This is a genomic window from Shewanella sp. SM101 (assembly GCF_025654465.1).
In the GTDB taxonomy this organism is placed as follows: Bacteria; Pseudomonadota; Gammaproteobacteria; order Enterobacterales; family Shewanellaceae; genus Shewanella; species Shewanella oncorhynchi.
Window position 1 is genome coordinate 1 of sequence record NZ_JAKKRH010000013.1, and the last position, 57671, is coordinate 57671.

The 57671-nt window shown below is 47.4% G+C and carries 51 protein-coding genes (1 of these 51 running past the window's edge); 18 read left to right on the forward strand and 33 right to left on the reverse strand.

Features of this window, described 5'->3' with window-relative positions:
• Window positions 1-737 (forward strand): IS4 family transposase (locus tag L5M38_RS08880; protein ID WP_263178859.1); only part of this gene is annotated, 737 nt, incomplete at its 5' end.
• A 227-nt stretch (window positions 738-964) separates the two neighbouring features.
• Here L5M38_RS08880 and L5M38_RS08885 read toward each other — a convergent pair.
• The 11 genes from L5M38_RS08885 to ilvC all read right to left on the reverse strand — a co-directional run bounded on the left by L5M38_RS08885 (window position 965) and on the right by ilvC (window position 13459).
• Window positions 965-1828, reverse strand: coding sequence for a Tim44 domain-containing protein (locus L5M38_RS08885; protein WP_263168428.1), 864 nt, complete (start codon window positions 1826-1828; stop codon window positions 965-967).
• A 478-nt stretch (window positions 1829-2306) separates the two neighbouring features.
• Entirely contained in the window at window positions 2307-2825 is a 519-nt protein-coding gene (locus L5M38_RS08890) for a DUF4303 domain-containing protein (RefSeq protein ID WP_219251764.1), read from the reverse strand.
• Window positions 2826-2872: 47 nt separating this feature from the next.
• Window positions 2873-3235: an imm11 family protein gene (locus L5M38_RS24585; protein ID WP_411569303.1), complete on the reverse strand. Its 363-nt coding sequence runs from the start codon at window positions 3233-3235 to the stop codon at window positions 2873-2875.
• 18 nt (window positions 3236-3253) lie between these two features.
• Window positions 3254-3493: a hypothetical protein gene (locus L5M38_RS08895; RefSeq protein ID WP_263178860.1), complete on the reverse strand. Its 240-nt coding sequence runs from the start codon at window positions 3491-3493 to the stop codon at window positions 3254-3256.
• 501 nt (window positions 3494-3994) lie between these two features.
• A complete protein-coding gene (locus tag L5M38_RS08900) occupies window positions 3995-4255 on the reverse strand; it encodes a hypothetical protein (protein ID WP_263178861.1) in 261 nt (86 codons plus the stop codon).
• A 1-nt stretch (window position 4256) separates the two neighbouring features.
• Window positions 4257-5390: a pyridoxal-phosphate-dependent aminotransferase family protein gene (locus L5M38_RS08905; RefSeq protein WP_168825972.1), complete on the reverse strand. Its 1134-nt coding sequence runs from the start codon at window positions 5388-5390 to the stop codon at window positions 4257-4259.
• Between the two features lie 271 nt (window positions 5391-5661).
• A complete protein-coding gene (ilvA, locus tag L5M38_RS08910) occupies window positions 5662-7257 on the reverse strand; it encodes a threonine ammonia-lyase, biosynthetic (protein ID WP_263178930.1) in 1596 nt (531 codons plus the stop codon).
• A 17-nt stretch (window positions 7258-7274) separates the two neighbouring features.
• Window positions 7275-9134, reverse strand: a complete 1860-nt coding sequence (ilvD, locus tag L5M38_RS08915) for a dihydroxy-acid dehydratase (protein ID WP_263178862.1) — start codon at window positions 9132-9134, stop codon at window positions 7275-7277.
• A 212-nt stretch (window positions 9135-9346) separates the two neighbouring features.
• A complete protein-coding gene (gene ilvM / locus L5M38_RS08920) occupies window positions 9347-9604 on the reverse strand; it encodes an acetolactate synthase 2 small subunit (RefSeq protein WP_006083459.1) in 258 nt (85 codons plus the stop codon).
• The gene (ilvG, locus tag L5M38_RS08925; protein WP_263178863.1) at window positions 9601-11274 is read right to left on the reverse strand and encodes an acetolactate synthase 2 catalytic subunit; all 1674 of its coding nucleotides are present in this window, start codon (window positions 11272-11274) and stop codon (window positions 9601-9603) included. Before ilvG ends, ilvM begins: the two co-directional genes overlap by 4 nt.
• A gap of 706 nt (window positions 11275-11980) precedes the next feature.
• The gene (ilvC, locus tag L5M38_RS08930) at window positions 11981-13459 is read right to left on the reverse strand and encodes a ketol-acid reductoisomerase (RefSeq protein WP_263178864.1); all 1479 of its coding nucleotides are present in this window, start codon (window positions 13457-13459) and stop codon (window positions 11981-11983) included.
• Between the two features lie 237 nt (window positions 13460-13696).
• Between ilvC and ilvY the strand changes: the two genes are divergently transcribed.
• Window positions 13697-14569 (forward strand): HTH-type transcriptional activator IlvY, encoded by an 873-nt coding sequence (gene ilvY, locus L5M38_RS08935; RefSeq protein WP_105250471.1) that lies wholly within the window; start codon window positions 13697-13699, stop codon window positions 14567-14569.
• Window positions 14570-14762: 193 nt separating this feature from the next.
• On the opposite strand, the gene L5M38_RS08940 is transcribed toward ilvY, so the two are convergent.
• From L5M38_RS08940 to L5M38_RS08955, 4 genes are all read right to left on the reverse strand, one after another.
• Entirely contained in the window at window positions 14763-16079 is a 1317-nt protein-coding gene (locus L5M38_RS08940; RefSeq protein WP_219251771.1) for a hemolysin family protein, read from the reverse strand.
• 755 nt (window positions 16080-16834) lie between these two features.
• On the reverse strand, window positions 16835-18619 hold the full coding sequence (locus L5M38_RS08945) for a GGDEF domain-containing protein (RefSeq protein ID WP_263178931.1): 1785 nt from the start codon (window positions 18617-18619) through the stop codon (window positions 16835-16837).
• A gap of 45 nt (window positions 18620-18664) precedes the next feature.
• Window positions 18665-19693 carry an ABC transporter substrate-binding protein gene (locus tag L5M38_RS08950; RefSeq protein WP_263178866.1) on the reverse strand — a complete coding sequence of 343 codons (1029 nt, stop codon included), beginning with the start codon at window positions 19691-19693 and terminating at the stop codon, window positions 18665-18667.
• A 692-nt stretch (window positions 19694-20385) separates the two neighbouring features.
• A complete protein-coding gene (locus tag L5M38_RS08955) occupies window positions 20386-21534 on the reverse strand; it encodes a YwqG family protein (protein ID WP_263178867.1) in 1149 nt (382 codons plus the stop codon).
• A gap of 217 nt (window positions 21535-21751) precedes the next feature.
• On the opposite strand from L5M38_RS08955, the gene L5M38_RS08960 reads away from it, so the two are divergent.
• The 3 genes from L5M38_RS08960 (at window position 21752) to L5M38_RS08970 (ending at window position 25245) form a co-directional block, all read left to right on the forward strand.
• Window positions 21752-23278 (forward strand): YifB family Mg chelatase-like AAA ATPase, encoded by a 1527-nt coding sequence (locus tag L5M38_RS08960; RefSeq protein WP_263178868.1) that lies wholly within the window; start codon window positions 21752-21754, stop codon window positions 23276-23278.
• Between the two features lie 112 nt (window positions 23279-23390).
• Window positions 23391-24287 (forward strand): acyltransferase, encoded by an 897-nt coding sequence (locus L5M38_RS08965; protein WP_263178870.1) that lies wholly within the window; start codon window positions 23391-23393, stop codon window positions 24285-24287.
• A gap of 13 nt (window positions 24288-24300) precedes the next feature.
• The gene (locus tag L5M38_RS08970) at window positions 24301-25245 is read left to right on the forward strand and encodes an acyltransferase (protein WP_263178871.1); all 945 of its coding nucleotides are present in this window, start codon (window positions 24301-24303) and stop codon (window positions 25243-25245) included.
• Window positions 25246-25252: 7 nt separating this feature from the next.
• Here the strand turns inward: L5M38_RS08970 and L5M38_RS08975 are convergent, their stop codons facing one another.
• Entirely contained in the window at window positions 25253-25717 is a 465-nt protein-coding gene (locus tag L5M38_RS08975) for a DUF523 domain-containing protein (protein WP_263178932.1), read from the reverse strand.
• Between the two features lie 329 nt (window positions 25718-26046).
• Here L5M38_RS08975 and L5M38_RS08980 point away from each other — a divergent pair, with 329 nt between their 5' ends.
• From L5M38_RS08980 to L5M38_RS09005, 6 genes are all read left to right on the forward strand, one after another.
• A complete protein-coding gene (locus L5M38_RS08980) occupies window positions 26047-26814 on the forward strand; it encodes a GntR family transcriptional regulator (protein WP_006084449.1) in 768 nt (255 codons plus the stop codon).
• A 52-nt stretch (window positions 26815-26866) separates the two neighbouring features.
• Window positions 26867-27745: a methylisocitrate lyase gene (prpB, locus tag L5M38_RS08985; protein ID WP_006084450.1), complete on the forward strand. Its 879-nt coding sequence runs from the start codon at window positions 26867-26869 to the stop codon at window positions 27743-27745.
• A 167-nt stretch (window positions 27746-27912) separates the two neighbouring features.
• The gene (gene prpC, locus L5M38_RS08990) at window positions 27913-29040 is read left to right on the forward strand and encodes a 2-methylcitrate synthase (protein WP_011791018.1); all 1128 of its coding nucleotides are present in this window, start codon (window positions 27913-27915) and stop codon (window positions 29038-29040) included.
• A gap of 80 nt (window positions 29041-29120) precedes the next feature.
• The gene (acnD, locus tag L5M38_RS08995) at window positions 29121-31724 is read left to right on the forward strand and encodes a Fe/S-dependent 2-methylisocitrate dehydratase AcnD (RefSeq protein ID WP_263178873.1); all 2604 of its coding nucleotides are present in this window, start codon (window positions 29121-29123) and stop codon (window positions 31722-31724) included.
• 167 nt (window positions 31725-31891) lie between these two features.
• Window positions 31892-33097 (forward strand): 2-methylaconitate cis-trans isomerase PrpF, encoded by a 1206-nt coding sequence (prpF, locus tag L5M38_RS09000; RefSeq protein WP_263178874.1) that lies wholly within the window; start codon window positions 31892-31894, stop codon window positions 33095-33097.
• Window positions 33098-33467: 370 nt separating this feature from the next.
• Entirely contained in the window at window positions 33468-37994 is a 4527-nt protein-coding gene (locus L5M38_RS09005) for an EAL domain-containing protein (RefSeq protein ID WP_263178891.1), read from the forward strand.
• 72 nt (window positions 37995-38066) lie between these two features.
• Here the strand turns inward: L5M38_RS09005 and L5M38_RS09010 are convergent, their stop codons facing one another.
• Window positions 38067-39158 (reverse strand): branched-chain amino acid aminotransferase, encoded by a 1092-nt coding sequence (locus L5M38_RS09010; RefSeq protein ID WP_263163952.1) that lies wholly within the window; start codon window positions 39156-39158, stop codon window positions 38067-38069.
• A gap of 229 nt (window positions 39159-39387) precedes the next feature.
• Between L5M38_RS09010 and L5M38_RS09015 the strand changes: the two genes are divergently transcribed.
• Both L5M38_RS09015 and L5M38_RS09020 read left to right on the forward strand, forming a co-directional pair.
• Window positions 39388-39660 carry a Rho-binding antiterminator gene (locus tag L5M38_RS09015; protein ID WP_131524943.1) on the forward strand — a complete coding sequence of 91 codons (273 nt, stop codon included), beginning with the start codon at window positions 39388-39390 and terminating at the stop codon, window positions 39658-39660.
• A gap of 13 nt (window positions 39661-39673) precedes the next feature.
• The gene (locus L5M38_RS09020; protein WP_219251781.1) at window positions 39674-40015 is read left to right on the forward strand and encodes a hypothetical protein; all 342 of its coding nucleotides are present in this window, start codon (window positions 39674-39676) and stop codon (window positions 40013-40015) included.
• 163 nt (window positions 40016-40178) lie between these two features.
• Here the strand turns inward: L5M38_RS09020 and L5M38_RS09025 are convergent, their stop codons facing one another.
• Both L5M38_RS09025 and L5M38_RS09030 read right to left on the reverse strand, forming a co-directional pair.
• Window positions 40179-40532, reverse strand: a complete 354-nt coding sequence (locus tag L5M38_RS09025) for a RidA family protein (RefSeq protein WP_173248029.1) — start codon at window positions 40530-40532, stop codon at window positions 40179-40181.
• 81 nt (window positions 40533-40613) lie between these two features.
• Window positions 40614-42107 carry a Na+/H+ antiporter NhaC family protein gene (locus L5M38_RS09030; protein ID WP_263178892.1) on the reverse strand — a complete coding sequence of 498 codons (1494 nt, stop codon included), beginning with the start codon at window positions 42105-42107 and terminating at the stop codon, window positions 40614-40616.
• Window positions 42108-42286: 179 nt separating this feature from the next.
• Here L5M38_RS09030 and L5M38_RS09035 point away from each other — a divergent pair, with 179 nt between their 5' ends.
• Entirely contained in the window at window positions 42287-42508 is a 222-nt protein-coding gene (locus tag L5M38_RS09035) for a cell division protein ZapB (RefSeq protein ID WP_006083484.1), read from the forward strand.
• Here L5M38_RS09035 and L5M38_RS09040 read toward each other — a convergent pair.
• From L5M38_RS09040 to L5M38_RS09070, 7 genes are all read right to left on the reverse strand, one after another.
• On the reverse strand, window positions 42505-42717 hold the full coding sequence (locus L5M38_RS09040) for a DUF1107 domain-containing protein (RefSeq protein ID WP_006083486.1): 213 nt from the start codon (window positions 42715-42717) through the stop codon (window positions 42505-42507). The genes L5M38_RS09035 and L5M38_RS09040 overlap by 4 nt on opposite strands.
• Window positions 42718-43222: 505 nt before the next feature.
• Window positions 43223-43831, reverse strand: a complete 609-nt coding sequence (locus L5M38_RS09045) for a thiol:disulfide interchange protein DsbA/DsbL (protein ID WP_113941610.1) — start codon at window positions 43829-43831, stop codon at window positions 43223-43225.
• Window positions 43832-43960: 129 nt separating this feature from the next.
• Window positions 43961-44983 carry a serine/threonine protein kinase gene (locus L5M38_RS09050; protein WP_263147576.1) on the reverse strand — a complete coding sequence of 341 codons (1023 nt, stop codon included), beginning with the start codon at window positions 44981-44983 and terminating at the stop codon, window positions 43961-43963.
• 2 nt (window positions 44984-44985) lie between these two features.
• Entirely contained in the window at window positions 44986-45318 is a 333-nt protein-coding gene (locus L5M38_RS09055; RefSeq protein WP_263168403.1) for a DUF3630 family protein, read from the reverse strand.
• Window positions 45319-45331: 13 nt separating this feature from the next.
• Window positions 45332-46786, reverse strand: a complete 1455-nt coding sequence (locus L5M38_RS09060) for a protein adenylyltransferase SelO (protein WP_263178894.1) — start codon at window positions 46784-46786, stop codon at window positions 45332-45334.
• 9 nt (window positions 46787-46795) lie between these two features.
• Window positions 46796-47107, reverse strand: a complete 312-nt coding sequence (locus L5M38_RS09065) for a hypothetical protein (protein WP_263178896.1) — start codon at window positions 47105-47107, stop codon at window positions 46796-46798.
• 143 nt (window positions 47108-47250) lie between these two features.
• Window positions 47251-48087, reverse strand: coding sequence for a hypothetical protein (locus L5M38_RS09070; RefSeq protein WP_263178897.1), 837 nt, complete (start codon window positions 48085-48087; stop codon window positions 47251-47253).
• A gap of 273 nt (window positions 48088-48360) precedes the next feature.
• Between L5M38_RS09070 and L5M38_RS09075 the strand changes: the two genes are divergently transcribed.
• From L5M38_RS09075 to L5M38_RS09090, 4 genes are all read left to right on the forward strand, one after another.
• Window positions 48361-48720 carry a DsrE/DsrF/TusD sulfur relay family protein gene (locus L5M38_RS09075; RefSeq protein ID WP_263141108.1) on the forward strand — a complete coding sequence of 120 codons (360 nt, stop codon included), beginning with the start codon at window positions 48361-48363 and terminating at the stop codon, window positions 48718-48720.
• A 147-nt stretch (window positions 48721-48867) separates the two neighbouring features.
• Window positions 48868-49266: a nitrous oxide-stimulated promoter family protein gene (locus tag L5M38_RS09080; RefSeq protein WP_212600618.1), complete on the forward strand. Its 399-nt coding sequence runs from the start codon at window positions 48868-48870 to the stop codon at window positions 49264-49266.
• A gap of 57 nt (window positions 49267-49323) precedes the next feature.
• Window positions 49324-50238 carry a hypothetical protein gene (locus L5M38_RS09085; protein ID WP_173248045.1) on the forward strand — a complete coding sequence of 305 codons (915 nt, stop codon included), beginning with the start codon at window positions 49324-49326 and terminating at the stop codon, window positions 50236-50238.
• A 152-nt stretch (window positions 50239-50390) separates the two neighbouring features.
• Window positions 50391-50975, forward strand: a complete 585-nt coding sequence (locus L5M38_RS09090) for a YSC84-related protein (RefSeq protein ID WP_105250489.1) — start codon at window positions 50391-50393, stop codon at window positions 50973-50975.
• 147 nt (window positions 50976-51122) lie between these two features.
• On the opposite strand, the gene L5M38_RS09095 is transcribed toward L5M38_RS09090, so the two are convergent.
• The 7 genes from L5M38_RS09095 to L5M38_RS09125 form a co-directional block, all read right to left on the reverse strand.
• The gene (locus L5M38_RS09095) at window positions 51123-51971 is read right to left on the reverse strand and encodes a universal stress protein (protein WP_263178900.1); all 849 of its coding nucleotides are present in this window, start codon (window positions 51969-51971) and stop codon (window positions 51123-51125) included.
• 32 nt (window positions 51972-52003) lie between these two features.
• Entirely contained in the window at window positions 52004-53494 is a 1491-nt protein-coding gene (locus L5M38_RS09100) for a SulP family inorganic anion transporter (protein WP_263178901.1), read from the reverse strand.
• Window positions 53495-53949: 455 nt separating this feature from the next.
• Complete coding sequence (gene arsJ, locus L5M38_RS09105; RefSeq protein ID WP_263178933.1) at window positions 53950-55200, reverse strand: organoarsenical effux MFS transporter ArsJ; 1251 nt, start codon at window positions 55198-55200, stop codon at window positions 53950-53952.
• 11 nt (window positions 55201-55211) lie between these two features.
• A complete protein-coding gene (locus tag L5M38_RS09110; protein WP_263178903.1) occupies window positions 55212-56222 on the reverse strand; it encodes an ArsJ-associated glyceraldehyde-3-phosphate dehydrogenase in 1011 nt (336 codons plus the stop codon).
• Window positions 56223-56286: 64 nt separating this feature from the next.
• Window positions 56287-56400, reverse strand: a complete 114-nt coding sequence (locus L5M38_RS09115; protein ID WP_411569210.1) for a thioredoxin family protein — start codon at window positions 56398-56400, stop codon at window positions 56287-56289.
• Window positions 56401-56411: 11 nt separating this feature from the next.
• Window positions 56412-57410 carry a permease gene (locus tag L5M38_RS09120; RefSeq protein ID WP_263178905.1) on the reverse strand — a complete coding sequence of 333 codons (999 nt, stop codon included), beginning with the start codon at window positions 57408-57410 and terminating at the stop codon, window positions 56412-56414.
• 90 nt (window positions 57411-57500) lie between these two features.
• Window positions 57501-57671 carry the 3' portion of a metalloregulator ArsR/SmtB family transcription factor gene (locus L5M38_RS09125; RefSeq protein WP_263178906.1) on the reverse strand. Its footprint extends 177 nt past the window's final position, so 171 of the gene's 348 nt are visible here — the last part of the coding sequence; its start codon lies off the right edge, out of view — the gene reads right to left on this strand; the stop codon is at window positions 57501-57503.

Below are 57671 nucleotides of genomic sequence, written 5' to 3' on the forward strand. Positions count from 1 at the left end.
AAGCCGCAAGCCGCTGTATTGAAGAAGACCAGCACAAACTCTATGCGTTTAGTGAGACGCTGCAAAGTGCCGGTGAGCGGATGGTACAGGTGCAACAAAAAGGCGGTCGCAAAGCCAGAGTTGCGCACTGTGATATCCGCTTTGCGCCCATTACCGTGAAGGTTCCGGCGAATAAAACGGGCCAGTCTGTGCCGCTGTTTTATGTGGGTTGTCAGGAGAAAGACAGCGCAGATGGCCTCTGTTGGCACCTGCTGACCACTGAGGTAATCACAACAGCAGAGCAGGCGCAGCAAATTCTTGACTACTACGAGCGCCGCTGGCTGATTGAAGACTTCCATAAATCCTGGAAAACGGGCGGAACGCAGGTGGAAGACTTACGGATGCAAAGCAAAGATAATTTGGAGCGGATGATTGTGATTCTGGCATTTATCGCCACACGTATCCAGCAACTACGTTGTTACGCAGGCCAAGCTGAACAAGCGAAAAAACGGCCTTGCGATACCCTGTTAAGCCCATTGGCCTGGAAGTTGTTATGGCTAAAGACGGAAAAAAGCCAACCGCCCGAACAAGTCCCCAGTGTGCATTGGGCTTATCTAAGATTAGGAAAACTCGCGGGCTGGAATGACAGCAAACGAAGCGGAATTGTAGGCTGGGAAAGGTTATGGCAAGGATGGTTTAAACTGCAAACCATCCTTGAAGGTTACCAGCTAGCCTTGTCTCTTGAGCAAAAGATGTGATCAAGAGACAGGCTAAGTGCGGGGATTTTTTATTTAGCAATTGATGCACTAATTAACTACTTTAAAATAATCAGCAAAGTCTTGCTGCCGCCAATAGTGAATGCGATGACAGCCGGATTTTTTCAATCTATCGATGACGTTGAACTGTTAGGGAAGGCTGGATTGAAACGAAAGGGGATGTAAACAGCAGCCTTAAGAGATTAAGGCTGCTTTAAACACTGAGCTGATTACTGTTCGATACCCACGATTAACCAAGGTGAGTTGGCTTGCGCTACGTTACGCTCCAAATGCCATACTTCCTTAATGTCCTCTTCTACACCTTCAACGGTATCGCGATAGCGGCCGCTAAATTTAACACTCACTTCCGCAAGATTTGCATTGTGTGTGGCGCGGACAAGTTCTGCATCCAAAAACATCACTTCTGTGTGCTGATCGCCCACTAACTCGCGACGTTGGTTGCTGAGTTCATTGTAAAGATCAATAGCAACATACTCTTGGATTTTGCTTAAGTCGTTTTCATTCCACGCCAATTGCAGGGTTTTGTAGTGACTACGAGCGCCTTCCAAAAAGCTTGGTAAATCAAAACCGGCAGGCAAATCGAAGGGAACTGCGCTTGTCGCTTGGCCAAAACCATTGCTGCCGCTGTTTGTATTGGTGGCAAAACCTGTTTGTTCAGTCTGTTGACGCTGCATATTTGGATTGGGTTGGCCAGCACCCGCATAGGCTGGTCTTGGCTGCGCACCCGCTTTTGAGGCCATCACAGTACGGACGATTTTGAATAGCACGAATGCCAGCAAACCGATAATCAAAATATCCATGATTTGAATATTTTCAAAACCACCGCCCATAAACAGCGCAGCCAATAAGCCACCTGCTAATAAACCGCCTAACATGCCGCCCATCATACCTTTTTTGCCCGGCGCTCCCGCTGGCGCCGTAGTCGGTGTGTTGGTCGCCGCTGGTTGAGCCGGAGCCGTTTGGTGACTCTTGCCAATAGATTTACTACCGCCGAATTTTTTTGCTTCAACGACTGGGCTAGTAACTAAGCTAACCGCAAAAATCATCGCCAGCATAATAAATAACTTTTTCATTTATAGGATCTTGTTCGTGTAATCTGAGGTGCTGCCATAATAGCGGGATGACATTATATGTCAATTAGCAAAAAGCGAAGGCTGATTGTCCTGTGCATATTTAGTGAGTTGCGATTAGCACTGTCATTCCAGTGACGCGCCAACTTTGGTTTAAAAATAAGTCATCCATGCGGGCTCGACGGCTGCATCTGCTGTATATGGACATACGAATGTCGCGATCACATGGATGTGAATGAGCGGCCATGCCGCCAACGGTCACTTACATGCCAGTGCTTAATCCCATAAACTGCCGTACATTCTGATAGCCTGAACTACCCAAACCGAAGTCCAGACAGAGGTGACCATCTCAGCAGTCATATCTTTTGAATCAAGATTTAGAATAATCGCCATGAAGAAAATATGCGTTTGTCCTATTTTTTTCATCTTTTTAAAAAAGATGATTATGTTTCTATTTTTATAGATAAATCTGTACGATTAATTAGTCAAACCTTAAAATAAATGCCATTGAAAGTGGTGCATCGTTTATTAATTTTGCAGAAGAGTTTTCTATTTCCTCAGACTCATCGTCGTCAGTAATTGAAACAAAACACACTGTCGAATTTAGCTCAATAGGCAGTTCTCTTTTTATTCTGACCAGTACGTTTGATAATGTCTGAATTAGTTTATTTTTAAACTTTGCAAAGTTTATTTCTCGAGATGAGTCCTCTCGAAGCATCTTACTTATTTTGGAGAAGGCTCCCGCATTATATCCGTCATAAAACCACTCAGATACTGCCCATCTATAGTAATTTTCACACTCTATGCTTTGATCTTCTTCAGCAGCGAGAATGCTTTTAAGCTTACCCTCAGAGCTAGCACTTAATGATGCTGACATGGCACTACTGTCAGTGTAAAGAGATACCGCATAGAATGCCTCATCTTTATTTTCTAACAATAACATCTTGATTGTATCGTATGTAATTTCAAAGCATTTTTCTTCTAACTCAATCCAGTCCATTATTCACTCCTTGTACTTAGCTTCAATATTTTCATTTTATGATGCACTCAGCTCCATGCAGAATACTGATAATTATCATTTATCTCCTTAAAACTCACCCCTGTTAAACCAAGAGCTTCGTACTCATTTTTAAACTGAATAGAACATACAGAAGCCGCTATCTCGTTACAAAAGAATAAATGTTCACGAATATTATTCTTTATTTTAAATTTATCTATAGACTCATAATATGTCTTCTTTAACCCACGTTCCTCTTGCGTGTTCAATTTTCCAGAATCTAAGTCAATCGAGATAGTATAAGTGGACTCATCCTTATCTAAGATAGACAAATAACTTAGTGGAAAAAATAAAAAGTACTTTTTCTGCGGACGCAATCCTCGATGCAAGTTAATATCGACAGGAATACGAATACACTTAACATTTAATTTTTAACACAAGTATAACATTTCATTAGAAAATAAATTTTCATCAACCAAATAATCACCATTCAGTTGATATGTTTTTGCTTTAAGAGAATAAGCATTTAAAAAATCACCCTCACATGGTGGTGAGTCATAAAACTCATAGTCAGGTAGCTCAGGAGTCCAATGTTTATCCATAAAATACGGTATTCCCTTACCATCAGGATCTGATTGCACAATAAAAAATGGCTGTAGATTTATACTCATAATAACTACCCTGTAATAGGTTAAAAGTTTAATGTCCCTAAGAAAGCATTAGCACAAACTTGAATTTATTTTAAACATCGTTTTACTCTGTTGCCAGCAATAATATTTCCTCGCAAGTCAAAAAAGCTTAACGAACCACCATTATTAAATTCTTGGTATTAAATTCTCGGAATGCATAATTATAAATAACAGACTATCAGGTATACCAAGGGTTTAACGGGATTAAGCACTGTCGTGGAAGTGACCATTGGCGGCATGGTCGCTCATTCACATCCATGTGTTCGCGACATTCTATGCTTGTTATAAATCTAGCCATATACAGCAGATACCGCCGTAGGGCCGATAGGGTCAACTTATTTTTTAAACTAAAGTCGGCGAGTCACTGGAATGACAGTGCTAAATCAATATTACCTGCTGCCAAAAGCGACTTTATTAACAAAATTAAAAAATCCCCGCATTTCGGGGATTTTCGTTTAATCAAAACCACTAAAACTAACTAAGTTACAAACACTTTCCATCCGATGACTTATCGGAAGAAAGTGCTCGACTGATGCCGCCGAAGATGACATTCAAGAAGCCGATACCGACATCTTTTTGTCGCTCATCGGCGCTGCCAGTATCGTGGCCGCTCGCCTCACGCATACTTTGATTATTGTTGGTTCCGCGCACAAAATCGCAGGACGCATTGCTGGTATTGTTCACAGAACAGGCACTGAGCAAAGCGATCATTAGGCCGCAAAGGGCAAAGCGTAATCTTGGCATATTAGTTCAACACTTCTTCTAATGCCTTGAGGCATAAGGCGACATTCTCGCGGCGAGCACCGAAGCCCATAAGGCCGATGCGCCATGCTTTGCCCGCAAGGGCGCCAAGGCCGGCGCCGATTTCGAGGTTGTAATCCTTCAGCAAACGAGTCCGCACCGCAGCATCATCGACACCAGCGGGGATGTAAACTGCGTTAAGTTGTGGCAAGCGCGAATCTTCGTCCACCACAAAGTTAAGCCCTAACTTTTCAAGCCCAGCACGCAGCACTAAATGCATTTCGTGGTGGCGTTGCCATGCATTCTCTAAGCCTTCGGCCGCTAAAATACGCAGGGATTCATGCAGTGCATAAAGCGCATTCACTGGCGCAGTGTGATGGTAACTACGTTTGCCACCCGCGCTGGTCCAATAGGCCATCACTAAGCTTTGATCGAGGAACCAACTTTGCACTGGGGTCTTGCGATTCTTGAGTTTTTCGACGGCAGCAGGTGAGAAAGACACAGGTGATAAACCCGGTACACAGGAAAGGCACTTTTGACTGCCGGAATAAATAGCATCTATGCCCCATTCATCGACCCTTAACTCGACACCGCCAAGGGAAGTGACCGCATCAACTATGCTCAAGCAACCATAGGTTTTGGCTAATGCGCACAAGGTCTTAGCATCGGACAAGGCACCAGTAGAAGTTTCGGCGTGCACAAAGGCTAAAAATTTGGCATCGGGATTGGCTTTCAGTGCCGCTTCTACTGCGGCTGGATCGACAGGAGTGCCCCACTCATTGTCCACCAGCACAGCAATGGCACCCATACGCTCGACGTTTTGGCGCATACGCTCACCAAACACACCGTTACGACAGACAATCACCTTCTCACCCGGCTCGACTAAGTTAACGAAACAGGTTTCCATGCCCGCACTGCCCGGCGCTGATACCGCCATGGTCATTTCATTTTTAGTTTGGAAGGCGTATTGGATCAGGCTCTTAAGCTCATCCATCATGCCGACAAACAGCGGATCTAAATGGCCAACCGTAGGTCTGGACTGCGCCGCAAGCACTTCGGGATAGACATCCGACGGGCCTGGGCCCATTAAAATACGGCGAGGAGGATTAAAAGCGGTAAAACGCGGTGCTGGTAACATCATGTCTCCTTAATGCGTGCAGGTGCAGGTCGAGGTCTGGATATTAATTCGTTATTCATTAGCCGTTCTGTTTTCAGAAACTGCCTGTTAATCGATAACGGGTTAAGTCAGTAACTTAACTGTGACGTATTAATCGGCGGCTAGAGTATTAAGTCTACAAAACTACCACAAAAAAGGGCGCATGTGCGCCCCTCCTTTAGCCTAACTTTGACTTAACTAGTGCCTAACTTTGCTTAAAATGCCATCTAGCCGATGTTCTTCATCACTAACACTATAAGACTTTGTTGCCGTTTCCCGCATTTAAAAACAGCTGATAGGCAGGGCTTTGGGTTTCCTCTTGATAGACAAAACCCAACTCAGTTAAAAACTGTTGGAACGGCAAGGCATCCGCCGCGGGCACTTCAAATCCCGCCAGCACTCGGCCAAAGGCCGCTCCGTGGTTACGATAATGGAATAAACTGATATTCCATTTGCTCTGCAAGGTCGTTAAAAACTTCAGCAGCGCACCGGGATGCTCGGGGAACTCGAAGCTAAATAAACGCTCCTCTAAGGGCTCTGGTGGATGACCGCCGACCATATAACGCACATGCAATTTCGCAGTTTCATCGCCAGATAAATCCTGCACTTCAAAACCATTAGCCTCTAAGGTGGCAATTATTTGTTCTAGCTCACCTTGGCCTCGGCTTAAGCGAATGCCTGCAAACACCACGGCAAGATCACGACTGCTGAAACGATAGTTAAACTCTGTCATCACCCGCTTATCAAGCAACTCACAGAATGTTAAGAAACTTCCCGGACGCTCAGGGACTTTCACCGCCAGTACAGCTTCTTTCTGCTCGCCGAGTTCGCAGCGCTCCGACACATAACGCAGACTGTGAAAATTCACATTCGCGCCACTTAAAATCGCCGCGACCTTTTCACCATTGCCGCAATCACCATTGGCATTAGCGCTGACATATTTTTTAAGCCCAGCTAAGGACAAGGCCCCTGCGGGTTCGGCGATCGCACGGGTGTCTTCGAAGATATCTTTCACCGCAGCGCAGATTTCATCCGAAGTGACAGTCACTACTTCATCGACATAAAGTTTCGCGACTCGAAACGGCTCAGTGCCGATACGTTTAACCGCCACGCCATCGGCAAATAAACCGACTTGCGCCAGCGTCACAGGTTCGCCCGCTTCCATCGCCGCCTTTAAACAGGCGGCGTCTTCTGGCTCGACGCCGACAATTTTCACCTGCGGCATTACCGCCTTGTAATAGGCCGCGATACCCGCGATTAAACCGCCGCCGCCCACGGGCACAAATACCACTTCAAGATCGCGCTGCTGCTGCAACATCTCTTGGGCGATAGTGCCTTGGCCTGCGATCACCGCTTCATCATCAAAGGGCGCGATATAAACTCGGCCCTCTTCTTTAGCCATCGCCATCGCAAAACCATTGGCTTGATCGAAGGCTTGGCCGTGCAATACCACGTTGCCACCTAAACGGCGCACCGCATCGACTTTAATATCGGGCGTCGTCTCGGGCATCACAATCACAGCATCCACACCGCGACTCGCCGCCGACATCGCCACACCTTGGGCATGATTGCCTGCCGAAGCGCACACCACGCCGCGCTGGCATTCTTCTTTCGTCAGCTGGGCGATACGGTTATAGGCACCGCGTAACTTGAAGGAATGCACTGGCTGCATATCTTCGCGCTTCAAAAATACCTGACAACCCAAACGCGCCGATAACTTGTTCATGCTGGAAAGCGGCGTCACTTTCGCTATGTCATACACAGATGACAACAGGATTTTTTGCAGATAGCTTTGTGCCAACTGAAAATGAGTTAAATCCGCCTGAGTTTGCGATGCAAGTGGCAACATAGATGCAGTAAACATAATTAGTCCTCCAGTTTACTGCGATCGCGCACCGCGCCCTTGTCGGCACTGGTGGCTAGCATGGCGTAGGCCTTAAGTGCGAGTGACACATAACGTTGGCGACCAATTGGTTTCCACGCCATTGGGCCAAGACTGTGCATTTTTTCACGGCGAGCATTGAGTTCAGCATCGCTTACCGCCAGCTTGATGCTGCGTTTTGGTATATCAATTTCGATGCGATCGCCATTTTCAATCAAGGCGATAGTGCCGCCAGCGGCAGCTTCGGGTGAGACGTGGCCGATAGATAAACCAGAAGTACCACCAGAGAAACGACCGTCGGTGATCAGCGCGCAGGCCTTACCTAGCCCGCGTGATTTTAAGTAACTGGTTGGATACAACATTTCTTGCATACCCGGGCCACCTTTCGGGCCTTCGTAACGGATAACAACCACGTCGCCCGCCACCACTTCACCGCCTAAAATGCCCGCCACTGCATCATCTTGGCTTTCATAAACGCGCGCCGAGCCGATGAAGGTCAGATTAGATTCATCTACGCCCGCGGTTTTAACGATACAGCCGTTTTCGGCAACATTGCCCGACAATACGGCAAGCCCGCCCTCTTGGCTGAAGGCAAACTCGCGGCTACGGATACAGCCTTCTTGTCTGTCATTATCCAGTGACGGCCAGCGACAATCTTGGCTAAAGGCTTTAGTGGTCGGAATGCCCGCAGGCCCCGCCATAAAGAAGTGTTTTACTTTTTCATCTTCCGTCTGCATCACATCGTATTTCGCCAATACAGACTTCAAATTGCCACCTTCATCGGCCGCCACATGGAACACATCGGTATGCAGTAATCCGGCTCTGTCTAGCTCACCTAAAATCCCCATCACGCCGCCCGCACGGTGCACGTCTTCCATATGGTATTTAGGCGTCGATGGCGCAACCTTACAAAGGTGCGGCACAAGGCGCGACATACGGTCAATATCCGCCATGGTAAAATCAACATCGGCTTCCTGCGCGGCGGCCAATAAATGCAATACAGTGTTAGATGAACCGCCCATGGCGATATCTAAGGTCATGGCATTTTCGAAGGCTTTAAAGTTGGCGATATTGCGTGGTAATGCCGATTCATCATCTTGATGATAATAACGTTTTGCCAGCGCCATCACGCGGCGCCCCGCTTCCAAAAACAGCTCGCGGCGATCCGCGTGGGTTGCCAGCATAGAACCGTTACCCGGCAGCGATAACCCTAGTGCTTCGGTTAAACAGTTCATTGAGTTGGCGGTAAACATGCCAGAGCAAGAGCCACAGGTTGGGCATGCGCTACGCTCGATTTTGGCACTGTCTTCATCGCTTACGTTCGAGTCGGCGCCCGCCACCATAGCATCGACTAAGTCGAGTTTGATGAGCTTATCTGACAGCTTAGTTTTACCCGCTTCCATCGGTCCGCCGGACACAAACACGACGGGAATATTGAGGCGCAGCGCCGCCATCAACATGCCAGGGGTGATCTTGTCGCAGTTGGAGATACACACTAAAGCATCGGCGCAGTGGGCATTAACCATGTATTCCACACTGTCGGCGATAAGCTCGCGCGATGGCAGACTGTAAAGCATGCCGCCGTGGCCCATGGCGATACCGTCATCAACGGCAATGGTATTGAATTCTTTTGCGATACCGCCCGCTTCCTCGATGGCGCTCGCCACCAGTGAGCCCATGTCTTTTAAGTGCACGTGACCCGGTACAAACTGAGTAAAGGAGTTAGCAATGGCGATAATTGGCTTACCAAAATCATTGTCTTTCACCCCTGTGGCGCGCCATAGCGCACGGGCACCCGCCATATTGCGGCCTTCGGTACTGGTAGCTGAACGTAACTTTGGCATTGACTGTATCCTTTATCTCAAATCGAAAATCGTATTCTTAATTCACATGACGAATGCTGCACTTGCCGCATTCGCCTCAAGATCTGTCGCTAAATAGTATCTGGCACTAACCCATACTATTTGGCGCTCATACTATTTGGCACTCTTACTCTCGGGCACTATACAAATAGTCGCCCCAATATCAGGGACTAAAAATGAACCCAAGCAAGGCCTTAAGCATTAGCCGTTTGTTGCAAGCTCAGCGGTAACAATACCTTACATTGAGTCACATCAATCAGTTTATTCAGCTGATTACTTAACAGTTCGATGGCACGTTCGCTATCGACTTCCATATCCAGCGACAGGCTCGCATCGTCATTCATGCGCATCTGCATTTGGGTAATCGTAAAGCCACGATGGCGAGTCACGCGCAAAACACGCTCAAGCACTTCGGGGCGTTGTTGAACCGTTAATTCCAGAGAGTGGATCATGTTTGTTTCTCCATTTCATCCATCATATCGCTGTTTGATGCGCCGGGGGGCACCAGTGGCCAAACGTTAAAAGCATCGTCGATTGCAACGTGTAATAAATACGGGCCCTTAGCCGCTAACATTTCGGTTAAGGCTTCTTCCACTTCGTCGGAAGAGAAAATCGTGCGGCCGGGGATATCAAAGGCGGAGGCCAATAAAACAAAATCTGGGTTATCGGATAAATCCGTTTCGCTGTAGCGCTCTTCAAAGAATAGCTGTTGCCACTGTTTCACCATGCCAAGCTTTTGATTGTCGATAAGCACAATCTTCACTGGCAGCTTGCGGCGTTTGATGGTGGTCAGTTCCTGCACATTCATCATAAAAGAACCATCGCCAGACACAGTCACCACAGTCGCATCGGGACGGGCCACTTGCGCACCAATGGCGGCGGGCAAACCAAAGCCCATAGTGCCTAAGCCCGCGCTGGACAGATGATCTTCAGGGCGGCGGAACCACATATGCTGGGCCACCCACATTTGGTGCTGGCCCACATCGCAACACACTACGCTGTCTTCGGGTAATTTATTGGCTAAACGGCGCAGCAGTGCGGGGGCGTAGATCAAACTGCCGGGGTGTTGATAATCCCATTGATGCTTACGGGATAAATGCTCCACCTCGGTCTGCCAAGGCGTGATGTTCATCGGCATGGCTAAGGCGGGTAAGATTTGGCGTAAGTCACCGGCTATCGCCACCTCTGGCATACGTAACTTGCCCAGCTCAGCGGCGTCGATGTCTAAATGGATCACTTTGGCCTTGTCGGCAAAGCTCGCTAAACGGCCGGTAACTCGGTCGTCGAAACGGGCACCCACCACGATCAACAAATCGCAATCCTGTACCGCTAAGTTAGCCGCCTTGCCGCCGTGCATGCCTAACATGCCTAAGTAACCGGGTGTGCCGTGGGCAATACTGCCCAGCCCTTTCAAGGTTGCGACCGAAGGTATGCCCGTCACTTTGATAAACTCACGCAGTTGATCGACCGCGCCCGCCATGCCTACACCACCGCCGACATACAACATAGGCTGTTTAGCCTCAGTCAACAGTGCACGGGCAGCGTCGATATCACTCATCTCGGCTTGGGGTTCATTCATCACAGCCAGCAAAGGGGTGCGATATTCCAATTGGGCGATTTGGATATCCTTCGGGATATCGACCAGCACAGGGCCAGGGCGACCGGATGCGGCGATTTCGAAGGCTTGATACAAGGTTGGGATCAGGTCGTTGACGTCTGTCACCATAAAACTGTGCTTAGTGCAGCTCAGTGACATGCCCAGCACGTCGATTTCTTGAAAGGCGTCGGTGCCGATAACGGCGGTAGAAACTTGGCCAGTGATGGCCACCATAGGCACAGAATCTAACAGGGCATCGGCTAAGGAAGTGATCAGGTTAGTCGCGCCAGGGCCTGAGGTCGCAAAGCACACGCCAGTTTTACCGCTGGCTCTGGCGTATCCTACGGCGGCAAAGGCGGCGCCTTGTTCGTGACGGCTGAGCAGATGTTCGACAGGGCTGCCATAGAGGGCATCGTATATTGGCATAATGGCACCACCTGGGTAACCAAACACTGTGGTGACTCCATGTGCTGCTAACACTTTGATTACCGCGTCTGCGCCTCTGATCATCTGCCCTGGTTCCATATTCTCTCTCGCTACGTTAGTCCTGAATTGCCGAAAATCGACGCTAATTTTTTACTCTTTCGAAGCTTGGACCTCGCTCTAGGCCCTGAAACGAAGAACCCCCCGGTCCTTTCGGAGCGGGGGGTTCTTTCGAAACTTCTAACCTTTTAGGTCTATCAGTTTGCCATGCGCCGCCCCCGCTGTGATTTAATAATCACGACGGTAATAATCACGAGAATGAGCTTGGCAGCTTGGTTAAACATCAATATGGATTCCTAATCGGTGTTTCTAAAATTGGGGTATTGCATGAAAGTTAGTTTCGCTTTGGACTTTGCCCTACCGCGAGCTATTAGCTTTACCATAAAGCGACAGCCAAACACAATAAAAAATATCTTTTGTCAAAAAAAATTCAGCTTCCCTGCCGAGACAATGCAAAACAACAAAGTAAAACGTTAACTGTTGAGCCTCAGTCGGCGCGATGCGCCTACTGAACGATAGACTCACTAACTGTGTCGTTTTTGCCCGCTCGACAACCCACTGAACAGGAAAAAATTTGTTTCTCACTAACTGATTTATCACTAAGCTGATTCATCACTAAGCTGATTCATCACTAAGCAAGCTCAAGATGCGCGTTTCACTATCTTGAGCTTGCTTGGGAACTGAGCTGAGACCCAAGTCCTTTGAGTCTCAACCCTCTCCCCCAATGCTGGGCTTAACTAACTATCACTTAAGCCTCAACAATGCTCTTCATATCTGTCATGTAACCGCGAAGCTCAGCACCAACATATTCCACTGCCGTTTCACGAATCGCTTCGTTAACAGCGATGAGCGTTAGGTTGTCGACACCGGTTGCGCTGTCTTTCAGGCCAGCACCTAAATACTCAGATGACATGGCATTAACATAGTCACGCAGCATAGGTACGGCAGCGTGATTGAACAGGTAGCAACCGTATTCGGCTGTGTCTGAAATCACTACGTTCATTTCGTACAAACGCTCACGGGCAATCGTGTTAGCGATCAGTGGGGTTTCGTGCAGTGACTCGTAATAGGCCGACTCTTCCACGATACCCGCAGACACCATAGTATCGAACGCCAGTTCCACACCCGCTTTGATCATAGCGACAAGGAAAATACCTTTGTCGAAATAGGTTTGTTCGTCGATATGCTCGCTCGATACGGGCGCATTTTCGAAACCTGTTTCGCCAGTTTCGGCTCTCCAACGCAGTAAGTTCGCATCATCGTTTGCCCAGTCTTCCATCATAGTGCGTGAGAATTCGCCGCTGATGATGTCATCCATGTGCTTTTCAAATAATGGTTGCAGAATTTCTTTTAAATCTTCTGCAATTTCAAATGCTTTAATCTTGGCTGGATTAGACAAACGGTCCATCATGTTAGTGATGCCGCCGTGTTTCAGCGCTTCAGTGACCGTTTCCCAACCTTGCTGGATAAGCTTGGCCGCATAGCCTGGCTCAACGCCATCGGCGATCATTTTCTCGTAACCTAAGATGGCACCCGTCTGCAACATACCGCACAGAATGGTCTGCTCGCCCATCAGATCCGACTTCACTTCTGCGATGAAAGACGACAGTAAAACACCGGCTCTGTCTCCACCCGTTGCGCTAGCGTAGGCTTTAGCAATCTCTAAGCCATCACCGTTTGGATCGTTTTCTGGGTGAACCGCGATAAGGGTAGGCACACCAAAACCACGTTTGTATTCTTCACGCACTTCAGTACCTGGGCACTTAGGCGCAACCATCACCACAGTGATATCGGAACGAACTTGCATACCCTCTTCAACTATGTTGAAGCCGTGTGAGTAAGACAAGGTAGAGCCTTGCTTCATCAGTGGCATAACCGCTTTAACCACGTTTGAATGCTGTTTGTCCGGCGTCAGGTTAAGGACCAGATCCGCCGCAGGGATTAATTCTTCAAAGGTACCGACACGGAAACCGTTATCAGTTGCTTTTTGCCATGAGGCACGTTTCTGTTCAATCGCTTCAGGACGCAGGGCAAAAGAGATATTCAGACCCGAATCACGCATGTTCAAGCCTTGGTTAAGACCTTGAGCACCACAACCTAAAATAACAATATTCCAATCTTTGATGTAGTTACAGCCGTCGCTAAACTCAGAACGATCCATGAAACGACATTGGCCAAGCTGTGCTAATTGTTGACGTAAATTCAGAGAGTTAAAATAGTTAGCCATCTGATATACCACCTATAAGTCAGAAATTTTGGACGCAACCAAACTAACATAATGTTACGACTTGGTTGTGATTGAAATCACTATAACCCATGCTTATCATTGCTTAAAATGATATATTCGAAACTTCATATTGCATTATACGCAACGTCAGCCGCAATAACGCTCAGTAACACTGGCAGCAACATCGGCGGCAATATGCAGCACTCAGGCTCAGGCTCAGGCTAAACAGGATAAGTTATGGATATTCGTACCCTCAAATTGTACCTGCACTTATGTGACAGTTTGCACTTCGCCAAGACCGCGGAGCAGATGCATGTGAGCCCATCGACCTTAAGCCGAGCACTGCAAAGATTAGAAGAAGAAGTGAACGCTAAGCTGTTAGAGCGGGATAATCGCAGCGTGACCTTAACCCACGCGGGACACGAATTTAAGCGATTCGCCGAGCAGACTTTGAACCATTGGAGCACACTCAAGCACAGTATCGATCTCAAGCAGGACGTGCTGCGCGGTCGGTTAAATCTGTATTGCTCGGTCACTGCCGCCTACAGTCATTTACCGGGTTTATTGGATCTATTCCGCCAAGAGCATCCCTTCGTCGAAATCGCCTTAACCACGGGAGATGCAGCGAACGCACTGGCCGAAGTGCAGCAGAATCGCGCCGATATCGCCATCGCTGCCCTGCCCGATCCTTTCCCCAGCAGCTTACACTTTGCCAAAATCGACGATGTGCCGCTGTCGATTATCGCACCGACGATCCGCTGTGCAGTACAGCAACAAGTTAGCCAAACGCCCATCGATTGGTCGAGCGTACCCTTTATCATCCCAGATCACGGCCCAGGACGGCGCCGCGCCGATAACTGGTTCAAACAAATGGGCATCAGCCCTAATATTTACGCCCAAGTCTCGGGACAGGAAGCGATCGCCTCTATGGTAGCGTTAGGTTGCGGCGTGAGCATGAGCCCCGAAGTGGTGATCAATAATAGCCCAGTGCGAGATCGCATTCAGCTACTCTCGTCGCCGGTTGCTATTCCACCGTTCGAGTTAGGTTGCTGCTGCAAAGTGAAACGACTTGATGATCCCATCGTTAATGCGTTTTTGGATGTGATTTAAACGGGGAAAGTAATACAAAATAAAAGTGCGAGTGAAGAGTTTCAACGAGATAGAAAACCGAAACGGCTCTCAAAAAGCTAAAAACTTAGCTAAAGAGAACCGCTTCACTATCGAACAGTTGCTATCAAATTGGTGCTAACAAACTATTGCCACAGGATTTCTATCGCAAGGCAATCAACACAAGATGACAGGATTACACATCCGGCGAGTTGAGCTTATCAATAGGATCGATACGAGTCACCAATAGCTGATCGACCTTGTACGAATCGATATCGACCACCTCAAATTTATAGCCCGCATAGTTCACGAAATCCGTACGCTTAGGGATTTTACGCAGCATATACATCATAAAACCAGCAATGGTTTCGTAGTTCTGATTATGCGGAAACTCCTCAATACCAAAGGCGCGCATTACGTCGGTAATAGGCGTCACTCCATCGACTAACCAAGAGTTGCTATCACGGGCGATGATCTGCTCTTCGCTCTCGTGCAATGACCAAGCCCCCATTACGGCGCGCTGTAGATCGTTAGTAGTCACAATCCCCACCACTAAGGCGTATTCGTTCATTACCACGGCAAAATCGGCGCGACTATTTTTAAAGTATTCCATCGCTTCTGACAGGCTCAGCGTATCGGGAATGATCAGCGAAGTATGGATTAAGTTACTGCCTTTTAAGATGATATTCTCACCGTTGATCACACGGATCAGCAATTCTTTCGCATCCACGAAGCCTTTGATCATATCCAACTGACCATCGCAGACGAGGAACTTAGTATGGGGATCTTCAGAAATTTTACGCTTGATATCTTCTTCACTGTCTTGCAGTAAAAAGTACACTAAGCTTTCACGGGCCGTCATGGCCGAAGTTACAGAAACGGTTTGCATTTCAAACACATTTTCCATCATCTGTTGCTCACCGCGATCTAGCACCCCAGCTTCGGCACCCGCATTCATGACGGCATAAATATCGTCAGAGGTGATGGCATCATTACGCACCGTTGGGATCTGTAGCAGTTTAAAGATACCACTCGCCATGCCGTTGAAAAACCACACTAATGGGCGTAATAGCACAATACAGAAAGACATAGGCCCGACAACGGCTAAAGCGACAGGCTCAGGCATCGCCATGGCAATGCGTTTTGGCATTAAATCGGCGACTAAAATAAAGGCACTGGTTACCACTATGAAGGATAAAACAAAGCTCAATTGGCTCAACCAAGGATCGGCGACTAAAGGGGAAAGCAATTGATAGAAGTAAGGCCGAAATGCCGACTCACCCACAATACCGCCCATGATGGCAACGGCATTAAGACCAATTTGTACTACCGTAAAAAAGCTGCCGGGAACGGCTTGTAACTGCAGCACTTTTTCTGCTCGTGCATCGCCTTCATCGGCTAACTGACGTAAACGAATTTTACGTGAAGCGGCAAGTGCAATTTCTGACATAGAGAAAAAACAACTCGCGCCGATTAGACACAATATAATCATCACGTTATCAAAGAGACTCATGTAACACCTTTCATTTAACACTGGACTAACTAGGACCAACCCGCGCTTTATTGCTCGCGAGTCAGTTGAATTCATTGTATTTGAGCAAAGTTTGCTTTGTCTGGTCGCTGCACAACAAGATTGTATTGACCACTTTCACCCCAAAGATGAATGATCGCTTAGATGACAATCCTTAGGGTGCACTCAGTATATCTGCAAATTCACGAGTTATGCGTGACTCCGCTCTCGCAGCCCACGCATAGCGCTAATGCACTTGCATCATTTAAGTAATTTTTTATGTCGAAGCGACTGAATATACAGCATTTAATTATTTTACTCGACTCGATGGCATTAGACATCCGAGCGCGGTGGCTTTGATATTGAGCTGCTAGAACGTACATTTAAACCAATAGAATTGACTATGCAGTCGTGGCTTTGCTTAGTTGCGTTACGTAAAATACGTCCAGAATGGCAGCATGGATGTCACTCAGAGTGCATCGCTAAATCGACATTAGGCGGCAGATTATATCTCATCTGCCGCCTAATATTACCTCACCTTGGGTAATTTTTATCTTAGCGACTTATCTACCGCTATGTTTCACATAAATGTTATCAATTAGTTAGCATGATTGAGGGCGTCTGTGGCGTGGTGATGCTAACCGAATATGTCTCCAATTTTGCAGCATAGAGCCTAGACTCTTGAAGCTCAGTAGCCAATCCAGCAACGCGTTGGGATATCTTGGCGAAAGAGTAACGTCACCTTCAACCGGCTCCCATTAAATCACTTCAACCTCGACTCTGTTGCGACCTTTATCCTTAGCGCGATAGAGGCAAACATCGGCGCGGCGTAATACGTCGGCCATCTTAAACCCCGAGATCTTATCTAATGGCAAAAACACGCTGCCAATACTGATCGTCACCACAGCCAAGGGAGATACTTGATGGGGAATATTGAGTTGCTCAACGAGATAACACAGTTGCGTAGCAATAGCCGTTAACTGTGCTGGCGTGACCTGCTCGACGACCAAAGCAAACTCTTCACCACCAATGCGAGCCAATAGAGCATTATGCGGCAGGATATCGCACTGTGCTAAGGCATCTGCCACTCGCTTGAGCACAGTATCGCCTTCAAGATGACCATAAGTGTCGTTGTAGGATTTGAAATAATCGATATCCAACATTAACAATCCCGCTGGAGTGTTAGCTTGTAGCACAGTAGCTAATCTTTCGGTAAAGGGTCGTCTATTAGCTAAGCCAGTTAACTCATCGGTTTCAGCCATCACCTTTAATTGGCTATTCGCGGCAACCAGCGCTTGTTGTAGCACTATCATCTGACGCTCTTTCTGTTCGCGTAGCAGTAACTCGTTCAATGCGGAGGCGAATTGGGTCAGCATATTCTTTTTCTGGGCGTTCCAATTTAATGGCCGCGACACAGTCGACAGCGAGAGCAATCCCAATAACTCCCCAGCATTTTTAATCGCAAAGGCGGCAATCGAACATATCCCCACGGATTTCATTACCTCATATTCCTGTGGTGAAAAAGCCTTTAACGCCTCAAGATCCTCAATCACTAAGGTCGATTCCGTCTCGAATTTTTTAGCCAATTGAGCAATATTGTCCACCGAAATCACTTGGACCTTATTTGCGTGTAAGTCACTGGTCCAAAAGCTGCGGTAATAGGCATGCTGCTGATGGAATTCGAGAAGACTCACCCTTTCAACATCAAATAACTGACCTATTTTGTGGCATACCTCAGTTAAGGTTTTATCCACATTGCAGGTATCTATGCTCAAAAATTGAAACGAAATCTCAGCCAATAATTGATTCGACTGCGACTGCCAATCTAATTCTTTAGTTCGTTCTTTGACTAAGTCAGACAATAAATGCTGCTGTTGTTGCAGTGCACGTTGCTGACGTTTATTAATGGCTAAATCATTACGTATCCTTTGATACATACCCTTAAGTGACAATGCCACATGGGCTATTTCATCGGGTCTTGCGGTTACCGTCTCGGGCACAGATAACTTTTTTAACGAGTTAAGATTGATTTTATTAGTAAAATCTTCCAATGCCGACAATCTATCTGTCACCATGAGTCGCACTAAGGTCAAAATCAAATAAATCATCAATAGGGTCTTTAACCCATTACCGAGCACGATAAAAATCAACTGCCGCCACAGCTCGTAGTAAAGCCGATTGGTATCTAACCCTACGGTCAAAGTCGCTATCGACTGCTCTTGATAGGTCACAGGATAGTGAAATAGAGTTTGCGACTCATCATCGGTTAACAAAGGTTTACCCAGATGCATAGTGACGCCATCGATACTGTCTAAATGTACACTCGACACTAATGGCATCATCCCCAGTCCAGAGAGCAAATCCGATAACAAGCTACGGTCGACGTCCCACAGTGACTTAGCCACGCTTGGCAAAATAGATTCTGAATACTCGCGGATATCCGAAGTCGCATTATCGATACTATCCTGATAGTTCCAAATCAACTGTACCAGCATAGTTAACACAGCAAAAAACGAGCTCACCCCAATAATAATCAGCGTCATCTTGTGGCTAATAGAATGATTACGATGCTTCATGTACACCTGTTATTACGCCTTGAGGGGCAACTTATTCAAAATCTGAGACTGGAAAATCTGTGGCCAATCTCGAGCAACTAACATTTGATAAAATGCCGAATCTGGTTGCAAAATACCGAACAAGGCAACATTGTCATAGGGGAGATATTTTTTATGCTGCTGATAATATTGCAATTCGACCAAACCTAAAGCGCCAACCAAAAAATGCCCGCCACCAATAACACTCACAGAGTGCTGGCGACAAAGCTGTAAAATCTCAGGTGACGTATTGATCGTACTGACAAATACATCCTTACCTGAGACTAAGCCTTTTTCCTTCAATGCTTTAAGCACCCCAATCGCCATACGATCACTGGCGGTCCAAATCACATTCAGATCAGGATAACGATTCAGCAGGGTTAACGCTTGCCCATAAGCCACAGCCTCACTCCATTGGCCATAAACCGTTTGAGTCAGAGTGGCATTGGACTGCATAAAGAAATAGTCACTGGCGCCTTGGGTTCGTAGCACTGAAGCAGGCGTCGATTTATCGCCCGAAATCAACAGAACTTTAGCCGCCTTTCCTTCTAAATCATCCATTAAGGCCTTAGCGGTCGCCGAACCAATAGCGTAATTATCGGGAATAATGGCAGGTAACAGATATTCTTGCCAATGGGGATCTTGCAGCAAGGCATCACGCTCACCAGGGGAAATATCATTTAAAATCAATTGCACATAGACAGGGTGAGGATAAAGCGCCTGCAGCATTTTTATCGCGGATTGTTTTTCATTAACCAGAATAACGTAATTAGGTAACGCTTTTGCAGAAGCTAACAACTCATCGAGTTGGGTGATCATCTTGAAGTGATTGCGATCGGAATGAATGATATCGAGTTTAATATCGAGTGTCGTCGATGCCGCCAACATCAATTGGTCGACATCTCCCCAAAAACTGTCATCGACAGCCCCAGGATTAAAGAAAACCACATCGAGTTTTGCCCATGCTGCCCCACCAAAACCCGCAGTACAGATAAACACACACGCTAACATCCACGAACGCATAGGCGAGTTCTCCTCGACCATGTTCCCTCAAATGTCATCCTTCACAAGAGGTAACTTTATTATTATCGATTCACAACCTTGTTACCGCATCGCCGCCCAAAATGTTGCTTAAATCGGCAGCAGATGTTTCGATTAAACCACAAAATGATACAAAGTATACTTTATATGCTGACTATTTATTCAGACACCCTGTCGGTATATAGGGGTCGAGTGGCTCAGTAGCAGAATGTTTATGGGGATGTAAGTGGCGGCCTTATGGTCAGTCTTGCGACCTAACCACGGAGAAAATGACGGGGACTTAAAAGGAATACAAGTTAGAACTCAGACGTTAATGCAGCCTAGCGGTCAAATTGAATCAAGGTCGTGGGAGGGGAACCATGATTTTCAGTGGAGGGTAAACCAAATGAGACTACTCATCGATGCCCTCATATAATGGCATAGGTTGACTAATCTCTATTAACTGATTGAAATAATTAAATATAACTATCAAGCACTCAATCTGTTCAGTGGTAATCATTTCTCCCAGAATCAATCCTTTATAACTCATATTCATTCAAAGGCACTAAATTGTGCTTGTGACTCTTCTTTTAATCGGTCGCAACATACACCTTCAATCGTCTCGATGTACTCCTATTGCTGTGTAGCCCGTATCGCCCAGCAAAAAGGTTGGCTGTAGCCAACCTTTCGATGAACTAATAATCATATATGCAGTAAATGCGATCGAATTTTCCTAAGGCTAAATCGTCCCGGTGGATAATAAAATTCAATTGCATAGAATGCTCACTGTAGACGACTTTGAACAGTACTAGATAATCTTCGGCATTGCCGCCTAATTCAGCTGCGGCGCGGAGTTCGGGTGCTTTATAGCGGCTATCACCATGGCCATTAATGCTGGCTATCCCATCGAAATAGGGCAGCGGCTGCTCGGGAACGAGCAATTCCTGCAGGTTGGATGACTGCCATTCAGGTAGTGCCGCCCACAGCGCTTGAGTGAAAATCTGCCCGGGAATTAACCCATGCTTATTCATTTTCATCAGATCAAAGAAATAGAGCTGATCTTGCCACTCAGATGCCAATTCATCATCCACAACCTCAAGGGCTTGTAGCACCATAGCTTGCTGCGGTTCAGGTAACTCTTGTAAACGTGCCTTAGCTAAATGCAATAAATGCGGGTTGTCACTGTTAATCATGTCAGTGGCTATCATCTTAATGCTGGCAATCCCCTTAAGTTGATAAGCCGCCTCATACTCATAGTTTGCACATACCGCATCGTCGAACTTAGGTTCGGCAATCGCTTTTCCAGAGTTCAGTTGTTGATCCTCAGCGACATAATAGACATGGCCGCGAAGCATTTCCGAGAATCGCCAGCGCTCCAAAAAGAACAACAATCGCCCTTCTCGAGGCAAATAAGATTGAAACGCCTTCAGGTCGCTGCAGTTGAGCTGTGCGATAAATTGCATGGGCACACGGAAGGCTTGCGCCGCCTCGTCCCAATCCCAATTATGCTCCTCATCAGTCTCCCAATCGTCCTGCCAGTCCTCCCGCCAATGCTCATTAATAAACTCGCGGGTATGGCCAAAGCTCTCAACATAGCCATCCAACATCTCCTCCCTTCCGACCAAAGTCACCGGATAATCCATGCCAACAGGCAAATCCGGCAATCCACCCAGTCGGCTATTACCTAACTGGCCATAGTCTTCGATTGCACAGGGATAGAGATCGACACTACTTCGAATAAATGCCGAAAGCGTATGGGCAAGATGCGGGTCTTTAAACTGCGCCAACTTTTGCTCTAGCAGCTGCTGACGAATGGGGGAATTTTCTGCTAACAACATATCCATATTTACCTCACGACTCCAATATTTGTTTTTTTATCATTTCTATCAACTATTTGCCACCTTCAAATAAGGCAAATTGCCAAGCCTATCACACGATTAGCAAAGCCGGAGTCAACGGCTTGCTAATGAGAAGGGCAGCGACCTAGGCGATAGGAAACCCCTCCCATTAATTACTGCTACACTCAAATTCAGCGAAAAAGATCAACAAAAGGATTTGTTTATGGCGATTGCCTGCGTCAATACCCGAGCCAGTTGTGGGGTCGAAGCTCCTCAAGTCACAGTTGAAGTGCATCTCAGCAACGGCTTACCAGCATTTAATCTTGTAGGCTTACCCGAAGCTTCGGTAAAAGAAGCCCGTGAGCGAGTACGCAGTGCCTTGATCAATGCGGGATTCGAGTTTCCAATGCGGCGGATAACCGTCAATCTCGCGCCAGCTGATTTACCTAAACAAGGTGGCCGCTACGACTTACCCATCGCCGTGGGCATATTGGCTGCTTCGGAACAGATTCCCATTAACAGTTTAAAAAATATCGAGTTTGTCGGCGAGCTGGCACTGTCAGGGCACATACGTTACTGCCAAGGGTTATTGCCCGCGATTATCGCTGCAAAGCGCCAAGACCATACCTTGGTCTTACCGCTAGATAACCGCCACGATGCCGAGCTAGTCGGCTATCCCAATGTGTTATTTGGTTCGCATCTGCAAAGTCTAGCCGCGTATTTACAAGGGCAAAACCAACTGCCCACACTGGCGCCACAGTTAGAATGGGTAAGCCAAGAGACACCCGAGTCCCATACTTGCCTGAGCGATGTGATTGGCCAATATCAGGCCAAGCAAGCACTCGAAATTGCCGCTGCGGGTAACCACAACCTCTTGATGCTAGGCCCGCCGGGGACTGGCAAGACCATGCTTGCCAGCCGCATGATGGCGCTATTGCCCGCACTCAATTATGAGGAAGCGTTAGAAGTGGCGGCAATTCATTCCGTTGCTGGACTCGACATTAAACCGCAGCATTTTTTACAGCGACCATTTAGGGCGCCGCACCACACGAGTTCTTCGATTTCCCTCGTCGGCGGTGGCAGTATCCCAAAACCAGGTGAGATCTCCCTCGCCCATCGCGGTGTATTATTCTTGGATGAAGTGGCTGAATTTCCGCGTAAAGTCTTAGATTGCCTGCGCGAACCGATGGAAACCGGCGAAGTGGTGATTTCCCGCGCCGCCGCTAAGCTGACATTTTTGAGTCGATTCCAATTAATCGCAGCGATGAATCCTAGCCCTAGTGGCGACTTGGATAGCCATCATGGATCCAGCCCTGAACAAATCCAACGTTACCTTTCGCGGCTTTCAGGTCCGTTTCTCGATCGTTTCGACTTGACCATAGAAGTGCCCAAACTTCCCGCGGGCACTTTGACTCAAGTCGCGCCGCAGACAGAAACCAGCCAAGATATAGCCAAACGAGTGAAGCTAGCACGTGAGCTACAACTCGCCCGTGCTGGTGTGCTCAATAGCGAACTTACAGGGAAACAATTGAAACGCTTCAGCGGACTCAGTGATGCTGATTTAGTGTTTTTGGAGCAAAGCGTGGTCAAGCTTGGCCTATCTGTTCGCAGTTTTCATCGTATACAAAGAGTCGCCCGCACTATCGCCGATCTTGAACAAGCCACTAATACCGAACGCCGTCATCTTGCCCAAGCACTGGGTTATCGTGCTATGGATAGGTTGCTGGCACGACTATCCCAGCAATATTGAGTCAGCAGCTTTACAGTGAAGATGAACAAATGCACCGACCAGCTGTGCCTAAGATTGAGCCAAACGCCTACACCGAGTAACATAGGCCTCCAATTTTTGTCAGGGGGCTCGGATGGGAATGCTGTTTTCACAGATAAAAGGCTGTATTGCATTTTTAGGTTACGTTATAAATACCATCTTTTGGACTATCCCAATCGTGTTAATCAGTTTTGTAAAACTGATACCTATCAGTCCATTAAGGACTGCGACTAGTCATGTGCTCGATTTTTGTGCCAGCGCTTGGATCAGCGTCAATGGCGTGATTGAGCGTTGCTTACATCCCGTTAAAATAGAACTGAGTGGTGACACCGACTTTTCCACTAAAGAGTGGTATATGGTGATTGCCAACCACCAGTCTTGGGTCGATATCCTGATCCTGCAGCGGATTTTTAACCGAAAAATCCCTTTCTTAAAGTTTTTCCTCAAGCAAGAGCTGATTTTTGTGCCTGTATTAGGCCTAGCTTGGTGGGCACTCGATTTTCCTTTTATGCGTCGTTATAGCACAGCGCAGTTGCGTAAGAATCCTAAGTTAAAGGGCAAAGACATTGAAATTACACGTAAAGCCTGTGCTAAGTTTAAGGCTAAGCCTGTGAGTGTGATGAACTTTGTCGAAGGCACGCGCTTCAGCAAGGCTAAGCATCAAAAACAAAACTCACAGTTCCAACATTTGCTAAAACCTAAAGCGGGCGGTATGGCCTTCGCGCTATCAGCCATGGGTGAACAGATCCACAAGCTAGTCGATGTCTCCATTTACTACCCAGACGCAGTACCGAGCTATTGGGACTACCTGACAGGCAAGTTGCCAAGCGTTAAAGTACACATCAAGGTCTCCGATATTGATCCTGCGATGCGTGGCGATTATATGAATGACCGCGATTTTAAAATTGGCTTCCAAGAACAACTGAATCAACTCTGGCTCACTAAGGATCAAGTGTTAAGCCAACTCGCTAGCCAAGCGAATAAAGAATAAAGGTAACGCCACTATGTTGAATTTCCTGCCTGGTTCAGTGTTGTTTATGCTGAGCTTAAGCTTGCTGATCATTAATACCGCCGTTTGGGGCTCGCTTATCAGCATTGGCGGATTAGTGAAACTTGTGATGCCAGCACAAAATGCGCGCAATGCGGTGACTGCGGTCATGAACCGTTTTATGTGGGCTTGGGCCTGCTGCAACGGTGGCATCTTGTATTTGATCGCTAAAATTGAGTGGGATGTCAAAGGGCTCGAAGGACTCGATAAAAACAGCTGGTATTTGCTGATCAGTAACCACCTCAGTGGATTCGATATCGCCGCGCAAACTTACGTGTTACGTAACCACATCCCTATGCTGAAGTTCTTCCTCAAAAAAGAACTCATCTATGTGCCCATCATGGGCCTAGGATGTTGGGCGCTGGATATGCCATTTATGAATAGAACCAGCCCAGCAAAACTTAAAAAGAATCCAAAGCTTAAGGGCAAAGATTTAGCGACCACACGCCGCGCCTGTGCCAAGTTTAGCAATATGCCCACGTCGATCATTAACTATGTTGAAGGCAGCCGTTTTACCCAAGATAAACATCAGCGCCAAAACTCGCCTTATCAACATTTGTTACGTCCTAAAGCGGGTGGTATCGCCTTTACCTTATCAGCCATGGGCGAACAATTTACTAACCTGCTGGATATGACAATCGTCTACCCAGATGCGCCTGAAGATATTCTGTTTGGGGTGATGAATGGTAAGGTCAGTAAGATTATTGTGCGAATTAACGCCCTGCCCGTGCCTCAGGTCGATGCGGCACGTTATTTCTCTGAGTCTGAGTACCGCGTCGAATTCCAACGCTGGTTAAACCAAGTGTGGGCGGAAAAAGATCAACAAATTCATGCTTTACTCCAAACACATCAAAGTGTGAACAATAAGGCCACCAGCCCCAATCACACTCAAGCAAGCTAGCTCGTCTCTAGCTTTGCTCTAGTTCAGCAACGCATTCCGCTGCAGCGGATAACTCCAATTCATTGAATACGGTTATTCCTGCGGCACTGAGTTTTTCAGCTGTTAATCCTTGTCCCGCAATTAACTGTTTTACAAATTGACCATCGTAAATCTGCCTATTACCACAGGATGGACTGCGGGCTTTTAAAATCGCCACTTTAATCCCGTGTTGCTGCGCCAGCTTAAGCGCGAGATCGGCTCCCAGACTAAAAGCGTGGGTCACATCCTCACCTTGGGCAGTTAAGATGCGCTGTCCAATCCGCTCCGCTGGCGGTCTAGGTGTTGGCAAACCGCCTGCACATTCGGGACAAATCGCCACAATCCGCCCTTGCTCGAGCCACGTTTGCACCAGCTCGCTCTCCATCAAGTTATGGCCACCGTCGTAGCGCACCGCTTGTCCGAGTAAACAACTGCTCACTAACACTTTTTCCACTGTCATCCCCAAATGTCTCATTCCGCCAATAGCATAACGCGAAGGATAAACATGCCAAATGCATTTGGACGATTTCCCCCAAAACCATCAACATCCGCAACGAGGTTGGAAGGTTAAACCACGCCATTGTTGACAATTTAATATTTAAATATTCATAACATAAAATATTAATAACGAGATAATAAAAATAAAATGATAAAAATCAATGACAAAAACAGAAAGCTATTGAAATATAGACTTACGTCTAAGTAAACACATTGTTGACAATCCACCAAGGGAGGGCTATTTTTTACCCATTGTCGACAATCCTATTAATAGTGATGCGCTCTATGTTGAAGCAAGACACGACGTTCGTTTCTGATGACACGCAAGTTCCCCACCTGCACAAGGTCAAATCGACCTCGGCAGATAAGACGTCGACCACATTAGCCGATCAAATTTTGGTGCAGATCCAAACCAGCATCATCAAGGGCGAACTGCCTGCAGGCAGCAAGATTAACGAGCAAGCACTGGCCGAAAAATACGGCATCAGCCGCGGCCCGACCCGCGAAGCCCTGCAAACTTTAGAAAGACAACGTTTAGTGGTGCGTGCGCCCCATGTTGGTGCCCGCGTCGCCCAGCTGACGGTGAGTGAACTTAACGATTTATATCAACTACGTAGCGTACTTGAAGGCATGGCCTGCGAACTTGCCGCCAGCCGTATCACCCCAGAACAATTAGCCAAGCTAGAAGATCTGCTCGCAACACAAGAAGCGGCGCTCGCCAAGGGCGATACTTACTTCCAAGAGGAAGGCGATGTCGACTTCCACTACCAAATTATTCAAGCCAGCGGTAACAAGCATCTGCAGGAAACCTTAGTCGGCGGGCTGTATCACTTGCTGCGTATGTATCGCTACCAGTGCACTAATAAAAATCGTCCCGTGAAAGCGATTGCCGAACACAGACGCATAGTCGAAGCCATTGCCCAGCGCGATGGTGAGTTGGCCAGTTTGCTGATGCGCCGCCATATCGAACAGGGGCGTAAAAATACCGAATTACGCTTAATTGAATTGCAAGCCAATGCAGCCGCAAAAGAAACCTTAGCCAACATTAGCTAAGTTCTTACGGCTCAATATGCCCACTTCCCATAAAATGGAAAAGGATAAAACCATGACCCAAAGCGCAGGATTACGTTTTCGCCAAGCTCTTGCTAAGGCCAAACCGTTACAAATCGTTGGCACCACCAATGCCTATTTTGCCTTAATGGCAGAACAAACAGGCTTCCAAGCCTTGTATCTTTCGGGCGCTGGCGTTGCCAATGCTTCCTACGGTTTGCCTGACTTGGGCATGACCTCAATGAATGACGTGCTGATTGATGCAGGCCGCATCACCTCTGCCACGCAGGTGCCTTTATTGGTCGATATCGATACTGGCTGGGGCGGCGCATTCAACATTGCTCGTACCATCAAAGAATTCGAAAAAATCGGCGTCGCTGCTGTGCACATGGAAGACCAAGTGTCGCAAAAACGTTGCGGTCACAGACCCAACAAAGCGGTCGTGAGTATTGAAGAAATGGTCGATCGCATTAAAGCGGCCGTCGATGCCCGTACCGATCCTAACTTTGTGATCATGGCGCGTACCGATGCGGTCGCCGTGGAAGGTTTAGAAGCGGGTATTGAACGTGCGCAAGCGTATATTGCCGCCGGCGCCGACATGATCTTCGCCGAAGCCTTAACTGAGCTAGACCAATATCGCCACTTCAAGGCTCAAGTTAAAGCACCAATTTTGGCGAACATGACTGAATTTGGTCAAACCCAATTGTTCAATAAAGAAGAACTCGCCGAGGCGGGTGCCGATATGGTGCTTTATCCACTCGGTACTTTCCGCGCAGCCAACCAAGCGGCACTGAACGTGATGCAAGCGCTGATGAATGATGGTCATCAACGCAATGTGCTAGACACTATGCAGACCCGTAAAGACTTGTATAAATACTTGGGCTACCACGCCTTTGAAGACAAGTTAGATCAACTGTTCAGCCAAGATAAATAACCGAAAAGCTGCAACCCTACAGGGTTTGACGTTAAAACAGATTTAGCGTTAAACAAATTAAATAAAAAGTGCAGCCTTAACCAATAAATGTCGGCGAATGAACACTCAAAAATAAGTGCATTCATCCACCAGCAATAACCACATAGAGTTAACGGAAGGGAAGGATTATGTCAGAAGCTAAAAAACTAAGCGGTGCAGGATTACGTGGCCAGAGCGCAGGCGAAACCGCATTGAGCACAGTGGGCGTGTCAGGCTCGGGCCTAACGTACCGCGGTTATGATGTGAAAGATCTCGGTGAAAATGCCACCTTCGAAGAAGTCGCCTACCTTATTCTTTACGGCGAGCTGCCCACTCAAGCCCAACTTGATGCCTACAAAACCAAACTCAAAGGCCTTCGCGGTCTGCCGCAAGCATTAAAAGAAGTATTGGAGCGCATTCCAGCCGACACTCATCCTATGGATGTGATGCGTACTGGCTGCTCTATGCTAGGTAACTTAGAAGCCGAGCACAGCTTTGCCGAACAGAGTGAAATCACCGACCGTTTACTCGCCGCATTCCCATCGATCATCTGTTACTGGTATCGCTTTAGCCACGATGGCGTGCGTATCGATACTGAAACCGATGACGATCAAATTGGCGCACACTTCCTCCACTTATTACATGGCAAAGCGCCGTCGGCACTGCATGCTAAAGTGATGGACGTATCGTTAATTCTTTATGCAGAACATGAATTTAACGCATCAACCTTTACCGCTCGCGTCTGTGCTTCCACCCTGTCAGACATGCATTCGTGCGTCACTGGGGCGATTGGTTCACTGCGCGGCCCGCTGCATGGCGGCGCGAACGAAGCGGCGATGGAACTCATTCAAGATATGAAAGATGAAGCCGATGCGCGCGACATCTTAATGGGCAAACTCGAGCGTAAAGATAAGATCATGGGCTTCGGCCACGCAATTTACCGCGACAGCGATCCACGTAATGCCATCATCAAAGAATGGTCAGAAAAACTGGCTGCCGCCAACGGTGACGACCGTCTATACCGGGTATCGGTTGCCTGTGAAGCCCTGATGTGGGAACAGAAAAAACTCTTCTGTAATGCAGATTTTTTCCACGCCAGCGCTTACCACTACATGGATATTCCGACTAAGTTGTTTACGCCAATCTTCGTGTGTTCACGCGTCACAGGCTGGGCGGCGCACGTGATGGAGCAACGCTCTAACAACCGCATCATCCGCCCGAGTGCCGATTATGTGGGCGTTGCGCCGCGCAAAGTGGTACCGATTGCCAACCGTTAAGCAAAATTGACCACACTTGGCGCGAGATTTCACTCAATGTAAGTCTTGCGCCAACTTCATTTTCCGAAATGGATGATGTTATGAGCACTGCTATGAATACCCAATATCGCAAGCCCTTACCCGGCACTCAACTCGATTACTTCGATACCCGCGAAGCCGTAGAAGCCATTCAAGCTGGCTCGTATGCCAAGCTACCTTACACCTCGCGCGTTTTAGCTGAAAACTTAGTCCGTCGCTGCGATCCGGCCGTTTTGACCGACTCGCTAAAACAGATTATCGAATCTAAGCAAGAACTGGATTTTCCTTGGTTTCCTGCCCGCGTGGTGTGCCACGACATTTTGGGGCAAACCGCTTTAGTTGACCTTGCGGGTCTGCGTGACGCTATTGCCGCTAAGGGTGGCGATCCGGCCAAAGTGAACCCTGTTGTACCAACACAATTAATTGTGGATCACTCACTCGCTGTCGAATTTGGTGGTTTTGATAAAGACGCCTTTGCCAAAAACCGCGCCATCGAAGACAGACGCAACGAAGACAGATTCCACTTTATTGATTGGACGCAAAAAGCCTTTAAAAACATTGATGTTATCCCTCAGGGTAACGGCATCATGCACCAAATTAACTTAGAGCGTATGTCGCCTGTAGTGCATTCACGCAATGGCGTGGCCTTCCCTGATACCTTAGTTGGCACCGATAGCCACACGCCGCACGTTGATGCGCTCGGCGTTATCGCCATAGGTGTCGGCGGCTTAGAAGCCGAAAGCGTGATGCTAGGCCGCGCATCCTATATGCGTCTACCGGACATTATCGGTGTGAAGCTCACGGGCAGACCGCAGCCTGGCATTACGGCTACCGATATCGTATTGGCCTTAACCGAGTTTCTACGCGCACAAAAAGTCGTGTCATCTTACTTAGAGTTCTTCGGCGAAGGCGCAGCGGCGCTGACATTAGGCGATCGCGCCACGATTTCGAATATGACACCTGAATTTGGCGCCACTGCGGCCATGTTCTACATCGACCAGCAAACCTTAGATTATTTGACCTTAACGGGCCGCGAAGCCGAGCAAGTTAAACTGGTTGAAACCTATGCCAAAACCGCAGGTTTGTGGGCCGACAGCTTGACAGAAGTGCACTATCCACGCGTACTGCATTTTGATTTATCTTCGGTGGTGCGCACCATTGCAGGGCCATCAAACCCACATGCACGGGTGCCAACATCAGAATTGGCTGAGCGCGGAATTAGCGGCGTAGTCGAAAACGAGCCCGGCTTAATGCCCGATGGCGCTGTGATTATCGCGGCGATTACCAGCTGTACTAATACTAGTAACCCACGCAACGTGATTGCTGCAGGTCTCATTGCCCGCAACGCCAACGCTAAAGGCTTAAGCCGCAAACCTTGGGTCAAAACCTCACTCGCCCCCGGCTCAAAAGCGGTGCAGTTGTATTTGGAAGAAGCCAAGCTATTACCTGAACTTGAACAACTCGGCTTTGGCATTGTTGGTTTTGCCTGCACGACGTGTAACGGTATGAGTGGCGCGCTGGATCCTGTGATTCAAAAAGAAGTGATCGACCGCGACTTGTACGCCACCGCTGTGTTATCGGGTAACCGCAACTTCGATGGCCGTATTCATCCCTATGCAAAGCAAGCTTTCTTAGCATCGCCGCCATTGGTCGTCGCCTACGCAATTGCCGGCACCATACGTTTCGATATCGAAAAGGATGTGTTGGGATTAGATAAAGACGGCAACCCCGTCAAACTTATCGACATTTGGCCATCGGATGAAGAAATCGATGCCGTGATTGCGACCAGTGTTAAACCTGAGCAGTTCCGTAAAGTGTACGAGCCCATGTTCGATTTAGCCGTCGATTACGGCGAAAAAATCAGCCCGCTGTACGATTGGCGTCCGCAATCTACTTATATTCGTCGCCCACCTTACTGGGAAGGCGCATTGGCCGGAGAGCGCACGTTAAAGGGCATGCGACCACTGGCGGTACTGGGTGACAACATCACCACCGACCATTTATCGCCCTCTAACGCCATTATGATGGACAGCGCCGCGGGCGAATACCTGCACAAAATGGGCTTGCCGGAGGAAGACTTTAACTCCTACGCCACCCACAGGGGGGATCACTTAACCGCCCAACGCGCAACCTTTGCTAATCCTAAGCTTAAAAACGAGATGGCAATCGTTGACGGTAAAGTGCAACAAGGTTCACTGACGCGTATCGAGCCAGAAGGTCAAGTGACCCGTATGTGGGAAGCGATTGAAACCTATATGGAACGTAAGCAGCCGCTAATCATCATAGCGGGCGCAGATTACGGCCAAGGTTCGTCCCGCGACTGGGCTGCCAAAGGCGTGCGTTTAGCGGGGGTTGAGGCCATTGTAGCCGAAGGTTTCGAGCGTATTCATCGCACTAACTTAGTCGGTATGGGCGTGTTGCCTCTGGAATTTAAAGCCGGTGACAACCGCGCCGCCTATGGAATAGATGGCACAGAAGTGTTCGATGTCCTCGGCACACCAACGCCAAGAGCAAACTTAACTGTCATTATCACCCGTAAAAACGGTGAGCGCATCGAAGTGCCGGTGACGTGTCGCCTCGATACCGCCGAAGAAGTGTCTATCTACGAGGCGGGCGGCGTATTGCAACGCTTCGCGCAGGACTTTCTTGAATCAAATCAGGCTTAAATCGAATCTCGAATCAAATCAGGCTTGAGTCGAGATTTGAATCGACGCCCGTGTCTGGTTAGAGACGACGCTTAAATATCAGCTAACAAAACCGAGCGCCAGCGACTTCACCATTAAGTTACTGGCGCTCATTTGGACTCCATTGGGAGTTCTTTTGGAGTTAATGAATGAATGCTTCAACAACCCACGCGCCACAAATCAAAGTCGCCGCGACTTATATGCGCGGCGGCACCAGCAAGGGCGTGTTTTTCCGTCTGCAGGATTTACCTAAGGCCGCACAAGTTGCAGGTGCCGCCCGTGATGCCTTGTTACTGCGAGTGATAGGCAGCCCAGACGCTTACGGTAAACAAATCGATGGCATGGGCGGAGCCACCTCGAGCACCAGCAAAACCGTGATCCTCTCCCCTAGCACCCAAACCGATCACGATGTCGATTACCTCTTCGGCCAAGTGGCAATCGATAAACCTTTTGTAGATTGGAGCGGTAACTGTGGCAACTTAACTGCCGCCGTCGGTGCCTTTGCCATCAGTAATGGCCTAATTGATACGGCCCGCATTCCACACAATGGCATCTGCACAGTCCGAATTTGGCAAGCCAACATAGGCAAAACGATTATCGCCCATGTGCCAATCACCCAGGGTGAAGTGCAAGAAACCGGTGATTTTGAGCTCGATGGTGTGACCTTTCCTGCCGCCGAAGTGCAAATCGAATTTATGAACCCGGCTGCGGACGAGGATGGCGGCGGTGGCAGCATGTTCCCTACGGGTAATGTTGTCGATGTGCTAGAAGTGCCGGGCATTGGCAGCTTTAACGCTACTATGATCAACGCGGGCATTCCCACCATTTTTATCAACGCAGAAGACTTAGGCTACACTGGCACTGAGCTACAAGATGATATTAATAGTGACAATGCCGCCCTGGCTAAATTTGAAACCATTCGCGCCTATGGCGCCGTGCGTATGGGCTTGATTTCACATATTGATGAAGCTGTTGCACGCCAACATACGCCTAAGATCGCCTTTGTCGCTAAGCCTAAAGCCTATGTCTCATCGAGCGGCAAAACCGTCAATGCAGATGAAATTGACCTACTGGTACGCGCCTTGTCTATGGGCAAACTGCACCACGCAATGATGGGCACGGCTGCCGTTGCGATTGGTACGGCGGCGGCAATTCCCGGCACTTTAGTCAACTTGGCCGCAGGCGGAGACACTAAGGATAAAATAGATAAGGTACGTTTCGGTCATCCATCAGGCACCTTGCGCGTTGGCGCTGAGGCAAACTTAGTGAATGGAGAATGGACGGTCGTCAAAGCCATTATGAGCCGCAGCGCCCGCGTACTGATGGAAGGTTTTGTGCGGGTGCCCGCTGCGTAGTTTTATCTAAGTAAACTGTTCAACCAAAGACCTTGCTTCTCCCCCTTCCGGCAAGGTCTTTTTTCTATTCTCGCCCATCATTTTAATCTGCTTCGCCCGTATTTGTCTTAGCATGATATGTTGACATACCTGAAACAATGCTAAGATCCTTTAGCAAAAACGCCAGAATACAAACTCGTCATAAAAAGAATATTGGCAGTGAAACGGTACAGTTAATATATTGCATGATCTATTACAGAATCGCGCCCATCGATTTTGGTTATTTTTAAACCAAGTCAGCAATTTAAGTCGCATTTTTACAGCAAAATGGCATGTAAGGTCTAGGCTAAGAACTAAACTAAATAGAAACCTAATCAGGATGGGTCCGTTTTTGGTAGGGGAAAATTTGAGTCAACTAATCCACAAGCTAATGCTAAGTACGCTTTTTATCCTAAGTTTGTGGGGGATCTCGTGCAATGGATTAGCTCAACCATTGAGCGCGGCTTCTACACAGCTCAAATTTGAACATATTCGCAGTGAAGATGGCCTTACCCAAAATACGATTACTAGCCTGTTTATGGACAATGCAGGTATGTTATGGATTGGCACTCAAGATGGTTTGCATGCTTATAACGGTCACAGCTTCAATATTTTCCCCCATTCACCCAATGATCCGAGGAGTATTTCTGAGAGCTATGTCTCTGACATTATTCAAGACTCAGAAGGTAATATCTGGGTTTCGACTTTCAGCCAAGGGGTAAATCGACTCGATTTGAGCACAGGGACCTTTGAACACTTTGGCCAAGAACAAGGGCTTACCGATCCGCGCACAACCAAACTCAGCGTTGTAGGCAATACACTCTGGATTGGTACTAAAGCAGGACTATTTTCCCTATCGACCAAAACCAAACGCATTACCCAAGTGAACTTAGGTAATAGTGTTCAACCCCACATCACCAGCTTAGCCAATGTTGAAGACACTTACCTGCTGGCAGGAACACAAGATAGCGGCACCTTTGCTGTCAGTGCCAATACTATCACTCGCTTAAATGTCCCGCAGAATCTCACTGCACATCAAATTAGGGCACATTCCGCTAATGCGATCACCTTAGCTCTGGGTGGGCAATTATGGCATTACAACTTGGCGTCACAACAGGGCGAAATCCTCTGGCAGACAGACGATAATGTGCCTTACATTAAAGATTTTATCCAAACTGAGCAGGGTGACTTTTGGGTTGTTGGGCCAGAAGCTGGTCTCATTCAACTCGAGAGAAACGATAAGGCATTTACTGCGACCTACCACAGGTATGATCCTAAGCGTACCAACAGTATCAGTGAAAATAACATACTGAGCTTACTGCAAGATCCCTTTGGCAATTTATGGTTAGGTGCCAGTTATTCTGGCCTAGATAAAATAAATACGCGCCGTCAGTATTTTCAGCATATTTACGAATCCACCCCTAACCTGTCGCAACAAAGTAACAACATACGCACCTTGTTCCGCAGCCAAGATAATGCGCTATGGATAGGCACCGAAGGTGCTGGGCTTAAACGCATGTTGGCCAATGGGAAATATGAACACTACACGGAACTCTTTGCTAATGCCTTAGGGATGCATCAACGCAACTTGAATCTTACCCTGCGAGATATCGACCAAGACAAAAATGGCGTGCTTTGGTTTGCCACTAACTATGGGCTAGGTCGACTGGCGCTAGATGGCCACTTCCAGTTACTCAAGGTGACAGAACGTACTGATCAAGGCTCAGAAACCAATTATATCCGTAGTTTAGATATTGATGAGCAAGGTCGCCTCTGGGTGGCAACAACCAATGCTCTCTACCGTAAGGCGATAGATACCGATGAATTTACTTTTATCTCATTGGCACATATTGATAATTTCTATCCGGCACAAAACCAGTTTTTAATCCTCAGAACACACAAAGATACGCTATGGATAGGTACACTCGATGGCCTGCTTAAGCTGGATATGAAAACAGGCGCAGGTAAATCCTACTTCCATCAATCCTCAGACAAAAACAGCCTGATCAACAACCGTGTCCGCGATATTTTAGTCACAAAGTCGGGCGAGGTATGGTTTGCCACCCATGGTGGGATCAGCAAGTTACCGTCCCAAGTGGCCGATGCTGGTTTTAGCCACTATACCCGCAATCAGGGATTACCAAGTGATACCATCTATGCCTTACTCGAGGATCAAGAACACAACATTTGGTTTAGTAGTAATGCGGGGATTGGAAAGCTCAATCCTAAAACCAATCGTGTCATCATATTTAATGAGCAAGAAGGGCTACAAGCACTGGAGTTTAACGGTGGCGTAAAACTTGAATACAGCGATGGCGATCTCTGGTTTGGTGGTATTAATGGCATAAATCGTTTCAATCCAAAGTCAATTCCAGATCAACGACCCGATGTTAAAGTCGCACTCACTGGCTATAGTATTGCGGGTAAAGGGCACACTATTCTCGATTTGAGCCATCCACCTAGCATAGTAATGGACTATAGCGATCAGCTGATCAGTTTTGAGGTGACCTCATTGGATTTCAGCTATACGGGTAAAAACCGCTTCAGCTATTTTCTTGAAGGATTTGATAACGAGTGGCATGAGCTCCCCACAGGTAATGAAATCACCTTCACCAATATTAATCCTGGTCACTACCAACTGCATGTTCGCCATGGGCTGCAATACAACACTCAAGGTGACTACGCCCTGTCTGTCGATCTTCATGTACAAGCGCCCTTCTATCGAACTCAGTTCGCCTACACCCTCTATAGCTTGCTCTCTCTATGGCTGTTGGCTTGGATCATTATCTGGCGTAAAAGAAAACGTCAGCAACAGCGCGAATTTGAAACCAGTATCCGCGCCTCAGAGGAGCGACTCAAACTTGCACTTTGGGCCTCTGGCGATGGCATGTGGGACTGGAACATACCAGAAAATCGAGTCTATCGTACCAATATGGATTCTTCAGTCCCCCATTGGAATAGCAGCAATATAGCCCATGAGAGCATGCACTCAGAGGATAGAGAAAGATTCAAATTTGAGCTTAACGAACACCTTCAAGGTCGTTCGCCTTTCTTCGAAGCAGAGTACCGAGTCGAACGTTCCCCCGGTAATTGGGTATGGATTTTAGACCGCGGTAAAGTGGTGGAAAAAGATAGCCTAGATAATCCGATCCGCATGACAGGGACCAACCGTAACATTACCTCGCGCAAACTGATTGAAAACGAGTTGGTACTGTCATCACAAGTGCTCAACAGTATGAACGAAGCCGTTGTAGTGGGAGGATTAAACTATCGAATTCGTTCGGTCAACCCAGCATTTTGTGCCATTACAGGGTACACAGAACGCCAAATAACCGACAGGCATTTCATTCACTTAGCCTTTAGTCGCCAACAGCGGGAGTTGTTCAATACGATTGAACAACAGCTACTGCGTCACAAACATTGGGTCGGAGAACTGTGGATCCGCAATAAACAACGTCAGGCCATTTTAGTCTGGCTTGAGATCAACCAAGTGATCGATATCAAAGGCGAAACCAGTCACTTCGTTGCAGTATTTACCGACATCACAGAGCGAAAAAAAGCCGAAGAAGATCTGCGTTTCCTCGCCAGCTTCGACACATTAACTGGCTTACCGAACCGAACCTTATTTCAAGACAGACTCAATCACGCGATTACTCAAGCGCACAGAGCGAATAATATCGTTGCCTTGCTGTTCTTAGACCTCGACCGCTTTAAACATATCAACGACTCTATGGGTCATCATGTCGGGGATTTGTTACTGAAAGCCGTGGCAAGACGACTGCAAAATGCGGTGCGTGATGGCGATACTGTCGCACGCTTAGGTGGCGATGAATTTACTATTATTTTAGAAGGTGTTGCGAAAACAAAAGCCGCAACCCTGATCTCAGAAAAAGTGCTCAGAGCATTCCAAACGCCCTTCCTATTGGACGATAAAACGCTGACCATCTCGACCTCAATTGGTATCAGCTTATACCCTAACGATGCGGACAATGCCGACTCACTGATTAAATTTGCAGATACCGCCATGTACCACGCAAAATCATCAGGTCGAAATAACTTTCAGTTTTATACCTCTAAGTTAAATGAAATCGCCACCCGTCATGTACAACTCGAAAGTGGTTTAAAGGAAGCTATCCAACGCAAAGAACTAAGCTTGGTTTATCAACCTAAATTCTGTTTACGAGATGGTTCACTCACAGGACTGGAAGCACTTTTACGTTGGTATCACACTGAACTTGGTCCTATTTCACCTGTGGAATTTATTCCACTCGCGGAAGAAACGGGTATCATCACTCAAATTGGCCATTGGGTGATCAACCACGCCTGCCAGCAATTAGCCGAATGGAATAGCCTAGGATTTAACGGGATCACTATTGCCGTCAACCTATCGGCTCGCCAACTGAAAGCGGACATTATCTCCACCATCGAAGTTGCTTTAGCCGTATCAGGTCTCCCGGCTCAATCCCTTGAGCTTGAGCTTACTGAATCAATGATCATGGGCAATCCGCAGGAATCGGTCAGCATCTTATCTAAACTCAAGGCCCTAGGATTGACCATAGCCGTGGATGATTTTGGTACGGGTTATTCGAGCCTAAGCTATCTCAAACGCTTCCCGATAGACACACTCAAAATCGATCGAGAATTTGTCAGAGACATCACCAACGATCCCGACGATGCCGCCATCACCAGCGCCATTATTGCCCTCGCTCACAGCTTAGAACTGAATGTCGTCGCCGAAGGCGTAGAGACCCAAGAACAGCTCAACTTCTTGGCGATGCAGGGTTGCGATCAAGTACAAGGTTTCTTACTCAGTAAACCCTTAAATGCCGAAGATTGTTTAACCTTACTCAAAAATCAATCTAAGCCACAGCCACTTTGATTTAAGGCATTATCGACAAAAACAGCCAATAAAAAAGGCTCCTAGGAGCCTTTAAACATCACCACAAATTCCTTACTTTGCTAAACGTTTAACACGCTTAACCCAGCCTTCAGGACCTTTAATATGGCCCTTTTGGATTTCGGTATACAGTTTATAGATGCGCTGAACATGCTCACCCACTTCACCATTACCGACAGTGACAACATGGCCATCTTCAAAAATGTAGGAGCCCACAGCAGAAACCACGGCCGCCGTCCCAAAACCACCCGCCTCGATAATTTCACCAGATTCAATATCAGCGATAAATTTATCAAGCATGACAGTCTCTTGGCGCACTTCACAACCGAGCATCTCACCCAATTCCATAATGGATTGCGAGGTGATCGACTTCAAAATAGTATCTGTGAAGGTTGGAATAATCACAGTGCCATCTTTCAGAATGTGGAAATGGTTCATCGCGCCCGCTTCTTCAATCTGTTGATTGGTTGAATCGAGATATAGCACTTGCGATGCACCAAAGGCTGCCGCCGCTTTACCCGCACGCAACGAAGCCGCATAGTTACCCGCGGCTTTTGAGGCGCCAGTGCCACCCGATACTGCACGATGGAAAGTTTTGCTGATCAGTAAGCGTATACCTTTGTTCACGCCAGCCGCGTAATAAGCGCCACTTGGGCTTAACACAACACAGAAGGTATAACGCGAACTTGGGCTCACAGAGAGGCGGTCTTCGGTCGCAAAAATAAAAGGACGAATATACAGACACGCGCCTTCTTGCATCGGGAACCAGAGGCGATCGACATCGATCAACGCATTGATCGCATCCATCTGCATTTGTTCATCGATATTGGGAATACAGACGATATCGGCGGAGCGATTCATCCGCTCAGCATTCTTATTAATGCGGAAAGTATAAATCTCGCCATCTTCGTGCATAAAGGCTTTCGCGCCTTCGAAGATCGACTGGCCATAATGCAACGCCATTGCACCCGGTGCCATTTCAAATGGTCCATAAGGAACGATGCGCGGATCGCACCATTGTCCATCATGATAATCCATCAAAAACATATGATCGGTTCTGAGGCTACCAAAGCCCACATTCCCCTCGGGCTTGAATTGCTCAGTACGGCGCTCGGACGCAGGTTTTAAATTGTAAGTTATTTCCATCGCATACCACCTTGATTACTGAACAAGCAGACTAGGGAGCGACAGGAATAAAGTCAAGAGGGGCTCGCATATCTAAAGGTCTAAGCAAATAAAAAACTCGCTAACACGCCTGGTTCAACTTTTCATACAGCCTCAGAGACAGGATAAAACAATCCGCATTGGGTCACACATAATGCCAATGGCAAGTATTTTTGCCACAATAGGGTCGAACTCCCAATGAGATGATCCAATGTCAGATTATAAAATGATCCCCTGCGCCCACTACGACTATCTCGAACTCGCCTGTCTGCGTGGTTATCAACTCAAAATTGAGCTTATTGATGGCACCCAGTGCCAAGGTAAAGCCATCACCACGCAGACAAGAGCCGACAAAACTGAGTGGCTTATCATCCAACTGCAACAAACTAAACAATCCCTTAGACTCGACCATATCGCCGCCATCACGCCCCTCGAGCCTAATGCTGAATTTAGCCGAGTACTCATTGCGGCCAAGCAACCCTAGCAAAGGATATAACATGGCAACTATGATTTTATCGGTTGAAATCGGTCACTGGATCGGTGGGCATAACGGCCAATACCCTCATCTCATTGAATTTGATATGGCACATTTAGATAGACCCTTTCAGGTCAGCGAAGGTTGGGGGCATGGTTTAGGAGGCTCCGCTTACTCACTCGCACAATTTGTCGAAACGCCTTATTTCCTCAAACTCAAAACCGAGGCTCCTTGGGCGTTTGCCATTATCGAACAAGGCTTAGCCCAACAAGATATTGAGACTATCGCCACCGCACTCTCAGAACAATATGGGGATCATCCGCCGCTTGTCCCTGCACATTTAATGGAATACTTATTAGGTTAAAGCAAAAAGGGTTTTGTTAGAAGAGAGTGAACGTGCTGAACCATGCAGGTTTAGTTAGCGAGGTGTATTGCGGAAAAGCTTCACCGAGTCATGACACTCGGTGACAGGATTCGAAATAGGGATCGAAACAGGCTTCTTAACTGGACGAAAAATAGCTTAGCGCTTAAACCGCAACCGCCGCAATCACTGAGACTTCAACCAAATATTCTGGCTCGGCAATAGCGGCTTGCACACAAGCACGGGCTGGCGCATGACCTTTAGGCACCCAAGCATCCCATACCGCATTCATCGCATCATAATCACCCATATCTTTCAGATAAATAGTCGCTGACAGTAAATGCTCACGCGAACTTCCCGCCTGCGCTAACAAGGTATCGACCTCCTCAAGCATAGTGACAGTTTGCTCGGTGATACCTTGATACTTGTCCTTCGCCACTTGACCACACAGATACACAGTACCTTGGTGGATCACTATACTGCTCATGCGGGTACCTACATCTAAACGGGTAATACTCATATTGATAATCTCTTAAATCATATGCACTTAAATAAATGGCTCAGCAAGAACCGAATCGGCCATTTTAGCGATAAACTGGCTTTATGTCTGCGCTACGAATCTGGGCAAAGGTGAATAAAAACGTGCCATCAAGGCAAATAATCCTAGGCTACAGCTCACCACGGCCAGCCACACTAACGGCGTCGCCACGGCTAAATTGACTAATTGAAATCCGACTAACGCTGCGCATGCCGCGATCAAAGCAAAGGGCAACTGAGTCACCACATGGTCATGGGGAGCGCAACCAGAGCTGGTCGCACTGAGCACGCTGGTATCTGAAATGGGCGAGCAGTGGTCGCCAAATACCGACCCCGCCATCACAGCGCTCAGTACAGGTAACAACAAATGAGGATCTAAGTTATGGGCAATCTCTGCGCCAATAGGGATCATAATTGCAAATGTTCCCCAGCTTGAACCCGTCGCAAAAGCCATTATCGCGCAGAGTAAAAACATTCCCGCTACCAGCAGATGCGGGGCAAGATAAGCCTTAGCCCAAGCAGCCAATAATTTAGCGACGCCAAGATCTTGGATCACAGCGCCAATCATCCAAGTGCAGAGTAAAATCGCAATGGCGAAGGCGATCATGCGAACTCCGTGGCTCAAATCCCCCACTAACGCCGTTAAACGTCGCCCAGACAAGCCTAACATGGCAAGAGTGACTAAGGTTGCCAACAAACAAGCATCACGCATAGAAGCACCAATATCAGCCTTAGCAAGCCAAAGTGACACATCCCAAGAAGAGACCTGCTGAGCCCCCGACCACAAAGTTAATCCCACTGAAGCAGACAGCAGAGTCAGCATAGGGATTGCGAGCAGCCAAGGATTTCCCTTAACCTCGACCGTATTGGAAGATTCCACAGCAGTAGCAGCAACAAAAGAGTGAAAACCTACACCATACCAAGCGACGAGCACGGACAAGCCTAAGGTCACGATGGCGTAAAAGTTAAATAAGGCCACCTCAATAAAGGCTTCCAGCGGCGACACGGGCAAAAAGCTGATCCCCGCGATAAGCGCCATCACATAGGGGCCCCAACTGGAGAAAGGCAATAGCGCGCATAAAGGCGAAGCATTGGAATCAACCAAATAGGCGAGCTGCTCATGGCGAATACCATAACGCTGGCTGAGCGGCTGACACACATGGCCGACAGCAAGACAACTGAAAATCCCATCGATAAACACTAACCAACCAAGAAATACGACCCCAAGACGCGCCTGACGCTCAGTACGAATACGGCTATACAGCCAATCGCCAAACTGACCCACGGCGCCGCCACGTGCTAACAATTGCGTCATGCTACCGAGGAGTAACATGGCGAACAGCACATTGAGATGCCACGCTTGCCACGCGCCTTGGGCATAAAATTGTTTTGCACCGATATCAAGCAAATACAACCCAGTTTGCAGAGGATCAAATTGGGCGATTAATAGGGCACCAGAGACAATACCTACGCCTAACGCCACCAGTGTGCGGCGTAAAAATAGGGCTAAGGTTAAGGTCAACAGTAGCGGGAGTATGGCGAGCAAACTAGGCGACATGGACCATTCCGATAAAAAATAAAACCAAGAATACTAACGAGTTAATAACAAATGCAAAAAAACTTAATTTAGAACCCAGTAATAGGGTGTTTTTTAACCAAACGGCAAGAATCGCTATTCCTTAAGTTCTAGGCACTGCTAGAATCACAGTCCCATCCAGAAACCATAGGACTCTCCAGATGAGCCTTGAATTACTGTCCAAACTGGAAACCAAAATCCAGGCTGCACTCGAAACTATCGAGCTTCTAAAAATGGAGCTTGAAGAAGAGAAGCAAAAAGCGTCTACGCTGAGTGAGCACAATCAACAATTGAATGCGCAAAACCAGCAACTACAAGAAGAACTCACTTCTTGGAACGAAAAAGTGACTGGCCTTGTTGGCTTGTTAAACAGCGAAATCTAAACTGCATTAGTTTGATGATGCTGCGCTTCGATCAGTTCGTTCAATTCTAAAATAGCCTGCTTCACTTTTGGCAGGCTTTTTCTTGGCAGTAAAAACCGTCCCTTCTCAAATTCCAATCGTCCTAAATCTTTAACCCAAATAACACCAGTGAGAAAAATACGCGCGTGCTTAACGATAAGCTTAGGTGCGTAGACAGGAAAAACTCTCATATGACCACCTACAAGCATTCTTGTTGTTATTGATTACAGTTGTTTGACAGAAGCTTTGCCACTTGAGTTTCATCGTTAGAGTGGTATTTTTCATCTTTTATCGCCAAAAATACTTAATCGTTTGATTTAGTTAAACTATGAATATGTCACCCTGTGAGCAAAAAAGAAGAACGCCATAATAATGTCACTTGCCAATTTTTTGACACTCTGCTAAATTATTAGCGTTACTCAGGGTAAAAATGAGTCCTCTGGCTCAAGTCCGTACTTTCTTTTACAAGAAGTACGGTTTTTTTTGCCCATTTTTTGCCTCGTCTTTATTCCATAAGTTCAAACGACTAGCCTACAGAGGCCTAACTCAGTACGTTAAGCTCCCTATCAAAGCGCTATTTGCCTTGTTGTTGCCAACCGCCCCAATAAAAAAGAGCCCTTAGGCTCTCTTTAACATGCAATCGATACAGCATTATCATCCGCTCATATGACAGCAGTGCGGGTAACGCCTATCGAATTATTTTCTTGCTAGGTAGAAAGCAATTTCTAACAGCTCGTCGTAGGATTTGATTGCTCCTGTTTCAACACGGTACTTACCGTTAACAACCAGAGCAGGTACACCCGTCAGCTTAGCGTTTTCAGTATCACGCTTCATCTTTGCCATTTGCGCCTTTACCATGAAAGACTCTGCAGCCGCATCGAAGGTTTTACCATCGACACCGTTAGCAATAAACACAGCACGAACATCATCGCGATTAGTAAAATGCTGTTTCTTCTCATGAATAGCAGAGAATAACGCCGCATCCATTTTCTCATCGACGTTTAACTGATGTGCGACTGCAAATGCGCGTGACATTTCAACCCCCATCTCTTTGCCGATAAAATCAACGTGTGCTTGGTTAAACGCAACGCCTTCTGGCTTATCGGTGAGAATTTTTGGCACTACGGTTTTAGAGAAAGTAAAACAATGCGGACAATAGAAAGAGAAAAACTCAGTAATCTCAGGCTTCGCTGTTGCTGGGCCATCGTTAATCACTGTGTAATGCACGCCTTCTTGGTATTCCACAGCCGATACTGCCAGTGGCGCCAGTAACAGAGCCGCGGCCATGAGTAATACTTTTTTCATGAAAATTCCTTAAATCATTTTGATAAATTGGCTGGAGACTAACATATTCCATTTTTTGAGTGTAACTCAAGCTTAAGAGTTCAATCTAATGTCACAAGATACGTCTGTGAAATCATATTTTGCTCAATGCTAATACGGCACTAGGCTCAGTGGTGGTTCGCTAAGGGCAAATAATTGCTCTTTGAACGCCAAAATCTGCTGTTCCCAATACTTTTCATCCCCAAACCAAGGGAAGTTCATCGGGAAGGCCGGATCGTCCCAGCGACGGCCAATCCACGCGTTGTAATGCACCATACGCAGCGCCCGCAGCGGTTCAATCAAGGCTAACTGTCTTGTATCAAACTCACAAAATTCTTCATAGGCTTCGAGTAAGATCTCAAGCTGCATCAGTTGCTGCGCTCTATCCCCGGTTAGCATCATCCATAAATCTTGAATCGCCGGTCCCATGCGAGCATCGTCTAAATCGACGAATCCTGGACCGTCTGGCGTCCACAAAATATTGCCTGGGTGTAAATCGCCGTGCAAACGAATGGCCGCAAAATCTTGGCGATCCCAAATCGCATTCGCCTTAGCCAGCACCTGCTCTACGACGGTAAAGAACGGCAAGCGTAGGCTATTAGGCACCAGATTAGATTGCTTTAACCACGCGAGCGGCTCGGCGCCTAAAATCTGCGGATTCAGCGGTTCACGTTCAGCAAATACCGTTTGCGCCGCGTACTGATGTATCCGACCGATGAACCGACCCACTAATTCCAGCTGCTCTAAATTATCGACTTCGAAGGCGCGACCACCCAAGGAAGGAAACAGGGTAAATCGATAACCTTGGTACTTGTGTAACGTATGGCCTTCGATAATTACAGGTACGGCAATCGGGATATCTTCTGCCGCGAGTGCGAGCGCATAATCATGTTCCTCTTGGATCTGCGCATCGCTCCAACGATCTGGGCGATAGAACTTCACCACATAACGCAGCCCTTCATCGCTACGGAACTGATAAACGCGGTTCTCGTAACTGTTCAGCGCGAGTAAGCCCGTTTCTGGGTACACGCCCAGACTTTCGATCGCATCTAAGATCAAATCCGGTGTTAGGGCTTGAAAATGGAACTCTGCGCCGCTAGAACTCGTGGTTGGTGGCGTCATATTCTGACTCATATTCAGTTCACTCTTAGGTGAGGTTGCAGCAAAGTGGCTAAGTATTCCAGCACCTCAAAATCGGCTTCTCGTTCGGTCGAGAGCCAGCAAATGTTGCCGTAAAACTCATAATTGAGCCATAACTGGCTGCCTTCAAATTCTAATAACCATTGATGCCTGTCGGCACCCCACTGACGCTCGCGCACAGTGCAATCTAGCGCCGCGGCTAAGGGTTCGGCAAAGTCGGCGAAACGATCAAAATCGATATCCGCACTGACCGCTAAACTTAAGGCACTTTTATCTAAGCTAATGGTATCTAAGCTCATGGCTTTTAAATGCGTACTTGATAATTTCATGCTTGTTATCCCATCAACTACTACATGACATGATCAAACCTTGGCCCCAGTCCGGCGGACGCTTGGCCAAGTCTTCATGCTCTGCGTGTTCGGCAAAGGGCTGAGTTAAGATTTTTTGCAGCAAATGCAGCGGCGCAAGATTACCCTCTTCCACCGCGATTATCGCCTCTTGGGCTAAATAGTTACGCAAAATATATTTGGGATTCACACTATTGCGCTCAGTTTGCCACGCAGGGATATCAGCCACCGCGCCCAATCGCTGTTGATAGGCTTGATACCAAGCATCAAACTGACTGACATCGATAAAGTCATCCCGCAGCGCACTGTGTTTGCTGGTTGGATCTAACTTGCCTAATTGACGCCAAGTCTGAGTGTAATCGAGTTGATTCTTCTCCATCAGCACAGTAAATCGACCTATGAGTTCAAGATCCTGTTTGTCCTGCTCCACCGACGAAACATCAACTGCTGATAGACCTAGTTTTGCCCGCATCAAGCGCAAATAAGGCTGCACTAGCGCCTCTTGGTATTGATTAAGAATGGCAATTAAGTCATCGGATGGGATCACTGGTGTGAGCGCCTGCGCTAAACGTTGCAAGTTCCACAAACCGACTCCCGGCTGCTGACCAAAGGCATAGCGACCTTCGGGATCAGAATGATTACAGATAAAGTCTTCTTGGAATGTATCGAGGAACGCAAAGGGACCGAAGTCAAAACTGTCACCCAGAATCGACATATTGTCTGTGTTCATCACGCCATGGGCAAAACCGACCGCCTGCCAGTGGGCAATCATCTTAGCAGTATCTTGCACTACCTGTAAAAACCACGCTTTATAACCTGCGGCATCACAACTCAAATGGGGATAATGCTGAGTAATAGTGAAGTTGAGTAATTGAGTCAGCTTATCGGCACGACCGCGCTCACTGTGGCAGAAAAACTCGAAATGACCGAAACGAATATGGCTACGGGCTAAACGTACGGTAATGGCTGCAGTTTCTTGGCTCTCACGCCATACGGGCAAGTCAGAGCCAATCACAGCCAAGGCGCGGGTCGTCGGCACCTGCAAATGATGCAGCGCCTCAGAGACTAAAAACTCGCGCACCGCGGAGCGCATCACAGCACGGCCATCACCACGGCGCGAATAAGGCGTCGGACCACCGCCTTTAAGGGCGACATCCCATGCGCCATTTGGACCAATCGCTTCACCTAAAATGATCGAACGTCCATCCCCTAAGCGCGGCGTGTAACCGCCAAATTGGTGGCCGCTATACACTTGGGCATAGTAGGTCGCACCATCGACGGCAGCATTGCCAGATAAGCCCAATAACAGCTCATCGGTGGGTTGGCTTAAGCCTATCAATTGGGCGGCGTCATTACTCCATGCCAGCCATTCAGGCTTAGTTATCCCTTGTGGATATACTTGCGAGTAAAACTCAGGCAGCTGAGTAAAAAAATCCTGTTTAAACTTCATCTTGTCCACCTATTGGCTCATGGTCTTGCAAACCAGCACCGATTTATCGTCGAACTCGCATAGGTGCCCACATTGGTAAGATCCAAGGCCAAAACCACTCACGCCAGAACGACTTAGACGTTGCATACCATGAGCCTTGCTCTGGCATTGCTCTAAAGTATCGTAGTAACCATTAATATCTTCGGCCTGCAAAGGTGTCACCGGAATGGCACTCACATCGGGATAATAAAATAGGGTCCATTCTGGGGTTTTAGTACAGCCACTGAGTAGCAATAATCCAAGCCCGAATAAGACATTCGTTAAGGCATAGCTTAGTTTCATTTTTCCCCTATTAAGCCCATAAAAAAAGCGAACCTTAGTTCGCCTTTTGCGCATTCAGTTAGCAGGGATTCTACACTGCTTAGACGAGGGAAATAACCGCTTTTCGACTAAGGGTTTACCCGCTAAGCGCTCCCTACAACATATCAAGCCGTGGTTGCTTTAGTCTGTGCTTTCTCAATCCGGTTGATTCGGCCCTCAAAGCCAGTGACAGTGCCATCGCTCAGCCCAAGCTCAAGTGCTTTACGACAGATGACAATGGCGGCATCGAAGGCTTGGGTATCATTTAGCAAGGTGGCTAAATGCAGGAAACCGGAAGATTTAAGCTCAGTATCTTTGCCGTGCTCGGCGCTAGCCGCTTGGAACAGTGCAATATACTCTTCCGCTAATTGAGCACCATAGTTGAGGTAATCCGCCGATTTACGCTGTTTGTAGCATTCAGCTATCATATTTTGCAGCGCGGTATAGCGAGCACTGGCTGACGTCGCTCCTTGATATTCCTCAAAGGCCCGAACTAAAGTCACATTCGCCCAAGCCCCTGGCGCACCGACCTCAGAACGTGTGTTCGATGCTGGCTCTGCTTCAGTCTTAACGTCATCTTGTTCATCTGCAGGCGTGGCGCCTAAAATGATCACCGCCTCTTCATTATGGGCCGCAGGAATATCGACTTCGATGATATCTGTGTCTAGCGCCACCGAAATGCTCGCAGGGCTTTCGGTCTCACGGGGCATTAATTCGGCTTCAACTTCGATAACGGGCTCTACTTCAGCCACGCCAGTATCCTCAACCCTTTTAACTGGCTCAGGTTCTACACGCTCGGGCTCAGCAGCGGAGAAAATAGGTGCCTCTTCGGTGGGAACTACAGGTTTTACCGAGGTAGACTTGGGTTTCATCGCCTCTTGTTCTTCTTTCGCCAATCGCTGCGCGCGAAGGAATAAAAACACCCCGACAGCAATCAGTATAAATACGACTAAGATCTTCATTCTTGTTCACCTTTGATGGCCGCTTCTCATCAGAAGCCGTGTCAATGGGTTTGCCAAAATCCATTAGGACAGTGTCCATGGCAACCGAGTCTAGCTAAAAATTGAGCAGAGATTAACCGCTATTAAAGTCCATTGTGTCGGTGCAAATCAAGTATTTATGCCTTTTTATACGATCTTGCGCTCAAATAGTTATAGCCAATTGCGCTAGACTGGCACAATCGAGTTCCCTAATCCCCCCATCCACCTGCTTATAACAAACATAAGGAAAACCTGATGCAAAGTATTCTTATCGTGGCCCATGCCAGTCCCTACGGAACAGAAAAGCTATTTAATAGCTTACGCATCGCATTAGCCCTGAAGGATCAGGACGAGCAAGCGGTCGATCTCAAACTTTTTCTCATGTCAGATGCCGTGTTTGGCGCACTCAAAAATCAAACCACACCTGACTTAAGCTACAACCTGCAGCAGATGTTTGAAATTCTCTCGGCACAACAAGTTCCGATTCTACTTTGCAAGACCTGCGCTCAAGCACGAGGCGTCACTGCAGAAATGATTATCGAAGGTGCATATATAGGCACACTGCAAGATTTAACTCGCTGGACACTGGCCGCCGACAAAGTGATGCATATCTAAGGTTTATTTTTAGGTGTGACATTAGGGATAGCTGGATTATTTAAAGCCCCATTTTGTGCGCACCTTCATAAATTGGCGCTTTCGTTTTGTCAGCGCCAATTTCACTGCCTATGATGGGATATCCGAGTGACAAGCTAAGGTATTCCAATGGGCACAGCCACACTGCTTACGGGCAAACTCCTGTACGAACACCAAACCATTGCCGCAATGGTGACAATTTATTGCAAGGCGAAACACCAAGGCCAAGACGCAACGAGCCTATGTGCAGATTGCATTGAGTTATTGGATTATGCCGCAACACGGCTAGATCGCTGCCCCTACGGACAAAACAAACCCACCTGTAATAAATGCCCAGTGCATTGCTACAAACCCGCGCAGAAACAAATCGTCAAAGAGATCATGATCTTTTCTGGTCCACGGATGTTATTACCGCATCCCGTTCGTGCAATCAAACACTTACTCGCGGAACGCATCCCTGTTCCCAGCGTTGTGCCCGAAGCGGCTTCAAATCGTCATCGGCGCATAGCAAGCCAACAGAAAAACTAACGGCGATACTTTTACCGAGCCGATTTCCCTGATATAACAGGGCTCGAGGTATCGCATATGAACGAGTTTCATAGTTTTTTCACTCAAGCTTACTGGTGGTTGTCATTATTTGGAGGCGTACATTGCCTCGCGTTAGCTATTTATATTCGCTATTTTTATCACCCAGACGCTAACCAAAAACTCCTCGCCGCTTTCTTAAGTCTTATTGCTCTATACTTCCTCACGGGTATGTTAAACCGCGATAACAGTCCAATTCCCATTCATATCCTATTCAATCTGATTAACCCTATCTATTTTTTGCTCATGCCTTTGCTCTATCTCTATTGCAAACGCAGTTTAGCACCAACCAATAAACCGCTAGGGTTTTCAAAGCATTACTGGCCATCTGCATTAACATTAGTTTTCGCCATTTTAGATATTGCCCTAAGATTAACTGCGCATCCCATCAACGAGTGGCAACCCATAGCTCTGATGCTTAAAGAAATGAGTATCAGCCAATGGGGCGCTCTACTCCCAGCGCTGTTATCTGTACAAACCTGTTTTTACTTTATCGCGCTGTGGATGTTGTTTCGTCGACATAAGCGCAATCAAAGAGATGTCACTCAAACCCAAGAGGCGCTCGGCACCATTCGGTTTCGTTGGCTGATAAGCTTGACCTTGGCCATGTTGTTAAATTGGTTAATCCGCGTATTTGTGGTGATCTTGCCTTTCTATCTTGGTGATAATCTATCGCTACTTTCCCACGCATTGCCAAGGCTGACCTTACTACTGAGCATGTATATGCTGGCGGTGTATGGGCTAAAGCAAATCACCCGCTCTGCCTACTTAAAAGGCCGCATGGCCGAACCACAGCTAGAGCAACGCCCACTCGTCATTGAAAATATTCTCACCCCAGAGGAGTATGAATTTTTGCATCAAGTTCAGCAGGACGATGCAGAAAAAAACCAAGGTTCTTCGCCACCTAAGAACTAATTGGCGAAACTGCACTCCAATCATCACCACCAATATCACTCCAACCATTAAGTCGAACACTGAACCTAAGCTGACACATATGTCACTTTTGGCTGTCATTTGTGTCGATAAAGGCTAGTCTGGAACAACTAAAGACTTGAAGAGGCGTTACCATGAAATCATTTTTAACAGCCATTGCGGCATCAACATGCCTTATTGTGAGCCTATTTGCTGCCCCAACTGTACATGCAGATGAAAGCTACGATCAGGCTGTAGTCAATTTCCAAAAAGCGAAAGAAACCAGTAAATTTTTCGACACAGCCTATGGCTATGCTTTATTCCCAACTGTGGGTAAAGGCGGAATTGGGATCGGTGCAGCCTATGGCAAAGGCCGAGTCTACCAAGGCGGTGCCTATATGGGTGATTCGAGTCTGACTCAATTATCCATCGGTTTTCAATTAGGTGGACAAGCCTACAGCGAGATCATCTTCTTTAAAGATGCCAAAGCCTATGAAGCCTTCACGAGCGGCAGTTTCGAGTTTGATGCCCAAGCGTCGGCAGTTGCCATCAACATGGGAGCAAGCGCTCAAGCAGGAACCACAGGCAACTCAGCAGGCGCAGGTCAATCGGGTGGTAATCGCTCCGCAAGCGGCTCTTATATCAACGGTATGGCGGTATTTACCGCAGCAAAAGGCGGCTTAATGTTTGAAGCCGCTCTTGCGGGTCAAGCCTTTAGCTTCGAGCCTAAAGCTAACTAACACGAACCATTCGACTGTGATATCAAACGGCGAGCCTAAATGCTCGCCGTTTTTTCTTAAATGATTACCTCAAGCTTCTGACTCAGATGTTCTAACTAAAACCAAGTCATTAGAATTGAGCAAAATAAGTTGAAATGCATATTTAACCTAGCGAAGTAATAACAAGGGGATATGGCTTTTACTGATCATCCTTGTGGTGTTACTACCCACAAAAAACTCCCTAATCCGCGAATGACCATAGGCGCCCATCACCATAAGATCGATTTGATGCTTAAGTTGATAGATCTCAAGGACCGTTTGCACTTCTCCCTGACAAACGGCGGTAACCACATTGAAATCCGCCGCAATCAGAGACTCGGCCACCAACGCCAGTTCAGCTGTCGCCAGCGATTGATCATCAGACACCATCACTAAATGACATTCGAGCCCTTTTAAAAGTGGACTCGTTAGAACTTGATTAAGAGCTTTTTTCGCAGTAATGCTGCCATCATAGGCGATCATAAATCGAGTCGGTGCAGTAAACTCGTCCATCACCACTAAAATAGGCTGCTTAAGCGTGCGAATGACATTTTCTAAATGGCTGCCAATGGCCTGCGCTTGATGCTGCTCCCCTTGACGGCCCATCACCACCAATCTGGCATGGGATTCTTGCTCTAACAGAGTTTCGACTAAATCGCCGTGACGCTGCAAGGTTGCAACCATTCTGCTAGGCTGCTTCTCAACAACGCGGATTTTTGCGTCTTGCAGCATATACTTACCCTGTTCAAGTGCGAGTTTGCCTCGACGCGCTTCGAGCTCAACCATTTCATTGAGTAAGTGCTCCCGTGTACCTAGGCCAATATTTCCCGACAGATCTGACTCTATCGGATAGGCAGACTTATCCAATACATGTAATAGAGTTACTGAGGCATCCAGTTGCTGAGCGGCCCAGCCACTGGCGTCACATACGGCGAGTGTCACTTTTGAACCGTCGATACAGGCAATCACATTTGTCATCGTTATTTTCCTTTTCCTGTGTTGCTAAGGGCTTAGTGACCAGACATCATGTTTTCAACGTTTTCAGGCTTATCGTGCCCCCCAAATTTATCGACTATGGTTGCACTGGCTTGGTTAAGGCCAATTAACTCCACTTCAGTTCCCTCGCGACGGAATTTAATCACTACCTTGTCTAGGGCCGATACCGCAGTAATATCCCAAAAATGCGCTTGAGATAAGTCGATAGTCACCTTATCAACCACTTCCCTAAAATCAAATGAATTACTGAACTTATCTGCCGAGGCAAAAAAGACTTGCCCAATAACTTGATAATGGCGACCTGCGTCGGCAGCAGCCGTTACACTCTTAACCACCATAAAACGGCCCACTTTATTAGCAAAGAACAGGGACGCGAGTAATACCCCCACAAATACTCCCATAGCTAAGTTATGGGTAGCGACCACCACAGCAACGGTCGCCACCATCACAAGGTTGGTTGATATTGGATGATGCTTAAGATTACGAATTGAATCCCAAGAGAAAGTACCGATAGACACCATGATCATCACGGCAACCAGTGCCGCCATAGGGATGAGCTTTAACCATTCGCCGAGGAATACAATCAATATGAGTAGAAATACCCCCGCTGAAAAGGTCGATAACCGTCCGCGACCACCCGATTTAACGTTGATGATCGACTGACCAATCATAGCGCAACCAGCCATACCGCCCATTAAACCCGCGCCGATATTGGCAATACCTTGGCCCTTACACTCGCGATTCTTATCGCTTTGGGTATCGGTTAAGTCATCGACTATGGTGGCGGTCATCATAGATTCCAGCAAACCCACCACGGCAAGGCCGGCCGAATAAGGGAAGATGATCATCAGAGTTTCAAAGGTCAATGGCACTTCAGGCCAGAGGAAAATAGGTAAAGTATCAGGCAGTTGTCCCATGTCGCCGACAGTACGAATATCTAACCCCATATAAACCGCAAAAAGCGTTAATCCGACAATACACACGAGAGGCGAAGGTACGGATTTACCAATCACAGGGATGAGTGGGAATAGGTAAATGATACCGAGGCCAGCTACCGTCATCGCATATACGTGCCAAGTCACATTGGTCAGTTCGGGCAACTGGGCCATAAAGATCAGAATCGCCAGTGCATTCACAAAGCCCGTCACCACAGAGCGGGAGACGAAACGCATCAAGCTTCCTAGCTTTAAGTAACCCGCGGCAATTTGCAGCACACCAGTTAATAGGGTCGCCGCGAGTAAATACTCGAGGCCGTGTTCTTTCACTAAGGTCACCATCAACAACGCCATAGCACCCGTTGCGGCAGAGATCATACCAGGACGGCCACCTGTAAACGCGATGACCACTGCGATACAGAATGAAGCATACAGGCCGACTTTAGGATCGACACCTGCAATAATAGAAAAGGCAATCGCCTCAGGGACTAACGCCAGTGCAACCACAATACCGGCTAACAAATCTCCGCGTATATTGGAGAACCACTCTTTTTTCATGGTTTGTATCATGTCACTCACTCTGATTGAAATTTAATCATATCTTCCAATAGCTAATATCAACACTTGACTCAAATGTCAGCGCATAGCCAATGAGGTACTTATGCGTCAAGGTGACGGAATGCAATTGGGATTATGGGGTACTGCAAAACAACTACCGAGTCGGTAGCGACTAAGGACGGATCTTAACGATCCAAGAAGGAAGGATTAAACTAATGCGGCTTAATGCTCATCACCGAAAAATAACCTCACTTATATGAGCCAACTCAAATTTGACTGCATTAAAAATAGTAGTGCTATTGGGAATAGCGACATAATGACGTGTATAAAACAGGCCGGAGTATAGAGAGTTGTTTGCTCAAAATCAAAAAACTTCAGTTAACATCAGAGTGATTAAAATACCCACCATACTTTGGCGGGCATTGAATAAAAAAACTGCAACAACTCAGGGATAGCTTAGGTAAGTATTAAGCACCATCTGATATCGCTTTATGCCGAGGCAGTTTGATTGAGATAAGCGCCGCTAACGCAATAAATGCCGCCGATATCCACAGACAAGCCGCCATGCCATACACTTGATACACCCAGCCAGACAACACAGTCCCGATCAAACGCCCCATAGCATTAGCCATGTAGTAAAAACCCACATCTAACGATACGCCATCTTCATCCGCATAACTGACGATAAGATAACTGTGTAATGAAGAGTTGATCGCGAATAAGGCGCCAAACAGCATCAATCCCCAAATCAGTATATTCGCGGCATGGAAGTCATAACTTATCGCCAGCGCAATGCATGCCGGCACTATGCTCAATATCGCCGCCCAACCTAAGGCGCTACGTCCATCGGGAACCTTGTTTTTGCCCGCCGACTTTGTCCCCGTCAAGCGAGGTGCGAAGCCTTGCACTATGCCGTAGCCTATCACCCAGAGTGCGAGAAAACCGCCGACATACCAATGATCCCAACCAAAGGTTGAGGCCAAATAAACGGGTAAAGCCACCACAAACCACACATCCCGCGCACCAAACAAAAACATGCGTGCGGCAGAAAGCGTGTTTACCGCCGGACTCTTAGAGAAAATTTCCGTGAACTTAGGTTTGTTTTTGGCTTTACCTAAATCGCGCTGCAAACTTAACAGACTAAAAATCCACACCAGCAATAGGCCAATCGCCATGCCTAACACGGCCTGCTGGAATCCAAACAGGGTCAGTAAGGCGCCACCCAAGAAGAACCCCGCGCCCTTTAGGGCATTTTTGGAGCCAGTGAGCATAGCAACCCACTTATACAGCTCACCCTGAGCATCATTGGGCACCAACAATTTGATACTGCTTTTAGCGCTCATCTTATTGAGATCTTTAGCGATACCCGACAAGGCCTGCGCCGCCATCACCCAAGCAACCGTCAGCATACCGCTAGGCACAAGCAGCATGCTAAGGGCAACAATCTGCATAAATAGGCCCACATTCATGGTCTTATTTAAGCCTAAACGCGCCCCGAGCCAGCCGCTGACTAAGTTCGTTACCACCCCAAAGATTTCATAGAAGAGGAATAGCATGGCAATTTGCAGCGGGCTATAACCTAAGCCATGAAAATGGAGCACCACTAACATACGTAATGCACCATCGGTAAGCGTGAATGCCCAATAGTTGCCTGTGACCACCAAATACTGGCGGATCTCGGGTGATATGTTAGACAAGAACCCTGTCAGCTTACCCATACCCATAAAGCTTATGCCTTATCCATCAGACCGACCATGCGGGCCAGTTCGACGGTGCGATTGGCATAGCCCCACTCGTTGTCATACCAAGCGTAGAGTTTGACCTGAGTGCCATTGATAATCATGGTCGATAGCGCATCGATAATGCTCGAACGCGGATCGGTTTTATAATCGACCGAGACTAATGGACGTTCCTCATAACCTAAAATGCCTTTTAGCGGTCCGTCTGCCGCTTCTTTTAACAGGCGATTGACCTCAGCTTCGGTCGTTTTGCGACTCACCTCGAACACGCAATCGGTTAATGAGGCGTTCGCTAATGGCACCCGCACCGCATGGCCGTTAAGCTTACCTTTGAGTTCAGGGAAAATATGGGTAATGGCCGTCGCTGAGCCTGTTGTTGTGGGGATAAGGCTTAAACCACAGGCCCGCGCACGGCGGAGATCTTTATGCGGCGCATCTAAAATAGTTTGAGTGTTAGTAATATCATGAATGGTTGTCATGGAACCATGCACTATACCGAGGTTTTCGTGGATCACTTTGACGATTGGCGCCAAACAGTTAGTGGTACAGGAGGCCGCAGTCACAATCGGATGAATGGCTTTGTCATAGAGCTGATGATTCACTCCCATGACAACGTTTAACACGCCCTCTTCTTTAACGGGCGCTGTGACCACAACGCGTTTAACGCCTTGATCTAAATAAGCTTGCAACACTTCTTTGGTTTTCATCTTACCCGAGGCTTCAATCACTACATCGCAGGCGGACCAATCGGTTTCGGCGATAGTTTTATTGCGTGTACAGCAAATACGCTTGCCATCGATAATGATGTCATCACCATCGGCATTGGCTTCGTACTGCCAGCGACCATGCACAGAGTCGAATGTCAGCAAATGGGCTAAGGTCGCCGCATCCCCTGCGGGATCATTAATCTGCACAAACTCAACCTCTTCCCAGCCCCAAGCGGCGCGTAATGCTAAACGTCCCATACGGCCAAAGCCATTTATCCCGATTTTGATTGTCATACCTGCATCCTTCACACTCAGTTTGATATTAGGTGTTTTATATTATTTTTTTAAGATTAAAGCGTTATCTGTTCGATATAGCCGCGCTAATGCCCTTCTCGTTGGCAATGGCGGTAATAATCTCAGCGGTTTTAGTGCATTTAGCGCATCCACTACCTAATACTTTGATGTTTAACATTTTTATAATTCTCACAGAATGGGACCTATAGCGTTAAAGATCCAACCGATTAAGGTGAATGAAATCAATAAAATGGCAAAAACGATGGCCAGCAAACGCCATTGCATCACCTGCTTGAGCAAAATGAACTCGGGAAAACTGGCGGCAACCGTAGACATACAAAATGCTAATGTCGTCCCTACGGGCAAGCCATTAGTGATAAGGCTCTCCATGATAGGGATAACCCCTGTGGCATTGGAATACAGAGGAATACCAATCAATACCGCCGCAGGAACCGACCACCATTGACCATCGCCTAAGTGGGCTTCGATCCAACCGTCAGGCACAAATCCATGGAGTGCGGCGCCAAGCCCAACCCCAATAATGACCCATTTCCACACTCGGCCAAAAATCTCTAGGGTCTCGCCTTTCGCAAATTCATGCCGTTCCGTTAACGTCATGGATGTTGATGTCATACCCTCGCTATTATCGTGACTTGCTTGTGCCTTTCCTTGCTCGAGTGCTTTGCCGGCAAAGGACTGCAGCCAACGCTCAGCGCGGATCGTGTCCAAAAATGCCCCCGCCAACATACCCACTGACATGCCGACCAGCACGTATATCACAGTAAACTTCCAGCCCAACAGACTCACAAGCAACAGAACGGCGACTTCATTAATTAACGGCGAAGTGATCAGAAATGCCATAGTGATCCCAACAGGGATCCCCGCGGAAGTGAAACCTAAAAAAACCGGAATACTAGAACATGAGCAGAATGGGGTAACAGCGCCAAAACCCGATCCCATAACGTAACCGACAAAACGATTTTTACCCGCCAAGTAATCCCGAACACGCTCAACATTGAGCGAGGCCCGCACCAAAGCGATGCCATAAATCATCAGCAACAGGAGCGCAAAAATCTTAGTGGTATCTTCAATAAAAAAATGGATGGCGTCGGCGAGCTTAGTATTGGGCTCTAAACCCATCAAATCAAAAGTTAACCAGCTCGCTAAATCTGAAAATATTTGCAGCATTGTTACGCCACCTTAATATTAAGCAAAACTTTAGACACGTAAATATATGAAAAAACGTATATTTGAGGTTAAATTTTTGCTGCTAGTCTTCTAGCAGCAAGCTTTAGCACGGTCAGGACGCCCGCCCATCTTGCACAAATTACGCATATTTTCTTCAAGGAATACAGTGTTTTGGTTGGTAACTTCACTCAGCACTAACTGACTCCATTCGGGTAAGTCATTATTGATACGATAGAAAACCCATTGCCCCTGACGGCGATC

Coding starts and splice junctions, on each gene's coding strand:
- L5M38_RS08885 (WP_263168428.1), bottom strand. CDS start 1,828: ATGAAAAAGTTATTTATTATGCTGGCGATGATTTTTGCGGTTAGCTTA.
- L5M38_RS08890 (WP_219251764.1), bottom strand. CDS start 2,825: ATGGACTGGATTGAGTTAGAAGAAAAATGCTTTGAAATTACATACGAT.
- L5M38_RS08895 (WP_263178860.1), bottom strand. CDS start 3,493: ATGAGTATAAATCTACAGCCATTTTTTATTGTGCAATCAGATCCTGAT.
- L5M38_RS08900 (WP_263178861.1), bottom strand. CDS start 4,255: ATGCCAAGATTACGCTTTGCCCTTTGCGGCCTAATGATCGCTTTGCTC.
- L5M38_RS08905 (WP_168825972.1), bottom strand. CDS start 5,390: ATGTTACCAGCACCGCGTTTTACCGCTTTTAATCCTCCTCGCCGTATT.
- ilvA (WP_263178930.1), bottom strand. CDS start 7,257: ATGTTGCCACTTGCATCGCAAACTCAGGCGGATTTAACTCATTTTCAG.
- ilvD (WP_263178862.1), bottom strand. CDS start 9,134: ATGCCAAAGTTACGTTCAGCTACCAGTACCGAAGGCCGCAATATGGCG.
- ilvM (WP_006083459.1), bottom strand. CDS start 9,604: ATGATCCACTCTCTGGAATTAACGGTTCAACAACGCCCCGAAGTGCTT.
- ilvG (WP_263178863.1), bottom strand. CDS start 11,274: ATGGAACCAGGGCAGATGATCAGAGGCGCAGACGCGGTAATCAAAGTG.
- ilvC (WP_263178864.1), bottom strand. CDS start 13,459: ATGGCTAACTATTTTAACTCTCTGAATTTACGTCAACAATTAGCACAG.
- ilvY (WP_105250471.1), top strand. CDS start 13,697: ATGGATATTCGTACCCTCAAATTGTACCTGCACTTATGTGACAGTTTG.
- L5M38_RS08940 (WP_219251771.1), bottom strand. CDS start 16,079: ATGAGTCTCTTTGATAACGTGATGATTATATTGTGTCTAATCGGCGCG.
- L5M38_RS08945 (WP_263178931.1), bottom strand. CDS start 18,619: ATGACGCTGATTATTATTGGGGTGAGCTCGTTTTTTGCTGTGTTAACT.
- L5M38_RS08950 (WP_263178866.1), bottom strand. CDS start 19,693: ATGCGTTCGTGGATGTTAGCGTGTGTGTTTATCTGTACTGCGGGTTTT.
- L5M38_RS08955 (WP_263178867.1), bottom strand. CDS start 21,534: ATGGATATGTTGTTAGCAGAAAATTCCCCCATTCGTCAGCAGCTGCTA.
- L5M38_RS08960 (WP_263178868.1), top strand. CDS start 21,752: ATGGCGATTGCCTGCGTCAATACCCGAGCCAGTTGTGGGGTCGAAGCT.
- L5M38_RS08965 (WP_263178870.1), top strand. CDS start 23,391: ATGGGAATGCTGTTTTCACAGATAAAAGGCTGTATTGCATTTTTAGGT.
- L5M38_RS08970 (WP_263178871.1), top strand. CDS start 24,301: ATGTTGAATTTCCTGCCTGGTTCAGTGTTGTTTATGCTGAGCTTAAGC.
- L5M38_RS08980 (WP_006084449.1), top strand. CDS start 26,047: ATGTTGAAGCAAGACACGACGTTCGTTTCTGATGACACGCAAGTTCCC.
- prpB (WP_006084450.1), top strand. CDS start 26,867: ATGACCCAAAGCGCAGGATTACGTTTTCGCCAAGCTCTTGCTAAGGCC.
- prpC (WP_011791018.1), top strand. CDS start 27,913: ATGTCAGAAGCTAAAAAACTAAGCGGTGCAGGATTACGTGGCCAGAGC.
- acnD (WP_263178873.1), top strand. CDS start 29,121: ATGAGCACTGCTATGAATACCCAATATCGCAAGCCCTTACCCGGCACT.
- prpF (WP_263178874.1), top strand. CDS start 31,892: ATGAATGCTTCAACAACCCACGCGCCACAAATCAAAGTCGCCGCGACT.
- L5M38_RS09010 (WP_263163952.1), bottom strand. CDS start 39,158: ATGGAAATAACTTACAATTTAAAACCTGCGTCCGAGCGCCGTACTGAG.
- L5M38_RS09015 (WP_131524943.1), top strand. CDS start 39,388: ATGTCAGATTATAAAATGATCCCCTGCGCCCACTACGACTATCTCGAA.
- L5M38_RS09020 (WP_219251781.1), top strand. CDS start 39,674: ATGGCAACTATGATTTTATCGGTTGAAATCGGTCACTGGATCGGTGGG.
- L5M38_RS09025 (WP_173248029.1), bottom strand. CDS start 40,532: ATGAGTATTACCCGTTTAGATGTAGGTACCCGCATGAGCAGTATAGTG.
- L5M38_RS09030 (WP_263178892.1), bottom strand. CDS start 42,107: ATGTCGCCTAGTTTGCTCGCCATACTCCCGCTACTGTTGACCTTAACC.
- L5M38_RS09035 (WP_006083484.1), top strand. CDS start 42,287: ATGAGCCTTGAATTACTGTCCAAACTGGAAACCAAAATCCAGGCTGCA.
- L5M38_RS09040 (WP_006083486.1), bottom strand. CDS start 42,717: ATGAGAGTTTTTCCTGTCTACGCACCTAAGCTTATCGTTAAGCACGCG.
- L5M38_RS09045 (WP_113941610.1), bottom strand. CDS start 43,831: ATGAAAAAAGTATTACTCATGGCCGCGGCTCTGTTACTGGCGCCACTG.
- L5M38_RS09050 (WP_263147576.1), bottom strand. CDS start 44,983: ATGAGTCAGAATATGACGCCACCAACCACGAGTTCTAGCGGCGCAGAG.
- L5M38_RS09055 (WP_263168403.1), bottom strand. CDS start 45,318: ATGAAATTATCAAGTACGCATTTAAAAGCCATGAGCTTAGATACCATT.
- L5M38_RS09060 (WP_263178894.1), bottom strand. CDS start 46,786: ATGAAGTTTAAACAGGATTTTTTTACTCAGCTGCCTGAGTTTTACTCG.
- L5M38_RS09065 (WP_263178896.1), bottom strand. CDS start 47,107: ATGAAACTAAGCTATGCCTTAACGAATGTCTTATTCGGGCTTGGATTA.
- L5M38_RS09070 (WP_263178897.1), bottom strand. CDS start 48,087: ATGAAGATCTTAGTCGTATTTATACTGATTGCTGTCGGGGTGTTTTTA.
- L5M38_RS09075 (WP_263141108.1), top strand. CDS start 48,361: ATGCAAAGTATTCTTATCGTGGCCCATGCCAGTCCCTACGGAACAGAA.
- L5M38_RS09080 (WP_212600618.1), top strand. CDS start 48,868: ATGGGCACAGCCACACTGCTTACGGGCAAACTCCTGTACGAACACCAA.
- L5M38_RS09085 (WP_173248045.1), top strand. CDS start 49,324: ATGAACGAGTTTCATAGTTTTTTCACTCAAGCTTACTGGTGGTTGTCA.
- L5M38_RS09090 (WP_105250489.1), top strand. CDS start 50,391: ATGAAATCATTTTTAACAGCCATTGCGGCATCAACATGCCTTATTGTG.
- L5M38_RS09095 (WP_263178900.1), bottom strand. CDS start 51,971: ATGACAAATGTGATTGCCTGTATCGACGGTTCAAAAGTGACACTCGCC.
- L5M38_RS09100 (WP_263178901.1), bottom strand. CDS start 53,494: ATGATACAAACCATGAAAAAAGAGTGGTTCTCCAATATACGCGGAGAT.
- arsJ (WP_263178933.1), bottom strand. CDS start 55,200: ATGGGTAAGCTGACAGGGTTCTTGTCTAACATATCACCCGAGATCCGC.
- L5M38_RS09110 (WP_263178903.1), bottom strand. CDS start 56,222: ATGACAATCAAAATCGGGATAAATGGCTTTGGCCGTATGGGACGTTTA.
- L5M38_RS09115 (WP_411569210.1), bottom strand. CDS start 56,400: ATGTTAAACATCAAAGTATTAGGTAGTGGATGCGCTAAATGCACTAAA.
- L5M38_RS09120 (WP_263178905.1), bottom strand. CDS start 57,410: ATGCTGCAAATATTTTCAGATTTAGCGAGCTGGTTAACTTTTGATTTG.